The following is a 57671-nucleotide window of genomic DNA, read 5'->3' on the forward strand; positions in this document are numbered from 1 at the left end:
CCTTCGGGTGCCTTTTTTATTTCCGAAATCCCATCCGTCTGGTGAATGATTTTTAAACTCATCAATATCAATGCATTACATGCATTTAAAATTAAAAATGGAAATAGTTTTTGATTTTACGATAAATCCAGATAGTCTTAATTTTGCTGAACGAAAACTACACAACGATCTTCGTTCGCGTGGGGGAAGTGAATTCGGATCAACGACGAGGAGCAGTAAAATGAATCAACAGGCAACCATTATCGATGAACTGGCCTTTAACCAACCGCATGGGGAGCAGGAGCAGCAGGTTCTGACGCCCGATGCCGTTGAATTTCTTACCGAGCTGGTGACCCGCTTCACGCCAAAACGCAATAAGTTACTGGCGGCACGTATCCAGCAGCAGCAAGACATTGATAATGGAAAGCTGCCTGACTTTATTTCGGAAACCGATTCCATTCGTGAAGGTGACTGGGCGATCCGCGGCATTCCGCAGGATCTGCAGGACCGACGCGTCGAGATCACCGGCCCGGTAGAGCGCAAAATGGTGATCAATGCGCTGAATGCCAATGTGAAAGTCTTTATGGCCGATTTTGAAGATTCGCTGGCACCTGACTGGAGCAAAGTGATCGAAGGGCAGATCAACCTGCGCGACGCGGTGAACGGTACCATCAGCCACACCAATGAAGCCGGCAAAATTTATCAACTCAAGCCCAACCCGGCGGTACTGGTCTGTCGCGTGCGCGGCCTGCATTTACCGGAAAAACATGTTACCTGGAACGGGGAAGCGATCCCCGGCAGCCTGTTCGACTTTGCCCTCTACTTCTTCCACAACCATAAGACCTTGCTGGCCAAAGGCAGCGGTCCCTACTTCTACCTGCCGAAAACGCAGGCCTGGCAGGAAGCGGCCTGGTGGAGTGAGGTCTTCAGCTATGCCGAGGATCGTTTCGATCTGCCGCGCGGCACCATCAAAGCCACCCTGTTGATTGAAACCCTGCCAGCTGTGTTCCAGATGGATGAAATTCTGCATGCCCTGCGCGACCACATTGTGGGCCTGAACTGCGGCCGCTGGGATTACATCTTCAGCTATATCAAGACCCTGAAAAACCACCCGGATCGCGTCCTGCCGGACCGTCAGGTGGTCACTATGGATAAATCATTCCTGAATGCCTACTCACGTCTGCTGATCAAGACCTGCCACAAACGCGGCGCCTTCGCGATGGGCGGCATGGCAGCCTTTATCCCGAGTAAAGACAGCGAACGTAACAATCAGGTGCTGAACAAGGTGAAGGCCGACAAAGAGCTGGAAGCCAGCAACGGCCATGACGGAACCTGGGTGGCGCACCCTGGGCTGGCCGATACCGCCATGGAGGTGTTCAACCGTATCCTGGGCGATAACATAAATCAGCTGCACGTGACCCGCGAAGACGATGCGCCCATCACCGCCGCTCAGTTGCTCGAGCCGTGCGAGGGCGAGCGCACCGAAGAGGGGATGCGCGCCAATATCCGCGTGGCGGTGCAGTACATCGAGGCATGGATCTCCGGCAACGGCTGTGTGCCGATTTACGGTCTGATGGAGGATGCCGCCACCGCCGAGATCTCACGTACCTCTATCTGGCAGTGGATCCACCATCAGAAGACCCTCAGCAACGGCAAACCGGTGACTAAAGCCCTGTTCCGCCAGATGCTGTCGGAAGAGATGCTGAACATTCAGGAAGAGCTGGGCGAGCACCGCTTCAGCAGCGGTCGCTTCGATGCCGCCGCACGCCTGATGGAACAGATCACCACCTCAGATGACTTAATCGACTTCCTGACGCTGCCTGGCTACCGCCTGCTGGCCTGATTTCACCACATAACAATAATGGAGCATCTGCACATGAAAACCCGTACCCAACAAATCGAAGCATTACAGAACGAGTGGACTCAACCGCGCTGGGAAGGCATTGAACGCCCGTACAGCGCAGAGGAAGTGATGAAGTTACGCGGCTCGGTTAACCCGGAGTGCACCCTGGCGCAGCTTGGGGCGGCCAAAATGTGGCGTCTGCTGCACGGCGAATCGAAAAAGGGCTACATCAACAGCCTCGGCGCGCTGACCGGCGGCCAGGCCTTGCAGCAGGCGAAAGCGGGGATTGAAGCGGTCTATCTCTCAGGCTGGCAGGTCGCGGCGGACGCCAACCTGGCGTCCAGCATGTACCCGGACCAGTCCCTCTACCCGGCAAACTCCGTTCCGGCCGTGGTGGAGCGCATCAACAACACCTTCCGTCGTGCGGATCAGATCCAGTGGGCCTCCGGTATTGAGCCAAACGATCCGCGCTTTGTGGATTACTTCCTGCCGATTGTTGCCGATGCGGAAGCGGGCTTTGGCGGGGTACTGAACGCCTTCGAGCTGATGAAATCGATGATTGAGGCCGGTGCAGCGGCTGTTCACTTCGAAGATCAGCTGGCCTCGGTGAAGAAGTGCGGACATATGGGCGGCAAAGTGCTGGTCCCGACTCAGGAAGCGATCCAGAAACTGGTGGCGGCTCGTCTGGCCGCTGACGTGCTGGGCGTCCCGACGCTGGTGATTGCCCGTACCGATGCCGATGCGGCGGACCTGATCACCTCCGATTGTGACCCTTACGACAGCCAGTTCATTACCGGGGAGCGCACCAGCGAAGGTTTCTACCGTACCCATGCCGGCATTGAGCAGGCGATCAGCCGCGGTCTGGCCTACGCCCCTTATGCCGACCTGGTGTGGTGCGAAACCTCCACTCCGGATCTGGCCCTGGCTAAACGCTTCGCTGACGCCATCCATGCGAAATACCCGGGCAAACTGCTGGCCTATAACTGCTCCCCGTCCTTCAACTGGCAGAAAAACCTGGACGATAAAACCATCGCCAGCTTCCAGCAGGAGCTGTCGGACATGGGCTACAAATATCAGTTCATCACCCTCGCGGGTATTCACAGCATGTGGTTCAACATGTTCGACCTGGCGCATGCTTATGCCCAGGGCGAAGGCATGAAGCACTACGTTGAGAAGGTCCAACAGCCGGAATTTGAGGCCAGCAAACAGGGCTACACCTTCGCCTCGCACCAGCAGGAAGTGGGCACGGGCTACTTCGATAAAGTCACCACTATTATTCAGGGCGGCGCCTCCTCCGTCACTGCCCTGACCGGGTCAACCGAAGAAGCACAGTTCTGATATTTTTCCCCTCTTCCCTCTGGGGAGAGGGTTAGGGTGAGGGGGAATCAATGTCGCGTGGCCTGGAATTATTGATTGCACAAACCATCCTGCAGGGCTTTGATGCCCAGTATGGTCGTTTCCTTGAAGTGACGTCTGGGGCGCAGCAGCGCTTTGAGCAGGCCGACTGGCATGCGGTGCAGCAGGCCATGAAGCAGCGTATCCACCTTTACGATCATCACGTTGGCCTGGTGGTGGAGCAATTGCGCTGCATCACCGGCCACACCAGTACCGATGCCGCATTCTTGCTGCAGGTGAAAGAGCATTACACCCATCTGCTGCCGGATTACCCTCGCTTTGAAATTGCGGAAAGCTTTTTCAATTCCGTCTATTGTCGGCTGTTTGACCACCGTTCCCTGTCACCGGAGCGGCTCTTTATTTTTAGCTCTCAGCCTGAGCAACGCCTTCGTGCCTTGCCGCGTCCGCTGGCGAAAGCATTTTTTCCCGAGCACGGCTGGGAGGCGCTGTTAACCAAGGTGTTAGCCGATCTGCCCCTGCGTCTGCCGTGGCAAAATCGCCCGCGTGATGTCGGGTATATCATTGCTCATCTCTCGGAAACGCTCGGGACCGATAACCTGCAGAACTGCCATCTTCAAATCGCTAACGAACTGTTCTATCGCAACAAAGCCGCCTGGCTGGTAGGTAAGCTGATTACGCCGGACGTCACGCTGCCGTTTTTGCTGCCCATTCACCGCAGCGATGAAGGGGAGCTGGCGGTCGATACCTGTCTGACCACCAGCTCCGAGGCGAGCATCGTTTTCGGCTTCGCCCGCTCCTATTTTATGGTGTATGCCCCGCTGCCGGGGGCGCTGGTAGAGTGGCTGCGGGAGATCCTGCCGGGTAAAACCACCGCCGAACTGTACATGGCGATAGGCTGCCAGAAACACGCCAAAACCGAGAGTTACCGGGAGTATCTGCACTATATCAACCGTGCTGATGAGCAGTTTATCGAGGCGCCGGGCATTCGCGGCATGGTGATGCTGGTCTTTACCCTGCCGGGGTTTGATCGGGTGTTTAAGGTGATTAAGGATAAATTCGCCCCGCAAAAAGAGATGACGGCCGCCCACGTGCGCGCCTGCTATCAGCTGGTGAAGGAGCACGATCGCGTCGGGCGAATGGCGGATACCCAGGAGTTTGAGAACTTCGTGTTGGATAAGCGGCAGATTGCGCCGGAACTGATGGCGCTGCTGTTGCAGGAAGCGCCTGGCAAGATTACCGATCTGGGCGACCGGATCGCCATCAGCCATCTCTATATCGAACGGCGGATGGTGCCGCTCAATATCTGGCTGGAGCAGGTGGAGGGGCAGGCGCTTCACGATGCGATAGAAGAATATGGCAACGCTATCCGCCAGCTGGCGGCGGCCAACATCTTTCCGGGCGATATGCTGTTTAAAAACTTCGGCGTCACCCGGCACGGGCGGGTGGTGTTCTACGATTACGACGAAATCTGCTACATGACGGAAGTGAATTTCCGCCAGATCCCGCCCCCGCGTTATCCGGAGGATGAGCTCGCCAGCGAGCCGTGGTATAGCGTCTCGCCGGGGGACGTTTTCCCGGAGGAGTTTCGGCACTGGCTCTGCGCTGACCCGCGCATCGGAGCGCTGTTTGAAGAGATGCATGCCGATCTGTTTCGCGCTGACTACTGGCGGAGCCTGCAGACGCGCATCCAGAACGGGCATGTGGAAGATGTGTATGCTTACCGGCGCAAGCAGCGGTTTAGCGTCAGATACACGACTTAACGAATCCCACCATACGCCAGCGTCACTTCCTTCGCCGCTTTGATCACCAGCGCCCCCAACTCGGTCACGCGATCGTCGGTCATTCGCGAGATTGGCCCGGAAATGGAGATGGCGGCAAAGGGTTCACGATGCTCGTCATAAATGCAGGCGGCAAGACAGCGCAGACCGAGGGCATGCTCTTCATCATCAAAGGAGTAGCCGCGCTTGCGCGTCAGGGCTAAATCCTCTTTCAGATGCAGTGGGGAAACCAGCGTCGCGTGGGTATAAGCATGTAAGCCTTTGCGGTGCAGCAGCCCGGTGACCTGCTCCTCGCTGAGCTGGGAGAGGAACGCTTTTCCTGCCCCGGAGGCGTGCATCGGCAGCTTGCCGCCAATCGGCGCAGACATGCGCATCAGCTGGGTGCACTGCACCTGGTCGATAATAATCGCCTGGTGATCGCTCTGGTCGAGCACCGCCAGGTTGACCGTCTCCCCGGAATCTTCCATCAGCTTGCGCAGGATCGGATGGACGATGGCGAGCAGGTTACGGCTCTGCAAAAAGCTGCTGCCGACGATAAACGCGTGGGCGCCCACGGACCAGTGCCCCAGCTCGCCCACCTGACGGACAAAGCCCAACTGCTGCATAGTGGTGAGCAGGCGATGGGTAGTGGAGTTCGGCAGGCCTGCCTGCTGGGCCAGCTCGGTGAGCGCCACGCTGCTGTGCGACTCGGCTATCCACTCCAGCAGTTTAAGGCCCCGCGTCAGGGACTGGACTTGTCCGCCCGGCTGGGCGGTTGCGGCGGCAGGTTTTCTGCCGCGTTTAGCGGGAACGGTGGCAACCATGACAGGCTCCTTTTTCTGTATCGTGGAAATCATTTTCGTTTTATTTGGCTGTTTTGCAACCGCTATCCTTACTGATCGGAGGAGTTATAGTGAACATGTCTCATGTTACCGCGGTGTGACTTTTCCCCTTTGCAAGATTATGCCAGTATGGTCTGCTGGCCTTTTGGCCTGGTTGAGCGTTGTCGGGAGCAAGTGTGAGCAGCAAAGTAGATCAACTTCGTGCGCAGTTAAATGAACGCATTCTGGTGCTGGATGGCGGTATGGGCACCATGATCCAGAGCTATCGTCTGAGTGAAGACGACTTTCGCGGCGACCGCTTCGCCGACTGGCCCTGCGATCTGAAAGGTAACAACGACCTGCTGGTGCTCAGCAAGCCAGAGATTATCGCCGCCATTCATTACGCCTATTTCGAGGCGGGTGCGGATATCGTTGAGACCAACACCTTCAACTCGACAACCATCGCCATGGCGGATTATCAGATGGAATCCCTGTCGGCGGAGATTAACTACGAGGCGGCCAAACTGGCGCGTGCCTGTGCCGACGAGTGGACGGCCCGCACGCCAGAGAAACCGCGCTACGTTGCCGGGGTACTTGGCCCGACCAACCGCACCGCCTCTATCTCACCGGATGTGAACGATCCGGCGTTCCGTAATGTCACCTTTGACCAGCTGGTGGCCGCGTACCGCGAGTCGACCCGCGCGCTGGTGGAAGGCGGTTCCGATCTGATCATGATCGAGACGGTGTTCGATACCCTCAACGCCAAAGCCGCAATCTATGCGGTTAAAGAGGAGTTCGACGCCCTGGGCGTGGACCTGCCGATCATGATCTCCGGCACCATCACCGATGCTTCTGGCCGTACCCTCTCCGGGCAGACCACCGAGGCGTTTTACAACTCCCTGCGCCATGCCGATGCCCTGAGCTTCGGCCTGAACTGTGCCCTGGGGCCGGACGAACTGCGCCAGTATGTGCAGGAGCTGTCCCGTATCGCTGATTGCTACGTGACCGCCCACCCGAACGCTGGCCTGCCAAACGCCTTTGGTGAATACGATCTCGACGCCGCGACGATGGCGGAGCAGATCCGCGAGTGGGCAGCATCCGGATTCCTGAATATTGTCGGCGGCTGCTGCGGTACCACGCCAGAGCATATCGCCGCCATGAGCAATGCCGTGGCGGGGCTGCCACCGCGTAAATTGCCCGAGCTGCCGGTTGCCTGCCGCCTTGCTGGCCTTGAACCGTTGAACATCGGCGATGACAGCCTGTTTGTGAACGTCGGGGAACGTACCAACGTCACCGGCTCCGCGAAATTCAAGCGCCTGATCAAAGAAGAGAAATACAGCGAAGCGCTGGATGTTGCCCGCCAGCAGGTAGAGAGCGGCGCGCAAATTATCGATATCAACATGGATGAGGGGATGCTCGACGCCGAAGCGGCGATGGTGCGTTTCCTCAACCTGATTGCCGGTGAGCCGGACATTGCCCGCGTGCCGATTATGATCGACTCCTCAAAATGGGAAGTGATCGAGAAAGGCCTGAAGTGCATCCAGGGCAAGGGCATCGTCAACTCCATCTCGATGAAAGAGGGGGTTGAGCCCTTTATCCATCACGCCAAACTGGTGCGCCGCTACGGTGCCGCCGTGGTGGTAATGGCCTTTGATGAAGTCGGCCAGGCCGATACCCGTGAGCGCAAAATTGAGATCTGCCGCCGCGCGTACCAGATTTTGACCGAAGAGGTCGGCTTCCCACCGGAAGACATAATCTTTGACCCGAACATTTTTGCCGTTGCGACCGGGATCGAAGAGCACAACAACTATGCCCAGGACTTTATCGGCGCCTGCGAAGACATCAAACGCGAGCTGCCGCATGCCCTGATCTCCGGCGGTGTCTCCAACGTCTCGTTCTCGTTCCGCGGTAACGACCCGGTGCGTGAGGCGATCCACGCGGTGTTCCTCTACTACGCCATCCGTAACGGGATGGACATGGGGATCGTTAACGCCGGCCAGCTGGCGATTTATGACGACCTGCCAGCGGAGTTGCGCGACGGCGTTGAAGACGTGATCCTCAACCGTCGCGACGACGCCACCGAGCGCATGCTGGAGCTGGCCGAAAAATATCGCGGCAGCAAAGCCGATGACAGCGCCAACGTGCAGCAGGCGGAGTGGCGTTCCTGGGACGTGAAAAAGCGTCTCGAATATTCGCTGGTAAAAGGCATCACCGAGTTTATCGAGCTGGATACCGAAGAGGCCCGCCAGCAGGCCGCGCGTCCGATTGAGGTGATTGAAGGCCCGCTGATGGACGGCATGAACGTGGTGGGCGATCTGTTCGGTGAAGGCAAAATGTTCCTGCCGCAGGTGGTCAAATCCGCCCGCGTAATGAAACAGGCGGTGGCTTACCTGGAACCTTACATCGAAGCCAGTAAAGAAAAAGGCTCCAGTAACGGCAAGATGGTGATCGCCACCGTGAAAGGGGACGTGCATGACATCGGCAAAAACATCGTCGGCGTGGTGCTGCAGTGTAATAACTACGAGATTATCGATCTGGGCGTGATGGTTCCGGCGGATAAAATCCTCAAAACCGCGCGGGAAGTGAATGCCGACCTGATAGGCCTCTCCGGGCTGATCACCCCGTCGCTGGACGAGATGGTCAACGTGGCGAAAGAGATGGAGCGCCAGGGCTTTACCCTGCCGCTGCTGATTGGCGGCGCGACTACCTCGAAAGCGCACACCGCGGTGAAGATCGAGCAGAACTACAGCGGGCCGACGGTGTATGTGCAGAACGCCTCGCGCACGGTGGGCGTGGTTTCGGCGCTGCTGTCGGCAACCCAGCGGGACGACTTTGTCGCCCGAACCCGCAAAGAGTACGAAACGGTGCGTATCCAGCACGCGCGCAAAAAGCCGCGTACCCCGCCGGTAACCCTGGCCGCGGCACGGGATAACGACCTGGCCTTTGACTGGTCAAGCTATACGCCGCCGGTTGCCCATCGTCTGGGCGTGCAGGAGGTCACGGCCAGCATCGAGACCCTGCGCAACTACATCGACTGGACACCGTTCTTTATGACCTGGTCGCTGGCCGGAAAATACCCGCGCATTCTCGAAGATGAGGTGGTGGGTGAAGAGGCCCAGCGCCTGTTTAAAGACGCTAATGACCTGCTCGATCAGCTCAGCGCTGAGAAAACCCTCAACCCGCGCGGCGTGGTAGGGCTGTTCCCGGCCAACCGCGTGGGGGATGACATCGAAATCTATCGCGATGAAACCCGCACCTATGTACTGACGGTCAGCCATCATCTGCGTCAACAGACCGAGAAGGTCGGTTTCGCCAACTATTGTCTGGCCGATTTCGTCGCGCCGAAGCTGAGCGGCAAAGCGGACTACATCGGTGCCTTTGCCGTCACCGGTGGGCTGGAGGAGGACGCGCTGGCGGAGGCCTTTGAAGCGCAGCACGATGATTACAACAAAATCATGGTCAAAGCGATTGCCGACCGTCTGGCCGAGGCCTTTGCCGAATACCTGCATGAGCGGGTGCGTAAAGTGCACTGGGGCTATGCGCCGAACGAGAACCTCAGCAACGAGGAGCTGATCCGCGAGAACTACCAGGGCATTCGCCCGGCGCCAGGCTACCCGGCCTGCCCGGAACATACCGAGAAAGGCACCATCTGGCAGCTGCTGGATGTTGAAACCCATACCGGGATGAAACTCACCGAGTCCTTCGCCATGTGGCCGGGGGCGTCGGTGTCCGGCTGGTATTTCAGCCATCCTGACAGCAAGTATTACGCCGTGGCGCAGATCCAGCGCGATCAGGTGGAGGATTATGCTCTGCGTAAAGGGATGAGCGTTTCTGAAGTTGAGCGCTGGCTGGCACCGAATCTGGGGTACGACGCGGATTAAGGTCACGTTTCCTTACAACAAACAGGGCACCTACAGGGTGCCCTGTCTCTTTCTTACGTTTGACCCCTTATACTTGAGAAGAGCTCAGGTCAGGCGTAGGCCGGATAAGCGAAGCGCCATCCGGCGTTTCTGGCATGGGCTTAAGGAACTGATAACGAAAAGGAGAACCTACATCCGTGCTGACTCTGCTACATCTGCTTTCTGCCGTGGCGTTGCTGGTCTGGGGCACGCACATTGTCCGTACCGGCGTGATGCGTGTTTTTGGTGCCCGTTTACGTACCGTCCTCAGCCGCAGCGTTGAGAAAAAGCCGCTCGCCTTCTGCGCCGGCATTGGCGTGACCGCGCTGGTGCAAAGCAGCAACGCCACCACCATGCTGGTCACCTCATTTGTGGCTCAGGATCTGGTGGCGCTGACCCCTGCGCTGGTGATTGTCCTTGGCGCTGATGTCGGCACCGCCCTGATGGCGCGCGTGTTAACCTTCGATCTCTCCTGGCTGTCGCCGCTGCTGATTTTCATCGGCGTGATTTTCTTCCTTGGCCGCAAGCAGACCCGCGCCGGTCAGCTGGGACGCGTGGGAATTGGCCTTGGTCTGATTCTGCTGGCGCTGGAGTTGATCGTCCAGGCCGTCACCCCTATCACCCAGGCCAGCGGCGTTCAGGTCATTTTCGCCTCGCTGACCGGCGATATCCTGCTGGATGCGCTGATTGGCGCGGTGTTTGCCCTGATCAGTTACTCCAGCCTGGCGGCTGTGCTGTTAACCGCCACACTCACCGCGGCGGGGATCATCTCCTTCCCGGTGGCGCTTTGTCTGGTGATTGGCGCCAACCTTGGCTCCGGCCTGCTGGCAGTACTCAACAACAGCGCCGCTAACGCTGCAGCCCGTCGCGTGGCGCTCGGCAGCCTGCTGTTCAAGCTGGTGGGTAGCCTGGCCATTCTGCCGTTCATTTATCCGCTGGCGAATCTGATGGACAACCTGCCGCTGCCGAAATCGGAGCTGGTGATCTACTTCCACGTCTTCTACAACCTGGTGCGCTGCGTGGTGATGGTGCCCTTTGCCGGCGTGATGGCACGATTCTGTGAACGAATTATCCGTGATGAACCCGAGCTGGATGCGCGCCTGAAACCCAAGCATCTGGACACTTCAGCCCTGGATACCCCGGCGCTGGCACTGGCTAATGCCGCCCGGGAAACGCTGCGCATGGGCGATGCCATGGAGCAGATGCTGGAGGGGCTGAAAAAGGTGATGCACGGCGAACCGCGAGAAGAGAAAGAGCTGCGCAAGCTCGCGGATGACATCAACGTGCTCTATACCGCCATCAAGCTCTATCTGGCGCGGATGCCAAAAGATGAGCTGGCGGAGGAGGAGTCCCGTCGCTGGGCGGAGATCATCGAGATGTCGCTCAACCTCGAGCAGGCCTCCGATATTGTCGAGCGCATGGGGAGTGAAATTGCGGATAAATCGCTGGCGGCTCGCCGGGCGTTTTCCCTCGAAGGCGTTAAAGAGCTGGATGCGCTGCACGATCAGCTGCTCGCCAACCTGAAGCTGGCGATGTCAGTCTTCTTCTCCAGCGATCTGGCCAGCGCCCGTCGTCTGCGCCGTAACAAGCACCGTTTCCGCATTCTCAACCGCCGCTATTCCCACGCGCACGTTGACCGGCTGCACCAGCAGAACGTGCAAAGTATCGAGACCAGCTCCCTGCATATGGGGCTGCTGGGGGATATGAAACGTCTCAACTCCCTGTTCTGCGCGGTGGCGTACAGCGTGATGGAGCAGCCGGATGAAGATGATGGCCGGGATGAGTATTAATCTGGATAACGCCTCGCAGAAGTGAACTGCGGGGCGTGACGACAGTCCTCTGGCACGCTACCGTGAAGCCCTTATTTTCCCGGAGGGTATAGAAAATGCTCATTTACTACGCTACGCTGCAACACATCATGCGCATTGCTACGGGAGTTATCATGCGCACCAGACCAGGCATTAAAAAATCTGTGAATGTCTCTCTGTCGCCAGAGGTACTGGAGCATGCACGTCAACTTAACATCAACCTGTCCGCAGTTTTGACCGAAGCGTTGATGGAGAAATTTCGTGAAAATAAACGGGCGGAGTGGTTGCAGGACAACGCCTCTTCCATTGAAGCGGTTAATCAGTGGGTAGATGAAAACGGCTCATTCAGTGATTTTCAGCGATCGTTCTGATGGAACAGTTCTTCGCGTACCAGAATAAAGGACCCGGAAAAGGAGTTTATCCTTATCTGGTTAATCTTCAGCACCCGATAGCCAGTGTGTTAAAGCATGTGCTGGTGGCGCCAGCGATCGAATTAGCTCAATTGTCAGGTAATAAACCACCTGCCAAAATTTGTCCTGTTGTCGACATAGCCGAAAAGCCACATGTGGTGATGACGCATATGATGGCGGGGATCCCGGCAAAGGAGGTCGGCGAGCGTATTGCTGCTTTAACCCATGAACGAACCGCATTACGGGATGCTCTCGATTTTCTCATCAATGGATACTAACCCATTTTTGTTGCCCGCAACCTAAGGTATATTTCGCCTCTACAGGAGAAATTATGCTGCCAACTCAATCCACCCGATTAAACAAATACATTAGCGAGAGCGGGATCTGCTCGCGTCGCGAGGCTGACCGTTACATCGAACAGGGCAACGTGTTTATCAATGGTAAACGCGGCACCATCGGCGATCAGGTCGCCCCTGGCGACGTGGTCAAAGTGAATGGTCAACTGATCGAGCCCCGGGACGAAGAAGACCTGGTGTTTATCGCGCTGAATAAACCGGTTGGCATTGTCAGTACCACAGAGGATGGCGAGCGCGACAACATCGTCGATTTCGTCAACCACAGCAGCCGTATCTTCCCGATTGGCCGTCTGGATAAAGACTCCCAGGGGCTGATTTTCCTCACCAACCACGGCGATCTGGTGAATAAAATCCTGCGGGCCGGTAACGACCACGAGAAAGAGTACATCGTCACGGTCAACAAGCCGGTCACGGACGACTTTATTCGCGGGATGGGGGCGGGCGTGCCGATCCTCGGTACGGTGACGAAAAAGTGCAAGGTGAAGAAAGAAGCGCCGTTCGCGTTTCGTATCACCCTGGTTCAGGGCTTAAACCGCCAGATCCGCCGCATGTGCGAACATTTTGGTTTCGAAGTGACCAGGCTGGAACGTACCCGCATCATGAACGTTAGTCTCTCCGGCATCCCGCTGGGTGAATGGCGCGATCTGACCGGGGATGAGTTGATTGAGCTGTTTAAGCTGATCGAGAATTCGTCCTCAGAAGCGAAGCCGAAAGCGAAGGCAAAACCGAAAACGCAGGGCATTAAACGCCCGGTGGTTAAAGCCCCGCAGGGGGAAGAGAAAAGCAAAGCCAAACCGGCCGGGAACGGAAAACGCTTTACCCAGCCAGGGCGCAAAAAGAAAGGGCGCTAATCAGCGCCTTCCACGGGTTGGGGTACTGGCCGACCAGGAAAACGTTGCCTCTTTATCCACTTTATAAGCCTGCTCTTTTTTAAGTTTGCGGGCTTTTTTGGCTTCCACTTCACGCTGAGCCATCAGTTTATCGATGTACTCTTTTTTAACGTGATTGGTTTCGGCGTTGGTCAGCAGTCGGCCATGGGCGATACGGGCGCGATCGAGCAGGGTTTTCAGTTCGCGCTGCTCGCTTTCCGTCATCTCTTTCTGGGTCAATCTCGGTGTGGACATACCTGAAGCCTCCTGTGGACGAGGCTTCAGTGTAAAGCATGCCTTCGCTGTCGCGAAGCTGAATTAACTTTCCTTCACCACATCGCGTTTCTTTTGGTCATCGATCGGCTTACCCGACCAGTAACCTGCCAGCAGCGAGCCGGACAGGTTATGCCATACCGAGAACAGCGCGCCCGGCAGTGCCGCCAGCGGCGAGAAGTAGATTTTGCCGAGCGCCGCGGCCAGGCCAGAGTTTTGCATCCCCACCTCAATCGCCAGCGTGCGGCAGGTGGATTCGTCAAAGCCGAACAGCTTCCCGCCCCAGTAACCGCCCAGCAGGCCGATAGTGTTGTGCAGCACCACGGCGATAATCACCACAAAACCAACCGAGGCGATATGCGCCGCAGAACCGGCCACCACGGCGCTGATGATCGCCAGAATACACAGCATTGAAAATGCTGGCAGGTACGGCTCCACGGCTTTCACCAGCCGCGGGAACAGGTGGTGGATAACCAGCCCCAGCGCAATCGGGATCACCACGATCTGCAGAATGCTCAGCAGCATCCCCATCACATCCACCTGAATGTGGGCATCCACGTACAGACGCGTCAGCAGCGGGGTCGCTACTACGCCCACCAGCGTGGAGACAGAAGAGATGGTCACCGACAGGGCCACATCGCCTTTCGCCAGATAGATCATCACGTTGGAGGCCGTCCCGCTGGCGACGCTGCCCACCAGTACCATCCCGGCGGAAAGATCCGGCGGCATCTTAAAAGCAATAGCCAGCAACCATGCCGCCAGCGGCATCACCAGGTAGTGCAGGAAAATCCCTGCCGCGACCGGCGCCGGGCGTGACAGGACGCGTTTAAAATCGTCGATTTTCAGGTGTACGCCCATGCCGAACATGATCAGCATCAGCAGCGTGGTGACCCACGGGCCGATAGGAGTAAAAGTGGTTGGGGTGTAATACGCTAATACAGAGAGCAGCAGCGCCCATAACGGGAACAGCCGGGTGATGGCGGATAACATACGGATTCCTTGCGATTGTGTTGTGTCATGTAGTTATAAAAAAGCCGGGTTCGAGCCCGGCTTAGAGATAGTGTTTATCCTGCTAACTAATTTTATTCAACCAAATTTTCTTCATGATCCCGGGTGCAGGCTTTCCCAGCTCAGCCCAAAGCGGGCGAGATATTTGCGCAGCCTGTCGGCATCGTTAGGATTGACCTTTTTCATCCGGGAGACCGCAAAGAGTTCGCGGCCGGCCTCGGATAATGAGGCGCTACGGCGGCACACCTCCAGCACGGTTTCCAGCTGCCGCTGGTCGAAGAGATCGAGTTCCATCGCCACTGATAGCGTGGCGGTCTGCCAGTTCGCCTGCAGCCTGGCAATCTCTTCCTCAACCAGCGCTAAGGTGATGCGCCCCTGATCCGCAAGCGTGGCCATCCGCGCCACCGAGGAGCCCAGTTCACGAAAGTTACCCCGCCATAACGCCTGAGGCGAGTCAGCAAAACGCAGATAGCGCTCGCGCGCCTCTTTGTCGAAGCGAACCTGAGACTGGGCTTCGGCTGCGAAGCGTTGCAGTTCGTACTCCACGTTCGGGGCGATATCTTCCCGGCGCTGCGCCAGGCCGGGCAGGGCAAAACTCCACATATTGATACGGGCGAAGAGATCCTCCCGGAAACGGCCTTCCGCTACCCACTGACGCATATCCCGGTGCGTGCCGGCAATCAGCTGAAAATCGCTCCTGACCTCTTTGTCGGAGCCAAAGGGGAAGAAGGTTTTTTCTTCGATAGCCTTCAACAGCATGGCCTGTTCGTCGAGGCCCAGTTCGGCGATCTCATCTAAAAACAGCACGCCGCCGTCGGCCTCACGTAGCAGCCCGGCGCGGGCCGTTGCTGCTCCGGTAAAGGCGCCTTTGACATGACCGAAAAGGGTCGACATGGCGTTATCACCCCGCAGCGTGGCGCAGTTTACCGCCACCAGCCTGCCTGTCAGCTGATGGCGGGATTGCTTAAGCTGGTAGATACGGTTGGCGAGGAAGGATTTTCCGGCCCCCGTTGGGCCAGTCAGCAGAACAGGAGCGGTCGAGCGCAGCGCCACACGTTCAATCTGATCGATTAAGGCGTTAAAGGTGGCATTGCGGGTATCAATCCCGGCTTTCAGGAACGAAACGGATTCCTGCTGTTCACGCTGAAAGCGGCTGGTCAGCGTGGCATAGCGGCTTAAATCCAGATCGATGATCGAGTAACGTCCGACGGGCACGGCCTCTTCCGGCGCATCCCTGCTGGCGGGGCCGGTCTGGATCAGGCTGGCGGGGAGGTACCGCGCTTCGGTCAGCAAAAACCAGCAGATCTGCGCGACGTGGGTGCCGGTGGTGATATGCACCAGGTACTCTTCATTTTCGGTGTCAAACTTATAGCGTGTGGCGAAATCGAGAAACGCGGCGTAGACCTCTTCAAAATCCCAGGGATCGGCGATGGTTACGGGACACGGGCGCACGGTGGTATGGGGTGAGAGCAGCCTGATATCTTCCGTTAGCTGTTCCGCCATCCCCCGATCCTGGGGCTGGTGGAGCAGTTCAAGCCTGTCGACGGGGAGATCGGGCTGTTGGCAAAGCGCGACCGTTGGGCGCCATTTGCGTAAGCGGTTGGCCCGCTTGCCGCGTTTGTCCATCACCGTACCCAGGACCCCAATAACCACTCGCCGCTTTTTCATGTTTATCCTGAAAGATAAAAATCGATACTAAAAGATAAAAAGGTTCTGCGGGTTACGCAATGCCCGGAATAGTGTTGAAGACAAAAAATAGCACAATCAATGGCATATCTTTTTTATGAACAGGGTGAGTAATCTGGCACGCTTCTGGCAATACTTCTCAGTAACAGACAGCCCTGAGGGTGAGCACCATGAAACAGAATGATTTTGATGTATTAAAGGCGCAACACAGCGCCCCGGTAAAAATGTGGACGCACGGGGTGCCCGTTGAGCCAGAGGCGCGCGAGCAACTGCTGAATACCGCGAAGATGCCGTTTATTTTTAAACATCTGGCGGTAATGCCGGATGTGCATCTCGGAAAAGGCTCCACCATTGGCAGCGTAATTCCCACCAAAGGGGCCATTATTCCCGCGGCGGTAGGGGTGGATATCGGCTGCGGGATGATCGCCGTGCGGACCTCACTGCTGGCAGGCGATCTGCCGGATAACCTCCACGGACTGCGCAGCGCCATTGAACAGGCCGTGCCACACGGGCGTACCAACACCCGCTCCCGTCGCGACAAAGGGGCGTGGGAAAAGACGCCGGATGAAGTGGATAACCACTGGCGACAGCTGGCGCCGCGCTTCAAACGGCTGACGGATAAGTATCCGCAACTGCTGAAAACCAATAACCATCAGCACCTGGGGACACTGGGCACCGGGAATCACTTTATCGAGATCTGTCTGGACGAGCAGCAACGGGTGTGGGTCATGCTGCACAGCGGCTCGCGTGGCGTGGGCAACGCGATCGGCAACGTGTTTATCGCCCTGGCGCAGAAGGATATGCAGCAGCACATCGCCAACCTGCCGGACAGGAACCTGGCCTATTTCCAGGAGGGGAGCCGGCACTATAACGACTACATCGAAGCCGTGGAGTGGGCGCAGGATTTTGCCCGCCATAATCGCGAGGCGATGATGTCGCGGGTGCTGGCCGCGCTGTCGCGCATCGTACCAAAGCCTTTCCTGACCCAGCAGGAGGCGGTGAATTGCCATCACAACTATGTGCAGAAAGAGCGTCATTTTGGTGAAGAGGTGCTGGTGACGCGCAAAGGGGCGGTGTCGGCGCAGAAGGGCGAGATGGGGATCATCCCCGGCTCGATGGGGGCGAAGAGCTTCATTGTGCGCGGTCTGGGCAATGAAGAGAGCTTCTGCTCCTGCAGTCATGGGGCAGGGCGGGTGATGAGCCGCACGGCAGCTAAAAAACGCTTCACCGTGGCCGATCAGATCCGCGCCACGGCCCACGTCGAGTGCAGAAAAGACAACGAGGTCATCGATGAGATCCCGATGGCCTATAAAGACATCGATGCGGTCATGGCGGCGCAGTCGTCGCTGGTCGAAATCGTCCATACGTTGCGCCAGGTGGTATGTGTAAAAGGATAAAGCAGATGGCTGATAATGGTGTAGATACTGTCATGCGCGAGCGCGTGCGGCAGCAACTCAACGAAATAGAACAACGATTTAATGTGACCGTGCTGTACGCCTGTGAATCGGGCAGCCGGGGCTGGGGCTTTGCGTCGCCGGATAGCGATTATGACGTGCGCTTCCTGTATGTGCATAAACCTGACTGGTATTTGCGCGTAGAGCCGCAGCGGGACGTGATCGAGTTGCCTATCGACGACGAGCTGGACGTGAGCGGCTGGGAGTGGCGCAAGGCGCTTGGCCTGCTGAAAGCGGCTAACCCTACGCTTATCGAGTGGCTGGATTCGCCGGTGGTCTATCAGCAGAGCGAAACCGTGATAACAGAACTACGCGCACAGGTACCCGCCTGGTTTTCCCCGGTTCGTGCGCGCTGGCACTACTACTCCATGGCGCGCAAAAACTTCCGCGGTTATTTACAGGGCGAAGAGGTGCGGCTGAAGAAGTACTTTTACGTCCTGCGTCCACTGTTAGCGGTGCGCTGGATAGAGGCCGGAAAAGGTATGCCGCCGATGCGCTTTGCCGAACTGCTGGCGGGAAGCGATCTCGATACGCCGTTACGTCAGGAGATCGATGCGCTGCTGGCGATAAAACAGCGTGGGGGAGAGGCGCAGTACGGCCCGAGACGCCCCTTGCTGCACGCATTCATCACCCGGGAGCTGGCGCGAGGCGAAAACCCGCCCACGCTGCCGGACAGCCGGGATGGCAAGATAGCCTCGCTGGATTCGCTGCTGCTGAGAACGGTGCTGGCGGGATAAAAAAAGGGCCCGGTTTCCCGGGCCCTTTCCTGTTACTCAAATAAATTGTGATGCAGTTTCTGCACGACCTGCTCGGCTTCATGGCCTGGTACCAGGAAGCACAGGTTGTAGCTGGATGCGCCGTAGCAAATCATGCGGATGTTAAACGGATCCAGCACGCCAAACACCTCTTTGCCCACGCCGCTAGCGCGGGACAGCTCGTTACCGATGATGGCCACCAGGGCGAGATCTTCTTCCACCTCGACGCGGCACAGTTCCGACAGCTCCATCAGCAGGGACTGGGTCAGCAGGGTATCCCCGGTAGAGGTTGAGCCGGTGGTATCCAGGGTCAGGGCGATGTTCACTTCTGAGGTGGTCACCAGATCCACCGAAATGCTGTGGCGCGCCAGAATGCTAAACACTTCGGCCAGGAAGCCGCGGGAGTGCAGCATACTCAGGCTGTGCAGGGTCAGCAGGGTCTGCTTGCGACGCAGGGCGATGGCGCGGAACAGCGGTGGGTTTTCAGTGGTGTTGCACACGATAGTGCCGCCCGCTTTTGGATCTTTGCTGGAACCGACGAAGACCGGGATATTGCTGCGTACCGCAGGCATCAGCGTCGCCGGGTGCAGCACTTTCGCGCCAAAGGTCGCCATCTCAGCGGCCTCTTCAAAGGCGATCACGTCAATACGTTTTGCCGCTGGCACCACGCGCGGGTCGGTGGTGTAGATACCCGGTACGTCCGTCCAGATATCGACGCGGGAGGCCTGCAGGGCTTCACCCAGCAGGGCTGCGGTGTAGTCGCTGCCGCCACGGCCCAGCGTGGTGGTACGGCCTTTGGCTTCGCTGCCGATAAAGCCCTGAGTGATGACAATCCCTTCAGCCAGACGCGGCGCCAGCTGTTGGGTGGTCAGTTCGGCAATGGCGGTAACGTCCGGCTCGGCACGGCCAAAGCGGTCGCTGGTGCGCAGCACTTTACGCACGTCAAACCACTGCGACTGAACGTTACGCTCGCGCAGCACTTCAACAAACAGCAGGGTCGACATCAGCTCACCGTGGCTGACCAGCTCGTCGGTCAGAGCGGTGGAGGTTGCCAGCGAGGCCGCTTCCGCCAGGGTGATGATATTTTCCAGCAGGCGCTCAATCTCTTCGCTGATCACGCTCGGATTGCGCAGACGGCCAAGAATATCGAACTGAATTTTGTGCAGCGCTGCGAGCTTCGCCTGGCGCTCGCTCGCTTCCAGCCCTTCAGCAAGGGCGACCAACAGATTAGTGACGCCAGCCGAAGCGGACAACACCACCAGGCGGGTATCAGGATCGGCCAGCACCACATCGGCGCTGCGGTTCATGGCATCAAAATCGGCCACGCTGGTACCGCCAAATTTGGCGACAACAAAACTCGTCATAACAACCTCGTGTCAGGGAAGGAAAAAAGCGACCATGGCACAAGGACAAAATAGTTTTATCGGTGCAGGCGCAAATACCGTGTGTATAAATAAAATGTGCAGGGGATCCTGTCAACGCCGGGATTATGCGGATTTTTCATGCTGCCTTCCATATGAGAAACAGGACTTATAACAGCTATACTTTTGGAGCTTTTGCGCCGCACTTGATACAGGCCAGGCCAATGGCATAAAAACCATCACAATTTTTAGCGACAGAGGCTACAATCGACCGAGGTCACAATTCTCAATTCAGAAGAGTATTGCTATGAAAAATATCAATCCAACGCAGACTTCAGCCTGGCAGGCATTACAGAAACACTTTGATGAAATGAAAGACGTCACCATCGCGGAGCTGTTCGCGAAAGACGCCGATCGTTTCAGCAAGTTCTCCGCGACCTTCGACGATCAGATGCTGGTAGATTTTTCCAAAAACCGCATCACTGAAGAGACGCTGGCAAAACTGCAGGATCTGGCGAAAGAGACCGATCTGAGCGGTGCCATCAAGTCCATGTTCTCCGGTGAGAAGATCAACCGCACCGAAGACCGCGCTGTGCTGCACGTGGCCCTGCGTAACCGTAGCAATACGCCGATTATCGTTGACGGCAAAGATGTGATGCCGGAAGTGAACGCGGTGCTGGAAAAGATGAAGACCTTCTCTGAAGCGATCATCTCAGGTAGCTGGAAAGGCTATACCGGCCAGGCGATCACTGACGTGGTGAACATCGGTATCGGCGGCTCCGACCTCGGCCCGTTCATGGTGACCGAAGCGCTGCGTCCGTACAAAAACCACCTCAACATGCACTTTGTCTCTAACGTCGATGGTACCCACATCGCCGAAGTGCTGAAAAACGTCAATCCGGAAACCACCCTGTTCCTGGTGGCGTCCAAAACCTTCACCACTCAGGAAACCATGACCAACGCCCACAGCGCGCGCGACTGGTTCCTGGAAACAGCTGGTGATCAGCAGCACGTAGCGAAACACTTCGCGGCGCTCTCCACCAATGCCAAAGCAGTAGGCGAGTTCGGCATCGACACCGCCAACATGTTTGAATTCTGGGACTGGGTGGGCGGTCGTTACTCCCTGTGGTCAGCTATCGGTCTGTCGATCATCCTCTCCGTGGGCTACGACAACTTTGTTGAGCTGCTCTCCGGCGCGCATGCGATGGATAACCACTTCGCCACCACCCCGGCAGAGAAAAACCTGCCGGTGCTGCTGGCGCTGATCGGCATCTGGTACAACAACTTCTTCGGTGCCGAAACCGAAGCGATCCTGCCGTACGACCAGTACATGCACCGTTTCGCGGCCTACTTCCAGCAGGGCAACATGGAATCCAACGGCAAATACGTTGACCGTAACGGCAACGCCGTGGATTATCAGACCGGCCCCATCATCTGGGGTGAGCCAGGTACCAACGGCCAGCATGCGTTCTATCAGCTGATCCACCAGGGCACCAAAATGGTTCCGTGCGACTTTATCGCCCCGGCCATTACCCACAACCCACTGTCCGATCACCATCCGAAGCTGCTGTCGAACTTCTTCGCGCAAACTGAAGCGCTGGCGTTCGGTAAAGCGCGTGATGTGGTTGAGCAAGAGTATCGCGATCAGGGTAAAGATCCGGCGACCCTGGACCACGTGGTGCCGTTCAAAGTGTTCGAAGGCAACCGTCCGACCAACTCCATCCTGCTGCGTGAGATCACCCCGTTCAGCCTGGGCGCGCTGATAGCCCTGTATGAGCACAAAATCTTCACCCAGGGCGCGATCCTGAACATCTTCACCTTCGACCAGTGGGGCGTTGAGCTGGGCAAACAGCTGGCAAACCGCATTCTGCCAGAGCTGGGTGATAACCAGGATATCAACAGCCACGACAGCTCCACCAACGGTCTGATTAACCGTTATAAAGCCTGGCGTGCATAAGTAAGTCTGCTGTGGTCTGTGTGCCCGGTGGCGCTACGCTTACCGGGCCTACAAAACCCCGTAGGCCGGGCAAACGAAGTGCCGCCCGGCAGATCTGCACAAAACATAAACAAAAAATATAGATCCCCGTCACATTTTTGCGTTATACAGGAACCTCGCCCCGGAGAATGAGGTGCTGTATGACATCCCTGACTCGCCCACGCGTTGAGTTTATCTCAACCATTCTGCAGACCGTGCTGAACCTGGGTCTGCTGAGCCTTGGCCTGATCCTGGTGGTCTTCCTCGGTAAAGAGACGGTACATCTGGCTGATGTGCTTTTTGCCCCTGAGCAAACCAGCAAATACGAGCTGGTTGAAGGGCTGGTGGTTTACTTTCTCTACTTCGAATTTATCGCCCTGATCGTCAAGTACTTTCAGTCTGGCTTTCACTTCCCGCTGCGCTACTTTGTCTACATTGGCATCACCGCGATTGTGCGACTGATTATCGTCGATCATAAATCGCCCCTCGACGTGCTGCTCTACTCGGCGGCTATCCTGCTGCTGGTGGTCACACTCTGGCTGTGCAACTCGAAGCGACTGAAACGGGAATAAAAAAGGGCGGCCCGAGGGCCGCCGAAAACAGTCACAAGTTGGATTAGTACATCAAGGCAAAGTTGAGGGTTGCAGTGGCATAACGATGGAACTTACCCTTTCACGCCCCCCGCGGTCAGGCCGTTCACCAGCCAGCGCTGGGCCAGCAGGAACACGACGGTGATCGGGATAGCGGAAAGGACGGCGGCTGCGGCAAAGTCGCCCCACAGGTAGTTTTGTGGGTTGAGGTATTGCTGCATCCCTACCGCCAGGGTGTAGCTGTTCACATCACGCAGCAGCAGTGACGCGACCGGCACTTCAGTGATGGCGGCGATAAACGACAGAATAAAGACCACCGCCAGAATCGGCACGGAGAGCGGCAGCAGCACCAGGCGGAACGCCTGCCATGGGGTGGCGCCATCCAGCGAGGCTGCTTCTTCCAGCGAGTTGTCGATGGTTTCGAAATAGCCCTTGATGGTCCAGACGTGCAGCGCAATCCCGCCGAGGTAGGCGAAGATCACCCCGCCGTGGGTGTTCAGACCGATAAACGGCACGTACTGGCCGAGGCGGTCAAACAAGGCGTACAGGGCCACCAGCGACAGTACCGCCGGGAACATCTGGAAAATCAGCATCCCTTTCAGCAGCGTCGCTTTCCCCTTGAAGCGCATACGGGCAAATGCGTAGGCGCAGGTGGTGGAGAGGGTCACGATACCGATCGCGGTGATGGTGGCGACTTTCACCGAGTTCCACAGCCACAGCAGGACCGGGAACGGCGGCGGCGTGACGCGGCCATCAGCGTGTTCCACGCTGAAGCCCAGCGCCAGTTTCCAGTGCTCCCAGGAGATTTGCTCCGGGATCAGGCTCCCGGTGGCGAAGTTACCCGAACGCAGGGAGATGGCGATAACCATCAGCAGCGGGAACATGATCGCCGCGATAAAAATCAGCAGGCCTAAGTGCGTGGCGAAGAGGCGCAGCTTCTGAGATTTGGGTTGGACCATAGACATATTCTGTGCCCTCCTTAGTCGAATTTCATGCGTGTGGCTTTCAGGTTTACCACCGCCAGCGCGCCTACCAGCAGGAAGATCAGGGTGGCAATCGCCGCCGCCAGACCGAAGTCCTGACCACCGCCGCCTTCGAAGGCGATACGGTAGGTGTAGCTCACGAGCAGGTCGGTATAACCGGCTGGCGTGGTGGTGCCGAGACGGTCCGGGCCACCGTTGGTTAACAGCTGAATCAGCACGAAGTTGTTAAAGTTAAAGGCGAAGCTGGCGATCATCAGCGGCGTCAGCGGCTTGATCAGCAGCGGGAGCGTAATCTTAAAGAAGTTCTGGAACGGGGTCGCACCGTCCATCGCCGAGGCTTCGTACAGGTCATCCGGGATAGCCTTCAGCAGCCCCATGCACAGGATCATCATGTACGGATAGCCGAGCCAGGTGTTGACGATAACGATCATGGTGCGAGCGGTGGTTGGGTCGCTGAACCAGGCCGGTTTGATGCCAAACAGCCCGCTCAGCATCATGTTGATTTCACCAAAGCTCTGGTTGAACAGACCCTTGAAAATCAGAATCGAGATGAACGACGGCACGGCATACGGCAGGATCAGCAGGACGCGGTAGATCGCTTTCCCTTTTAACGCTTCCCACTGCACCAGGCAGGCCAGCACCATCCCGACGGCCACGGTCAGGATCACGGTCAGTACCGAGAAGACCACGGTCCAGACAAAGATAGCGAAGAACGGTTTCTGAATGCCTTCGTCGGTGAAGACGCGGGTAAAGTTGTCCCAGCCGATGGTGACGGTATAGCCCGGGCTCAGTTTATCGTCGCCCCAGTTGCCGTCGGCATTCACAGACTGGTAGAAGCCAATCTCGTTGTTCGGGCGGTACTTCACGCCGGTCTGGTTATTGGTGAGCGTGCTGTCATCGCCCAGCGTGTAGAGCGGGCGGGTGCCGGAGAACTGGCGCAGCGAGCTCATAATGACTTTACTTTCGTCTGGCAACTCGGCGGTAATCTGGGTCAGCGCCTGACGGTTCTGGGTGATAACACGCAGGTTAGCGCGTTCCCCTTCCGGCAGGGCGTCGGCCTCTTTCAGGGCCAGTTTCTGCTCGCCGCCAAATTTAAAGGCGTCGGAAACGTAGTATTTGCCTGCGGCATCGTCGGTCAGGGCCAGCTTCCACTCGTCGCCGGACGGGTAGAGGCCAAAGTTGAAGGTCTTACCAGCCTGATAGGAACGATCCATTAGCACCTGCTGGGCGCGCTCTTGCGCGAGCTGGTTGGTGCTGCTGTAGTTGGTGAAGGCAATGGCGATGGTGCAGATCAGGGGGAACAGGACAAACAGTCCCATCCCGGCCACGCCTGGATAGACATAACGCCAGGCGTAGGCTTTACGATTGGCGAAAATATAGAGGCCGACCGCGCTTAAGATCAGCGTCATGGCGGCAAACAGGTACTCCCCCTGGGCGTACATTACAACGATAAGGTAACCCACCAGCAAGCCCAGCAGACCAATCACTGACCATTTCAGCGTGTCGCTTTGCCACCAGTGTTTCTTTTTAACGACATCCATGGGGATCTTCCTCTACAACAATTAAACAACCCTCACCCCAACCCTCTCCCTGAGGGAGAGGGGGCGGTTTTCTCCTTCTCCCTTGAGGGAGAAGGCCGGGATGAGGGGGTTACAGCCAGTCTTACTTGGTAATACGACCCTGAGCATCTTTCAGCGCGGCATCCACAGTCTGACGACCGCTGGCGGCGTTGATCACCGCAGTACGGGTGGCATACCAGAAGGCAGCCATCTGTGGGATGTTCGGCATGATTTCGCCTTTCTCGGCGTTGCTCATGGTGGCGGCGATGCGCGGATCTTTCGCCAGCGTTTCCTGGAAGGATTTCAGCGCCACGGCACCCAATGGTTTGTCCTTGTTCACTTCTTCCAGACCCTGATCGGTCAGCAGGTAGTTTTCGAGGAACTCTTTCGCCAGCTCTTTGTTCGGGCTGGCGGCGTTGATACCGGCGCTCAGCACGCCAACAAAGGGTTTAGACGGCTTGCCATTGAAGGTTGGCAGCACCGCCACGCCGTAGTTAATCTTGCTCTTGTCGATGTTGGACCACGCCCACGGACCGTTGATGGTCATCGCGGTTTCGCCCTTGTTGAAGGCCGCTTCAGCGATGGAGTAATCGGTATCCGCGTTCATCTGCTTGTTCTTGATCAGGTCAACCAGGAAGGTCAGACCGGCTTTCGCCCCTGCGTTGTCCACGCCGACGTCTTTCACGTCGTATTTGCCGTCAGCAAATTTGAACGCGTAACCGCCATCGGCAGCAATCAACGGCCAGGTGAAGTACGGCTCTTGCAGGTTGAACATCAGCGCGCTCTTACCTTTCGCCTTCAGCTCTTTATCCAGAGCCGGGATCTCTTCCCAGGTTTTCGGCGGGTTCGGTACGAGGTCTTTGTTGTAGATCAGGGAGAGGGATTCAACCGCGACCGGGTAAGCGATCAGCTTGCCGTTGTAACGTACGGCATCCCAGGTGAACGGGAACAGTTTGTCCTGGAAGGCTTTATCCGGGGAGACTTCCGCCAGCAGGCCAGACTGTGCATAGCCGCCGAAACGGTCATGCGCCCAGAAGATAATGTCCGGGCCGTCGCCGGTCGCCGCAACCTGCGGGAATTTCTCTTCCAGCTTGTCCGGGTGTTCAACGGTAACTTTGATGCCGGTGTCTTTCTCGAATTTTTTACCCACTTCGGCCAGGCCGTTGTAGCCTTTATCGCCGTTAATCCAGATTACCAGCTTACCTTCTTCAATTTTGGCGAGCGCCGGAGCGGAGATCATCATTGCTGCAAGGGCGGACAATGCGAAAACGCGTGCGCCAGTCTTGATATTCATATCTGCCATCCTTTTTGGTGATGTGCTGTGGATACATGAGGTGGTTCAACGTCGCTCAGTCTCCTTATTTGACATCCTCTTTCCATCCTCCTGTCCCCTACGCCCCACCCCCGCTTTATGTGATCTGCGTTGCATAAATTTAAGTTATGTGTCCCAGCGCACATAAAAGTACGGTGAATTTTGCCAGTGACATCACGAATTTAGCCTCAGCCCCCCGGTCGCGCTGGCGGAGTCCTCTCTCTCATCCTCCCGCCTCCTCCCCCATAAAAAAGGCTGGGGGTGGAGGATTTGCGACGCCGCGTGATACCCCATAGTGAACTTATCTTGAATGTTTCTGTCGGCGACAGGTTGTAACGAAGGGAGTAGGGCATGGCGAGCGTAGAACTGCGTAACGTAACGAAAGCCTGGGGTGACGTGGTGGTGTCAAAAGATATCAACCTCGATATCCAGGAAGGCGAATTCGTGGTTTTTGTTGGCCCGTCAGGCTGCGGTAAATCGACGCTGCTGCGCATGATTGCCGGTCTGGAAACCATCACCAGCGGTGATTTGATGATTGGCGATACCCGGATGAACGATATCCCGCCTGCGGAACGTGGCGTCGGGATGGTCTTCCAGTCCTATGCGCTCTATCCCCATCTCTCCGTTGCCGAGAACATGTCGTTCGGCCTGAAGCTGGCCGGCGCCAAAAAAGAGGTCATCAACCAGCGCGTGACTCAGGTCGCCGAAGTGCTTCAGCTGGCGCACCTGCTGGAGCGTAAGCCGAAGGCACTCTCCGGTGGTCAACGTCAGCGTGTGGCGATTGGCCGTACGCTGGTGGCGGAACCGCGCGTGTTCCTGCTCGATGAGCCGCTGTCGAACCTCGACGCCGCACTGCGGGTGCAGATGCGTATTGAAATCTCCCGCCTGCACAAGCGTCTGGGCCGCACCATGATTTACGTCACCCACGATCAGGTCGAAGCGATGACTCTGGCCGACAAGATTGTGGTGCTGGATGCCGGCCGCGTGGCGCAGGTGGGCAAACCGCTGGAACTCTATCACTACCCGGCAGACCGCTTTGTTGCGGGCTTTATTGGCTCGCCAAAGATGAACTTCCTGCCGGTCAAAGTCACCGCCACCGCCATTGAACAGGTTCAGGTTGAACTGCCGAACCGCCAGCAGGTGTGGTTACCGGTCGACAGCGCAAACGTCAACGTCGGGGCCAACATGTCCCTCGGGATCCGTCCTGAGCACCTGCTGCCGAGCCACATCGCCGATGTGACGCTTGAAGGCGAGGTTCAGGTGGTTGAGCAACTTGGTCACGAAACACAGATTCATATCCAGATCCCCGCCATTCGTCAGAACCTGGTGTACCGCCAGAATGACGTGGTGTTGGTAAAAGAGGGTGCCACATTCGCTATCGGCTTGCCGCCAGAGCGCTGCCATCTCTTCCGGGAAGATGGCACTGCATGTCGTCGGCTGCATCAGGAGCCCGGCGTTTAAGTAACCCCAATAATAAGCACGAAACCATCAGGTGAAGTGTTCAAAGAAAAGCAATGATCTCAGGAGATAGAACAATGATTACTCTGCGCAAAGTCCCTCTGGCGGTCGCCATTGCGGCAGGCATCCTGTCTGCCCAGGCCGGCGCTGTAGACTTTAAAGGTTATGCTCGTTCTGGCATTGGCTGGACCGGGAGTGGTGGCGAACAGCAGTGTTTCCAGGCAACAGGTGCACAAAGTAAATACCGTCTTGGTAACGAATGTGAAACCTATGCCGAGATTAAACTGGGCCAGGAAGTGTGGAAAGAGGGCGACAAGAGCTTCTATTTCGACACCAACGTAGCGTATTCCGTTTCTCAGCGTAATGACTGGGAAGCCACTGACCCGGCATTCCGTGAAGCAAACGTGCAGGGTAAAAACCTGATTGAATGGCTGCCAGGCTCCACCATCTGGGCCGGTAAGCGCTTCTATCAGCGTCATGACGTTCACATGATCGACTTCTACTACTGGGATATCTCTGGTCCTGGTGCGGGTATCGAAAACATCGATCTGGGCTTCGGTAAACTCTCTCTGGCAGCGACCCGTTCTTCTGAATCCGGCGGCTCTTCTGCGTTCGCTGACTTCGATACTGATGGCAACCGTATTTACGACAATATCGTGCCGAACGATGTCTTCGACGTTCGTTTAGCCGGTATGGAAATCAACCCAGGCGGTACCCTGGAGCTGGGCGTTGACTACGGTCACACCAACATTCCAGACGACTACTACCTGCAGCCTGGCGCCTCTAAAGATGGCTGGATGTTCACCGCTGAACATACCCAGAGCATGTTGAAAGGCTTCAACAAGTTTGTGCTGCAGTACGCAACGGATTCCATGACCTCCAACGGGAAAGGTATTCCGCAGGGTGCTGGCCTGAACAACAACGGTTCTCTGATCCGCGTTCTCGACCACGGTGCCATCACCCTGGCAGACCAGTGGGATCTGATGTACGTCGGTATGTACCAGAATATCGATCTGGACAACAACAACGGTACCGAGTGGTGGACCGTCGGTATTCGTCCTATGTACAAATGGACACCAATCATGTCCACCCTGCTGGAAGTTGGCTATGACAACGTGAAATCCCAGCGTACTGAAGACAACAACAACCAGTACAAAATCACCCTGGCACAACAGTGGCAGGCTGGCGACAGCATCTGGTCTCGTCCGGCTATCCGTGTCTTCGCAACCTACGCCAAGTGGGATGAGAAATGGGGTTACGCTAACAATGGCGATACCGGTTACTCCTCTGGCGTAGCGTATAACGACACCTCCGCGAAGACCTTCAGCCGCGGCGACAACGATGAGTGGACCTTCGGTGCCCAGATGGAAATCTGGTGGTAAGACGTAGTCTCTGATGTATTGACCTAAAAGAGGGGCGCAAGCCCCTCTCTTCATAGAGTCCTGCGCGCTATTGCCTGGCCACCGCAGTGCTTATGCTATCTGAGGTAATAACAATGAAAATGAAGAAAAGTCTCGTCGCGCTGTGCCTCTCTGCAGGGTTGCTGGCAAGTGCTCCCGCCATCACCCTGGCGAACGTCAATTTTGTTCCGCAAAACACCAGCGCCGCGCCTGCTGTTCCGGCCGCCGCGCTGCAACAGCTGGTCTGGACGCCTGTCGACCAGTCTAAAACCCAGACCACCCAGCTCTCTACCGGCGGTCAGTCGCTGAATGTGCCGGGGATCGCCGGCCCGGTGGCCGCCTACAGCGTGCCTGCAAATATCGGTGAAATCACCCTCACGCTGACCAGTATTGTCAATAAACAAACCAGCGTATTTGCCCCGAACGTGCTGATTCTGGATCAGAACCTGACGCCATCGGCTTACTTCCCGAGCGAATACTTCACCTACCAGGAGCCGGGCGTGATGAGCGCGGACCGCCTGGAAGGGGTCATGCGCCTGACGCCAGCGCTGGGTCAGCAAAAACTCTATGTGCTGGTGTTTACTACCGATAAAGATCTGCAGCAAACCACCAAACTTCTCAACCCGGCAAAAGCCTATGCCAAAGGCACCGGCAACGCCGTACCGGATATTCCGGACCCGCTTGCCCGCCACGTTACCGAGGGTGAGCTGAAGCTGAAAGTCTCGACCAACAACGCCTCCAGCGTGCTGGTCGGCCCGCTGTTTGGCTCTTCCGGCCCGGGTCCGGTCACGGTGGGTAACACCGCAGCGCCAGCTCCGGTCTATGCCGCGCCAGTCGCTGCACCGGCTACCGCTGCTGCCCCAGTCGCTGCCCCGGTTGCCGCGAAGAAGAGCGAGCCGGTGCTTAACGACACCGAAACCTACTTCAATCAGGCGATTAAACAGGCAGTTGCTAAAGGCGACGTCGACAAGGCGCTGAAACTCCTTGATGAAGCCGAGCGTTTAGGCTCGACCACTGCCCGTTCCACCTTTATCAGCAGTGTAAAAGGCAAGGGGTGACCGTCTCCCCACAGTGCTGATTTTGTCAGTAGTTTGGTGCGCCCTTACGGGCGCACTTTTTTTGCACGGTCTGCCGCTGTTGCATCTCTGTTGCGATAATGTTCGCTAGTTCACGTTTGCCCGCCCCCATTCCGCGTTTCTGCGATACAATAGCTTCACGTTATGTATCGGAGAGTCTGGCATGTCACACCCCGCGCTAACGCAACTGCGCGCGCTGCGTTATTTTGACGAAATCCCTGCGCTGGAACCGGAGCAGCTCGACTGGCTGCTGCTGGAAGATTCCATGACCAAACGTTTTGAGCAGCAGGGCAAAAAGGTCACCGTGACCCTTATTCAGGAAGGATTCGTCACGCCTGACGCGGTAGCGGATGAACTGCCGTTGCTGCCGAAAGAGGCCCGCTACTGGCTGCGGGAGATCCTGCTCTGCGCCGACGGCGAGCCGTGGCTGGCCGGGCGCACCGTGGTGCCGGAATCTACTCTTACCGGGCCGGAGCTGGCGCTGCAGCAGATGGGCAAAACCCCGCTGGGACGTTATCTGTTCACCTCCTCCGAGCTTACCCGTGATTTTATTGAGATTGGTCGCGATGCCGGGCTATTAGGACGTCGTTCCCGCCTGCGCCTGAGTGGTAAACCCTTGATGCTGACCGAGCTGTTTTTACCGGCGTCGCCGTTGTACTAAGAGGAAGATAAAATGGAGTGGAGTCTGACGCAGAACAAGCTGCTGGCGTACCACCGTCTGATGCGAACCGACAAGCCGATCGGGGCGCTGCTGCTGCTGTGGCCGACGCTGTGGGCGCTATGGGTGGCGACCCCCGGGCTGCCGCCGCTGTGGATCCTGGCGGTGTTTGTGGCGGGCGTCTGGTTGATGCGTGCGGCAGGCTGTGTCGTCAACGACTATGCCGACCGTAAGTTTGATGGCCATGTAAAACGCACCGCTAATCGCCCGCTGCCGAGCGGCGATGTCACCGAGAAAGAGGCGCGCACGCTGTTTGTGGTGCTGGTCCTGCTGTCGTTCCTGCTGGTGTTAACCCTGAATACCATGACCATCCTGCTCTCCGTGGCAGCACTGGCTCTGGCCTGGGTCTACCCGTTTATGAAGCGCTATACCCATCTGCCGCAGGTGGTGCTGGGCGCCGCTTTTGGCTGGTCGATCCCGATGGCCTTTGCCGCCGTCAGCGAGAGCGTACCCTTGAGCTGCTGGCTGATGTTCCTGGCCAACATCCTCTGGGCGGTGGCCTACGATACGCAATACGCGATGGTCGATCGGGATGATGATCTGAAAATCGGCATCAAATCCACTGCCATTCTGTTTGGTCGGCAGGACAAGCTGATCATCGGGCTTTTGCAGGTGGCCGTGCTGGGGCTAATGGTGGCAATTGGTTACCTGAACCAGCTGAACGGGGCGTTTTACGCGGCAGTCGCGGCGGCAGGCGTGCTGTTTATCTACCAGCAGAAACTTATCGCCAACCGCGAGCGCGAAGCCTGTTTTAAAGCGTTTCTGAACAATAACTACGTCGGTCTGGTGCTGTTCCTGGGGCTGGCGGTGAGTTACCTGGCGTAAAAAAAGCCGGGTGGCGGCTTCGCCTTACCCGGCCTACATATTGTGCCGAATCGTAGGCCGGGTAAGCGTGAGCGCCACCCGGCTTTTTTACGCACTACTCGCCCTGCGTCGCGCTCTCAATCGTTAAGCGCACGTCTGAGGTAATCAGGTCCGCCAACATCTGGTACACCTTCATCGTCTCGGCCGGCTCGGCATCACCGCTGTCGCTGATATAGCCCTCGTCGCGTAGCGTCAACACCAGCGAACTGAACACCGCTTTATCGAAGAACTCCGGCGCGTTGATGCCGTGCAGCATCGACAGGCGCTGTGCCAGGGTGCGGCTCTCTTTCTCCAGCGTCCCGCGGTTGATCGACGGGTTGGCGCTCAGCAGCCAGAAGGTAATGGCGTAGCGCTGCACGGTTTCGCGTGCCCCCGCCGCCAGCAGCTGCAGCGTGCGTGCCCGGGACGGATTGATCAGCAGAATGTCATCTCTCTGCGAAATCAGCTCCTGGCGGGTCAGCTCTTCAATCTGCTTATCCAGCACCTCTGCCAGCTCGTCGTTGTCCCAGCGCAGGAACAGCTCGGCTTTCAGCATCGGGTAGAGGGCAGTCACATGCTCCAGCAGCGCCTGACGGGTGATCTGGCGATGCTGGGTGATGATGGCCGCCATCAGCGAAGGCAGCATCAGCATATGCGCAATGTTGTTGCGGTAGTAGGTCATCAGTACCGCCTGCTCGCGCGGCAGAATGATGATATCGCCGATGGTGTCCTTCTCGACCTCGAACTTGTTCATCTGCAGCGCGTGCTCGAGCAACTCGTTGGCGCTGGCGGTCGGCACCGTGGCATCTTCCGCGTACGGCACGTTGCGCAACAGGTTCAGGTAGCAGTCGAGCTGCTCGAGCAGCTGTTCGCGGGTGAGCGAGCGCTGGCGAGAGCCCAGCAGGGCGGTAGAACACAGGTTCATGGCGTTAGCCGCCCCGGCGTTGTTAATACGCACCATCAGATCGGCAGCAATGGCATTCACCGTTGGCGTCAGCCAGGCCGGACGTACCGCTTCGATCGGATCGATAGACTCGCGCCACTCCGGTACCCGGTTGTTCAGGTAGGTCATCAGCGGCATCGGTTCACCGAAGTTGACATACCCCTGACCGAGGTTACGCAGCTTGCTCAGACCACGCAGCATCTGCAGCAGGCTCTCTTTCTCTTTGGTGGCGCCGCGCAGCTCTTTGGCGTAGGTACCCACTTCCATCACGTGCTCGTAACCAATGTAAATCGGCACCAGGGTGATTGGACGCGTACCGCCACGCAGCATCGCCTGAATGGTCATCGACAGGGTGCCGGTCTTCGGATCGAGCAAACGCCCGGTACGGGAACGGCCACCCTCCACGAAATATTCCACCGAGTAGCCACGGCTGAACAGCTCGCCCAGATACTCACGGAACACCGTCGAGTAGAGCTTATTGCCTTTAAAGGTACGGCGAATAAAGAACGCACCCAGACGGCGGAAGATCGGGCCTGCCGGCCAGAAGTTGAGGTTGATCCCCGCAGCAATGTGCGGCGGCACCAGCCCCTGGTGATAGAGCACGTACGAGAGCAGCAGGTAGTCCATGTGGCTGCGGTGGCAGGGCACATAGACAATCTCATGGCCGTCGTGGGCAAGCTGGCGCACACGCTCGGCGTTGTGCACGTTAATCCCCTGATAGAGCCGGTTCCAGGTAAAGCTCAGGATACGGTCGCTAAGGCGGATCATCTCGTAGGAGAAGTTAGCCGCAATCTCTTCCATCAGGGCGATGGCGTTTTGCTGCGCCTTCTCATGGGAGATTTTTTTGCTGCGCGCTTCGTCTTCAACGGCGCGGGCAATGGCTTTTGAGGCCAGCAGCTTATTAAACAGATCCTGACGCGCGGGCAGGCGTGGGCCTACCGCAGCCAGACGCTGACGGGCAAAGTGCATACGCGCCACGCGGGCCAGCTTCTGGGCGATGGTCTTATCCGTGCCGTGCTCATCGGCCATCCGGCGCAGTGAGACTGACGGCGAAAAACGGACAAAGCTGTCGCGGCCCAGCCAGTTGACGGCGAAAAACTTCTGCACCCCATTGAGCATGCGCAACGGCGGATTCTCTTCGCCCTTATCGCGCCCCGGACGACGGCCAAACATCACCGACACGGGGACCATCTGCACGTCCAGCAGCGGGTTGCTGCGGTGCAGATCGAGGTAGTCGTGGAACAGCTTGATCGACTCTTCTTTCGGCGTGTACCAGGTGAACACACGAGGGCCACCGTGGATAAAGATGTAGCGCGGCAGCAGGGTGCCGTCGATCTCCAGCGGCTCCAGCGGATCGGGAAGATCGTGCGCCAGGCATTGGGCGCGCAGCGTCAGCAAGTCTGCCTTCGAGTTATAAGGCAACACATACATAATAGGACGCGAGGTATCGAGTCCTAATTCCAGCGTGGGAACCGCCGGGATAGACTTGCTTTTTACCAGGACGCTTAATGGTAAATTAAGTAATTTGTAGTAAATTCGTGGCCAGCCAGACATAAACGATGTAAAGCCTCTGGTTAAAAATGCAATTGCGGCGCAAGGATAACAGAAAGCGCGCAAGATTTCTGTTGTTACCCGTCATACTTCCGGGGGCGGCGCATAGCGCTTAAGCCACCGTTTCTGACGCTATTTTCGAAGAAAGGTTTCTTTTAATGGCCAATAATACCACTGGGTTAACCCGAATCATTAAAGCTGCCGGTTATTCATGGAAAGGCATCCGTGCTGCCTGGATCAATGAAGCCGCATTTCGCCAGGAGGGGGTTGCGGTCGCCGTGGCGATTATTATTGCCTGCTGGCTGGATGTTGATCCTATCACCCGCGTATTGCTGATTGGCTCGGTGATGTTGGTGATGATAGTCGAAATTCTGAACAGTGCGATCGAGGCGGTAGTCGACCGCATTGGCACTGATTTTCACGAGCTCTCGGGCCGGGCGAAAGATATGGGCTCTGCCGCGGTGCTGATGGCGATTATCGTTGCGTTGTTTACCTGGGTCACGCTGCTTTGGGGACATTTACGATAAGCCTTCAGAAACCGAACAAGTCTCTGGTTTTTTATGCGGTTTGTGGTTCCAAAATCACCTTTAGCTGTATATACTCACAGCATAACTGTATATACACCCAGGGGGCGGAATGAAAGCGTTAACGACCAGGCAGCAAGAGGTGTTTGATCTCATTCGGGATCATATCAGCCAGACGGGTATGCCGCCGACGCGTGCAGAAATCGCGCAGCGTCTGGGCTTCCGTTCTCCAAACGCCGCTGAAGAGCACCTTAAGGCACTGGCGCGCAAGGGTGTGCTTGAGATTGTCTCCGGTGCGTCTCGCGGTATTCGTCTGCTGATTGAAGCCGAAGAGGGCCTTCCGCTCGTCGGTCGCGTCGCCGCTGGTGAACCGCTGCTGGCGCAACAGCATATCGAAGGCCACTATCAGGTCGATCCTGGCATGTTTAAACCGAGCGCAGATTTTCTGCTGCGCGTAAGCGGCATGTCGATGAAAGACATCGGTATTCTCGACGGCGATCTGCTGGCGGTGCATAAAACGCAGGACGTGCGTAACGGCCAGGTGGTTGTGGCGCGTATCGACGACGAAGTGACCGTTAAGCGCCTGAAAAAGCAGGGCAATACCGTACAACTGCTGCCGGAAAACAGTGAGTTTTCCCCGATTGTTGTCGACCTGCGTGAAAATAACTTCTCCATCGAAGGCCTGGCGGTTGGCGTCATCCGCAACGGTGAGTGGTTATAACTGCTTTCTGACAGACTGCGGCCCTGTCGCAGTCTGCTTCTTCTGCTTCTTCTGCTTCCGGCGAACATTCTCATGTCTCTCCTGACTGCTTCCGATAAGGCGTTGTGGCGTCTTGCACTTCCTATGATCGTCTCCAATATCAGCGTCCCTCTGCTTGGGCTGGTGGATACGGCAGTAATTGGTCATCTCGATTCGCCCATCTATCTGGGCGGTGTCGCCATCGGCGCGACGGCAACCAGCTTCCTGTTTATGCTGCTGCTCTTCTTGCGCATGAGCACCACCGGGCTTACCGCCCAGGCCTATGGCGCGAAAGATCCGCTGCGTCTGGCCCGGGCGTTGGTACAGCCGCTGATCCTGGCTCTGGGTGCCGGATTATTGATTGTGCTGTTGCGCACGCCACTTATCGATCTGGCCCTGCATATCGTCGGTGGCAGCGAGGCCGTTCTCCATCAGGCGCGACGCTTCCTTGAAATACGCTGGCTCAGCGCCCCGGCATCGCTGGCTAACCTGGTCCTGCTGGGCTGGCTGTTGGGCGTTCAGTATGCCCGGGCGCCGGTGATCCTGCTGGTGGTGGGTAACCTGCTCAATATCGTGCTGGATCTCTGGCTGGTGATGGGTTTGCAGATGAACGTGCAGGGCGCGGCCCTGGCGACCGCTATCGCAGAATATGCCACCCTGGCGATCGGCCTGTGGATGGTGTGGCGGGTGCTGGCCCTGCGCGGTATTTCGCTGGCGTTGCTGAAGGCAAGCTGGCGGGGCAATATCCGCAAGCTGCTGGCCCTCAATCGCGACATCATGCTGCGCTCGCTGCTGCTGCAACTCTGTTTCGGGGCGCTGACGGTAATGGGTGCGCGGCTGGGGCCGGAGATTATCGCCGTCAACGCCGTGCTGATGACCCTGCTGACCTTTACCGCCTACGCCCTGGATGGCTTCGCCTATGCGGTCGAAGCGCACTCCGGGCAGGCCTATGGTGCCCGGGAAAGCGGTCAACTGCGGGAAGTGTGGCGGGCGGCCTGCCGTCAGTCCGGCCTGGTGGCGCTGGCCTTTGCGCTCATCTATGCCCTGGCAGGCGACAACATCATTGCCCTGCTGACCTCGCTACCCGAGCTGCGCGCGCTGGCGAGCCACTATCTTATCTGGCAGGTGGTGTTACCGGTGGTGGGCGTCTGGTGCTATTTGCTGGATGGCATGTTTATCGGCGCAACCCGCGGAGCAGAGATGCGCAACAGCATGGCCGTGGCGGCCGCCGGGTTTGGCCTGACGCTGTTCACCCTACCGTGGCTGGGTAATCACGGTCTGTGGCTGGCTTTGAGCGTGTTCCTGGCCCTGCGTGGGCTCTCTCTGGCGTGGATTTGGCACCGGCACTGGCGCAACGGAACCTGGTTTCTGTAGCGGCTTCGCTTGGCCAAATGGTAAAAGATTCCGAATAACAAACCTAACGCCGCAGGCTTATCTATAATTATTATCACGTCCAGCACGAAACGTATTTTAGGACGAACTTAACCTTAACGACCGAACGAAGAGGAATCGATGATGAATAAAGACCAAGTCGGCGGTAACTGGAAGCAATTTAAAGGTAAAGTAAAAGAACAGTGGGGCGATCTGACTGATGACGATATGACCGTCATTGAAGGTAAACGTGACCAGCTGGTGGGTAAAATCCAGGAACGCTATGGTTATGAGAAAGACCAGGCGGAGAAAGAAGTTGGTGACTGGGAAACCCGTAACAACTATCGCTGGTAATTAACCTATACCCGCAGGTACACGGATGTACGCCCAGGGCGACCTTTCAGGTCGCCCGTTTTTTTGCCCTCAGCGCGGCTTTTTCTTCAGCTGGATAGAGTGATCGTGCTGACAATCTTCCTGATGGCGACAGGCTTCCACTTCCACGCAGTTGCGGCACAGACCGTGCGCTTCAATCACGTTGTGGCGCAGAGCAAACCCCATCTTCGCTGCCAGGGTATGCATGATATCTTCCACCCCTTCAGCGCCTTCTTCCTTCACGCTGCCACAGCGGTCACAGATAAACATCGCTGAGGTGTGAGTCGGCTGATCGAACAGATGGCACAGCACGTAGCTGTTGGTCGATTCCACCTTATGTACAAAACCCTGCTCGAGTAAAAAATCGAGCGCCCGATAGACGGTAGGCGGTTTAGCCTGCGGCTCGCTTTCGCGCAGCAGGTCGAGCAGGTCGTAGGCGCTGATGGCCCCGTTTTGCAGGCTCAGCAGACGCAACACTTCAAGGCGCTGCGGAGTCAGGCGCACATTGCGTTGCGCGCACAGCTTTTCGGCTTGCGCTAACAGTGCCTGCATTGTGGTCGTTTCCATTTTGCACCTCGAATAACGTGGAATAACAAACCGCCAGTTTACCATGTTCTGGCCTAAACGCCGAGATCCCCCGGGTGTGCTACCCTGACGAAAAACCACAGGGGATGAAAAGATGAAAAGACCTGACTGTATTCGGCACTGGCGCGAAGTAGAAGGCGCTGACAATTCAACCTATCCCGACAGCACAGAGCGTTTCTCCATTGGCGCACCGCTGGCCCGAGCACTGGGGCTGGGCCGCCTCGGTATCCATCATGAGCGCCTTCCGCCCGGGCGCCGTACTTCGTACCCGCATGCCGAAAGCGACGAAGAAGAGTTCATCTTTGTGCTCGAAGGTTATCCCGAAGCCTGGATCAACGGTTATTTATGGAAACTGGAGCCGGGGGACAGCGTCGGTTTTCCTGCCGGGACAGGGGTCTGCCACACCTTTATTAATAACACCAGTGAAGAGGTACGGTTATTAGTTGTGGGAGAAGCGAATAAAAAATATAACCGTATTTATTATCCGCTGAATGCGGTATATGCCGCCACGCGCGAAGATCGCTGGATAGATCATCCGCCGCAATTTTTTGGTCCTCATGATGGAAAACCAGGGCAAAAGTAATTTCTTGTTCTATACATATTAAAGAAATAAGGAAATCAATAACTTAATCTAATACTAAAGTTTAGATAAATTCGGCTTCTCATACTTTTTTCACAAAGGACGTATGCCCCTGCGCGGTATTTAGCCGCCGGGGTTTATTCACCCACAATAAGTCAGGTGTCCTGTGAAAATTAAATTCAAACTTTCTGTGGCGGGAATTGCCACCGCTTTTCTTTTGCCTAATCACGCTGGAGCAGCAAATAACTGGACGGAAGCACGCGGCGATGCCATGGGTGGGACGGGCGTTGCGGCGGCGCATTATAGCAGCGGGGTGCTGATTAACCCGGCCCTGTTGGCAAAATCGCAAGCAGAGGATGATGTCGCCATAATATTTCCCTCGGTCGGGGCGCAAATCAGCGATAAAGACAATCTGCAGGACAAGATCGATGAAATCAGCGATGAGATCCGCGCCGATCGGGAGATGATCGACGATCTCACCGTGGCGCAGATCCTGGCCGATCCTCAGGGGACGCTCAGCGATCTTCAGGGCGCAGCAGGCAGTCTGGCCGATCAGCTGGAGTTCCTCGAGGGCAAAACCGCCCACGGCAACGCCGGGGCAGGAATAGCCGTCAGTATTCCGGGCTCGGGGCTGTCGCTGGCGTTTGTCGCTAAGGCCAATGCCCATGCGCGCGTCAGTTCGGAGATCGATCCGCAAGATATTGCGTTCCTGCGCAGGTTGCAGGGCAATGCAGGGATGACCAACCAGATGGCGCTGGGGGCGGCGCGAAACGGCAGCGATGTGATTACCCGCAACCTTAACTCTGTCGCCCTGGGCAGGGCGGCGATCGTCTCTGACTACGGCGTGGCGGTGGCCCGCCAGTTTGAGTTCAACGGTCTGCCTGTTTCGGTCGGCGTGACGCCAAAGCTGCAGCAAACCTGGCTCTACAACTACACCACCTCCATCTATACCTACGACAGCAGCGACTTTAACAGCAGCCGCTACCGGAATGACGACACCAGTTTTAACGTTGATGTCGGCGTGGCGGTCGACTTTGGTGAAAACTGGACAGTGGGCCTCAGCGGGCAGAACCTGTTCTCACGTGACATTGATACCAACGATATCCGCATTCTCAACGGGCGCACTGGGGAAGAGGTGAGTTATCAGGACACCTACCAAATCCGGCCCCTTGTCACGGCAGGCGTGGCCTGGCATACCGGTCTTATCACCCTCAGCGCCGATGGCGATCTGACCGAAACCCGGGGCTTCAGGAGCGAAGAAAACTCGCAGTATATCGGGGTGGGGGCGGAGGTGTCCCTGCTCGGCTGGCTGGCGGTGCGCGGCGGTTTTCGTGGGGACGTGAAGGGCAACGACAGCAACGTCTTCACCGGCGGTTTCGGTTTCGCCCCGTTTAACACCGTGCATTTCGATCTTACCGGCATTGTCGGGGAAGATGAAACCTGGGGTGCCGGGGCGCAATTCAGCGTGCGGTTCTGACCGGATCCGGAGGCGATCTGATTTTTTATCAGAGGGTTAACGCTTTCTCATATCAATGTTCTTTCTGTAAATATGTACCGGGTACATTAAATAACTTGAATAATGTACGGGGTACACTTAAGGTGCTATAAGAATTAAGTAACCTCAGGGAGCGAGATGTTTACTTTTATTGAACTGCAGGGTTTTAGTAAACAGCGCCGGGCGCTTCTGCCAGATGACGAGTTTCGGGCCTTTCAGGAGGCATTGATTGAAGACCCTGAAGCCGGAGACACTATCGCAGGGACGGGGGATTTCGGAAGATCCGCTGGAGTCGCCCGGGAATGGGAAAACGCGGTGGCGTGCGGGTGATTTACTATAATGTGACGCGTAAAGGGCGAATTTATCTGGCTCTGGTTTATCCAAAAAATGAGCAGGATGATTTAACTGAAGAGCAAAAGAAAGTACTCAAGCAGTTATCCGATATGCTGGCATAGCCCCGAGGTTCTGTAACTCCCATATGGGCGAAGAATAAGGCCCGGTACGGTGTCAACGAGGGCAATGAGGTACAGATGAAAGATGAATTATTTGCCGATCTGCTGGCCAGTGCAGAAGAAATGGTAAGAATTGAAAAGGGTGAACAGACGCCACAGCCGGAGCACGTTCATACGTTTAGCCCGATTGATGTTAAGGCAATTCGAGAGGCGACTGGGTTAAAACAGCAGGATTTCGCGGCGGCCGTCGGCGTCAGCTATGACCTTGTAAGAAGCTGGGAGACAAAACGGCGGCAGCCTACTGGCGCACCGCGAAAACTCTTGCTGTTGTTACAGACCAACCCTTTTATTATCAATCAGCTTAAAACCATCTAGTCCCTTCCCTGTGAGGGCGGTTGACTATGTTATAGTAAGCCCTATTTTCGTCGACCTCTGTATCTGAGTACACTCCTTATGCGGTGTACTGTTTGGTGTACTGAGGAATTAGAAATACGCCAAAAAAAGTTTAAAAATGCATCATATCAAAGAGTCTATAAACGCGTTGAAAACCAGCGTGATACCTGAGAAATCTGCTGAATTCCCGCCGCACCGTTTCTCCATCGCGCCGATGCTCGACTGGACAGACAGACACTGCCGCTACTTCCTGCGCCTGCTGTCGCGCCATACTCTGCTCTATACCGAGATGGTGACCACCGGGGCGATTATTCATGGCAAGGGCGACTACCTCGCCTTCAGCGAAGAGGAGCATCCGGTGGCGTTGCAGCTCGGCGGCAGCGATCCGGCCGCGCTGGCGCACTGCGCGAAGCTGGCAGAGGCGCGCGGCTACGACGAGATCAACCTCAACGTCGGCTGCCCTTCCGATCGCGTGCAGAACGGTATGTTCGGTGCCTGCCTGATGGGCAATGCGCAACTGGTGGCCGACTGCGTGAAAGCGATGCGCGATGTGGTCTCCATTCCGGTGACGGTCAAAACCCGTATCGGCATCGACGATCAGGACAGCTACGAATTTCTCTGCGACTTCATCGGCACGGTGGCCGGCAAGGGCGAGTGCGAGATGTTTATCATCCACGCCCGTAAAGCCTGGCTCTCTGGCCTGAGCCCGAAAGAGAACCGGGAGATCCCGCCTCTGGACTACCCCCGCGTTTATCAGCTGAAGCGTGATTTCCCGCAGCTGACGATGTCGATCAACGGCGGCATTAAGTCCCTTGAGGAGGCCAAAGCGCATTTACAGCATATGGATGGCGTGATGGTGGGGCGCGAGGCGTACCAGAACCCGGGCGTGCTGGCGGCGGTAGATCGTGAGATCTTCGGTGTGGACAGCGCCGATCGCGATCCGGTGGCAGTGGTGCGGGCGATGTATCCCTACATTGAACGCGAGCTGAGCGACGGTACCTATCTGGGCCACGTGACCCGCCACATGCTGGGTCTGTTCCAGGGGATCCCGGGCGCGCGCCAGTGGCGCCGTTACCTGAGTGAAAATGCTCATAAAGCCGGTGCCGATATTGAAGTGCTGGAGCAGGCGCTGCGTCTGGTGGCAGACAAGCGATAATTTTCACTAAAACTTCGTCAAATTCACCACGCCCGGCGCAATATCGCCGGGCGTTTTGCTTTTAATTCAATTGGTTATGTTTTGGCACGGATCTTGTAATGGTATTAATTAGCGTATCGTTGTGATGCATTTCGGGAGAGAGCCATGCTGGAACTACTTTTTGTGATTGGATTTTTTGTCATGTTGATGGCAACCGGCGTCTCGCTGCTGGGGATCATTGCCGCGCTGGTGGTCGCCACCGTGGTGATGTTTATCGGCGGACTGTTTGCCCTGATGCTGAAACTGCTGCCGTGGTTGCTGCTGGCCGTGGCGGTGGTGTGGGCGATACGGGCGATTAAATCGCCAAAAATCCCACGCTATCAGCGCAATAACCGCTTTCGTTACTAAGGTATTGAGTGGTTCGTCACATCCTTGCAACTTTTACGGCAGCATTGCTTAGAACGGAATAGGATTTACTTATCGAATCTGTCACTATTGCCGCCGTTAAAGAATTCATCGCGCTGTACCCTACATACAGCCGAACTAAAAAAAGAAAAGAAAAGGGCTTCCTTCGGGAAGCCCAATTTCTTTTTAGGGGATCAGTAAACTCGAACCCTGCGTCGCCCGACTCTCCAGCACCTCATGCGCGCGTTGCGCATCAGCCAGCGGATACCTCTGCGCTTCTGCCACATCCACCTTAATCACCCCGCTGGCAATCAACGAGAACAGCTCGTTGCTGGCCTCGACCAGTTCGTCATGATTAGTGACGTAACCCTGCAACGAAGGACGGGTGGCAAACAGCGAACCTTTCTGGTTAAGAATGCCCAGATTGACGCCGGTCACCGGGCCGGAGGCGTTGCCGAAGCTGACCATCAGGCCACGGCGCTGCAGACAGTCCAGCGAGGCTTCCCAGGTATCTTTGCCCACCGAGTCATACACCACGCGCACCTTTTTACCGCCGGTGATCTCTTTCACCCGCTCAACGATGCTCTCTTCGCGGTAGTTAATTACCTGCCAGGCACCTGCCTGCAGCGCGCGCTGCGCCTTTTGCGCATTGCCAACGGTGCCGATCAGCTTGGCCCCCAGCGCTTTTGCCCACTGGCAGGCAATCAGCCCGACGCCGCCTGCGGCCGCGTGGAACAGGAACTGTTCGTCAGGCTTGATCTCATAGGTTTTGCGCAACAGATAAAAGACCGTCAGCCCTTTCAGGAAGGAGGCGGCGGCCTGCTCGAAGGAGATGGCGTCCGGCAGAATGGCGGCTTTATCCGCCGGGACGTTGTGAACCGAGCTGTAGGCGCCAAGGGCAGATTGCGCATACACCACGCGGTCGCCCTCTTTTATATGCTTAACGGCGCTGCCTACTTTCACCACTACACCGGCCGCCTCGGTACCCAGCCCGCTTGGCAGGGCCGGAGGCGGATAGAGGCCCCCGCGGATATAGGTGTCAATGTAGTTAATGCCAATGGCTTTGTTTTCGACCTGGATTTCCTGCTCGCCTGGCGCGGCGGGCGTAAACTCTACCGCCCGCAAAACCTCCGGGCCGCCGTGCTTATGAAATTCAATACGCGTTGCCATGCTCCCTCCATTAGAATTAGAAAATATGGTAATCTTTCGACCCACTCTCTATCTCGGTAACTCCATTCACTATGGCAGGAAACAAACCCTTCAACAAACAGACTGAACCCCGTGAACGCGATCCGCAGTTAGCCGGGTTAAAAGTCCCGCCGCACTCGATTGAAGCGGAACAGTCGGTGTTGGGCGGTTTAATGCTGGATAACGAGCGCTGGGACGACGTTGCCGAGCGCGTCGTCACCGACGACTTCTATACCCGCCCGCACCGCCATATCTTTACCGAGATGGCGCGTCTGCAGGAGTCGGGCAGCCCTATCGATCTGATCACCCTCGCGGAATCGCTGGAGCGTCAGGGGCAACTGGAGACCGTTGGCGGCTTCGCCTATCTGGCCGAATTATCGAAAAACACGCCAAGTGCGGCGAACATCAGCGCCTACGCTGATATCGTACGCGAACGTGCGGTGGTGCGTGACATGATCTCCGTCGCCAATGAGATTGCCGAAGCTGGTTTTGATCCGCAGGGGCGTAACAGCGACGAACTGCTCGATCTGGCCGAGTCCCGGGTGTTTAAAATCGCCGAAAGCCGCGCCAATAAAGACGAAGGGCCGAAGAACATTGCCGACGTTCTCGATTCGACCATTGCGCGTATCGAACAGCTGTTCCAGCAGCCGCATGACGGGGTCACCGGGGTCAACACCGGCTATGACGATCTGAATAAAAAGACCGCCGGTCTTCAGCCGTCGGATCTGATCATCGTCGCCGCACGTCCGTCGATGGGTAAAACCACCTTTGCGATGAACCTCGTCGAAAACGCGGCGATGTTGCAGGATAAACCAGTATTAATCTTCAGTCTGGAGATGCCATCGGACCAGATCATGATGCGTTCTCTGGCGTCGCTGTCCCGCGTGGACCAGACCCGCATTCGTACCGGCCAGCTGGACGACGAGGACTGGGCGCGGATCTCCGGCACCATGGGTATTCTGCTGGAAAAACGGAACATCTATATCGATGACTCCTCCGGCCTGACGCCGACGGAAGTGCGCTCCCGCGCGCGCCGAATCGCCCGCGAGCACGGCGGCATTGGCCTGATCATGATCGACTACCTCCAGCTGATGCGCGTTCCATCGCTGTCGGACAACCGTACCCTGGAAATTGCCGAAATCTCCCGCTCGCTGAAAGCACTGGCGAAAGAGTTGCAGGTGCCGGTGGTGGCGCTGTCGCAGCTTAACCGCTCCCTGGAGCAGCGTGCCGACAAGCGTCCGGTCAACTCCGATCTGCGTGAATCGGGCTCCATCGAGCAGGATGCCGACTTAATCATGTTCATCTACCGTGATGAGGTCTATCACGAGAACAGCGACCTGAAAGGCATCGCAGAAATTATTATTGGTAAGCAGCGTAACGGCCCAATCGGTACGGTGCGTCTGACCTTTAACGGCCAATGGTCACGCTTCGACAACTATGCGGGACCGCAATATGATGATGAGTGATTTCTAAGGAATTCAAATGCAAGCGGCAACTGTAGTCATTAACCGCCGCGCTCTGCGACACAACCTGCAACGCCTGCGTGAACTGGCTCCCGCCAGCAAACTGGTTGCAGTCGTGAAAGCGAACGCTTACGGACACGGTCTGATCGAGACCGCGCGAACGCTCCCCGATGCCGACGCCTTTGGCGTCGCCCGTCTCGAAGAAGCCCTGCGCCTGCGCGAGGGGGGCATCACCCAGCCGATCCTGCTGCTCGAAGGCTTCTTTAATAGTGCCGACCTGCCGACCATCGCCGCAAAACAGCTGCATACCGCCGTGCACAACATGGAGCAGCTCGAGGCGCTGGAGAACGCGGTGCTCTGCGAGCCCGTTACCGTGTGGATGAAGCTCGACACCGGCATGCACCGCCTGGGCGTGCGTCCGGAACAGGCGGAGGCCTTTTATCAGCGCTTAAGCCAGTGCCAGAACGTTCGCCAGCCGGTCAATATCGTCAGCCATTTCGCCCGGGCCGACGAGCCCGAGTGCGGCGCGACCGAACAGCAGCTCGATATCTTCAACACCTTCTGCGAAGGCAAGCCGGGGATGCGCTCGATCGCGGCCTCCGGCGGTATTCTTCTGTGGCCGCAGTCCCACTTCGACTGGGCGCGTCCGGGCATTATTCTGTACGGCGTTTCGCCGCTGGAGGGCCAACCCTGGGGGCCGGACTTCGGTTTTCAGCCGGTGATGTCGCTCACCTCCAGCCTGATTGCGGTGCGCGAGCACAAAGCCGGGGAGCCGGTAGGCTACGGCGGTACCTGGGTCAGCGAGCGTGACACCCGTCTGGGCGTGGTGGCGATGGGCTATGGCGACGGCTACCCGCGCGCTGCCCCCTCCGGTACGCCAGTGCTGGTGAACGGTCGGGAAGTGACCATCGTCGGACGCGTGGCGATGGACATGATCTGCGTTGACCTCGGGCCAGAGGCGCAGGAGAAAGCGGGCGATCCGGTGACCCTGTGGGGTGAAGGTTTACCCGTGGAGCGGATTGCAGAAATTACAAAAGTGAGTGCTTACGAACTTATTACCCGACTGACGTCGCGGGTGGCGATGCACTACCTCGATTGATCCGGACTTTCCCTCTCCCTCCTGGGAGAGGGAGTAAAGCAGGTTCTGTCGCCCACACCCCATCTTCCTTAACATCCTCTCGATCTTCTTCTGCTTCCGGTTTATTGTTGAATTCCCTGCCTCATTATTATCCGGAGAACCATCGCGTGTTCCAGAAAGTCGACGCCTATGCTGGCGACCCCATCCTCTCCTTAATGGAGCGTTTCAAAGAAGATCCCCGGGGCGATAAAGTTAACCTCAGTATCGGTCTGTACTACAACGAAGCAGGCATTATTCCGCAGCTGCAGGCGGTGGCCAAAGCCGAAGCACGTCTCAATGCCACGCCGCACGGTGCGTCGCTCTATCTGCCGATGGAAGGGCTGAACAGCTATCGTCACACCATTGCTCCGCTGCTGTTTGGCGCAGACCATCCGGTGCTGGTGGAAAAGCGTGTTGCCACTATCCAGACCCTGGGCGGCTCAGGCGCGCTGAAGGTGGGTGCCGACTTCCTGCACAAGTATTTCCCGGAATCCGCTGTCTGGGTGAGCGACCCGACCTGGGAAAACCACGTCGCTATCTTTGAAGGCGCGGGTTTCACGGTTAACACCTACCCATGGTTTGACGATCAGACCAACGGCGTGCGCGTTGGCGCGTTGCTGGAAAAACTGAGCACCCTGCCGGAGCGCAGTATCGTGCTGCTGCACCCGTGCTGCCATAACCCGACCGGTGCCGATCTGACCAACGATCAGTGGGATGCGGTGATTGAAGTGCTGAAGGCCCGCAACCTGATCCCATTCCTCGACATTGCCTATCAGGGCTTTGGCGCCGGGATGGAAGAGGACGCCTACGCCATTCGCGCCATCGCCAGCGCAGGCCTGCCGGCGCTGGTCAGCAACTCCTTCTCCAAAATCTTCTCGCTGTATGGCGAGCGTGTCGGTGGTCTGTCGGTGGTCTGCGAAGATCACGATGCCGCCGGACGCGTGCTGGGCCAGCTGAAAGCCACCGTGCGTCGTATCTACTCCAGCCCGCCAAACTTTGGTGCGCAGGTGGTGGCGACCGTGCTGGGCGATGACGAGCTCAAAGCCGAATGGCTGGCGGAAGTGGAAGCGATGCGTATCCGTATCCTTTCCATGCGTCAGACGCTGGTCGATGTGCTGAAAGAGGCGGTGCCGGGGCACAGCTTCGACTATCTGCTGCAGCAGCGCGGCATGTTCAGCTACACCGGCTTCAGCGCGCAGCAGGTGGATCGCCTGCGCGATGAGTTTGGTGTCTACCTGATTGCCAGCGGACGCATGTGCGTGGCGGGCCTGAACAGCAGCAATGTTCAGCGCGTAGCGCAGGCCTTTGCCGCTGTAATGTAAGTACTTACTCACGGCCTCCTTCTTTTGCGAGGGGGCCGGAATGGGTAAAACCCCGCGTTGTGATATCCCTCTTTTTATTACGGCTTATATAAAAAATTCCCTTTCAATCCCCTGCGGCTACGGTTATTTTCGATGTGGTTTTTGACCATCCGCTCAAAATAAAAATAACGGTTTGAATATTCAGGGGAAAATATGCGCAAGATCACACAGGCGCTCAGCGCTGTCTGCTTATTGCTCTCACTCAGCCACCCGGCGGTGGCGCGCCCCTCATCACCTCCACCGCTCTACACCGGCACCAATGCCGCCAGGCTGGCCGAGCAGGCCCCAATCCACTGGGTGTCCGTGGCCCAGATTGAAAACAGCCTGATGGGGCGTGCGCCCATGTCGGTAGGATTTGATATTGATGACACCGTGCTGTTCTCCAGCCCGGGCTTCTGGCGGGGTAAAAAGAGCTGGTCGCCGGACAGCGACGATTACCTGAAAAACCCGGATTTCTGGCAGCAGATGAACAACGGCTGGGATGAGTTCAGCATTCCGAAAGAGGTGGCCCGCGCGCTGATTGCCATGCACGTTAAGCGTGGCGACAGGATCTGGTTTATTACCGGGCGGCATGCCACTAAAACCGAATCCGTCACCAAAGCCTTGCAGGACGCCTTTCTGATCCCCGCCGCGGCCATGAACCCGGTTATTTTTGCCGGTGAGAGCTCAGGCAGAAACAACAAAGCCTCATGGATGGAGCAGAAGCAGATCAAGATTTACTACGGCGATGCCGACAGCGACATCATTGCCGCTCGCGAGGCGGGGGCCAGAGGCATTCGGGTGCTGCGTGCCTCTAACTCGACCTGGAAACCGCTGCCGCAGGCCGGGGCGTTTGGCGAAGAGGTGATCGTCAATTCAGAATACTGAGTACCTGATCGGGGCAGAAAAGACGCTTTTTTAAGCAGATTTACCCGCTACGGGTTTTACCTTTCGTCGTATTGCTGCACACTTAGAGTGATTATCCTGTAGAACGGAGCAGCACATGTGGTATCAGCAAACCCTGACCCTGCGCGCCAGGTCCCGAGGTTTTCACCTGGTGACGGACGAGATCCTCGGACAGATCCGCGATCTATCCCGCATCAAGGTCGGTTTACTGCATCTGTTACTGCAACACACGTCAGCCTCTCTCACCCTCAACGAGAATTGCGATCCCACCGTCCGTTCCGATATGGAGCAGCATTTTCTTAAATCCGTTCCCGATGATGCCCGTTGGGAACATGATGACGAGGGGCCAGACGACATGCCTTCCCATATTAAATCCTCTTTGCTGGGCGTCTCTTTGCTGCTGCCGGTCAATCACGGCCGCGTGCAGCTCGGCACCTGGCAGGGGATCTGGCTGGGAGAACACCGTATCCATGGCGGTTCGCGCACCATTATCGCGACGCTACAAGGGGAATAATGATGACAATTTCGGAGATACTTCAGTACTGCATGAATAAGCCGGGTGCGGAGCAAAGCGTGCACAGCGACTGGAAGGCAACCCAGATTAAGGTCGCAGACGTGCTGTTTGCGATGGTGAAAGATGTGGAAGGACGTCCGGCGGCCGCGCTAAAAACCAGCCCGGAACTGGCGGATCTGCTGCGCCAGCAGCACACCGACGTGCGTCCCAGCAAGCACCTGAATAAGGCGCACTGGAGCACGGTCTACCTGGATGGATCGATACCGGATTCGCAGATTTACTATCTGGTGGATGCCTCTTACAAGCAGGCGGTGGAACTGCTGCCGGAGATGACCCGGCAGCAGTTGTCAGTCTGACTAGTTCAGAAGGGGTTTAAGGAAGCGGGCCGTGTGCGAGGCTTCGCACTCCGCAACGGTTTCCGGGGTACCGGAAACCAGGATTTCGCCGCCGCCGCTGCCGCCTTCCGGACCGAGATCCACAATCCAGTCCGCGGTTTTAATCACGTCCAGGTTGTGCTCAATCACCACGATGGTGTTGCCCTGATCGCGCAGCTGATGCAGCACGTCAAGTAACTGCTGGATATCAGCAAAGTGCAGACCGGTGGTCGGCTCATCCAGAATGTACAGCGTCTGACCGGTGCCGCGTTTGGAGAGCTCACGCGCCAGCTTAACGCGCTGCGCCTCGCCGCCCGATAGGGTGGTCGCCGACTGGCCCAGACGAATGTAGGTCAGACCAACATCCATCAGGGTCTGGAGCTTACGCGCCAGCGCCGGAACGGCATCAAAGAACTCACGCGCTTCTTCGATGGTCATATCCAGCACTTCGTGGATGGTCTTGCCCTTGTACTTAATCTCCAGCGTTTCGCGGTTATAGCGTTTGCCTTTGCACTGGTCGCACGGCACGTAAATGTCCGGCAGGAAGTGCATCTCGACCTTGATCACCCCATCGCCCTGACAGGCTTCACAGCGCCCGCCGCGAACGTTAAAGCTGAAACGGCCCGGCGTATAGCCGCGCGAACGCGATTCCGGCACGCCGGCAAAGAGTTCACGTACTGGCGTAAACACGCCGGTATAGGTCGCCGGGTTGGAACGCGGCGTACGACCGATCGGGCTCTGGTCGATATCGATCACCTTGTCGAAGTGCTCCAGGCCGTGGATCTCGCGATACGGCGCCGGTTCAGCCAGGGTTGCCCCATTCAGCTGGGTCTGAGCAATCGGGAACAGGGTATCGTTAATCAGCGTTGATTTACCGGAACCCGACACCCCGGTGATGCAGGTGAACAGGCCGACCGGCAGGGTCAGGGTCACGTCTTTCAGGTTGTTGCCGCGAGCACCGGTAAGCTTCAGCACTTTTTCCGGATTGGCGGGCACACGCTGTTGCGGGACTTCAATCTTACGCTTACCGCTCATGTACTGGCCGGTCAGGGATTCCGGGACCGCCATAATGGCGTCCAGAGGCCCTTCTGCTACCACCTGGCCACCGTGGACACCAGCCCCCGGGCCGATGTCGATCACGTGGTCGGCCGCGCGGATGGCGTCTTCGTCGTGCTCAACCACAATCACCGTGTTGCCGAGGTTACGCAGGTGGATCAGCGTCCCGAGCAGGCGTTCGTTGTCGCGCTGGTGCAGGCCGATGGACGGCTCATCCAGTACATACATCACCCCCACGAGACCCGCGCCGATCTGGCTCGCCAGACGGATACGCTGCGCTTCGCCGCCGGACAGGGTCTCAGCCGAGCGGGAAAGAGTCAGGTAGTTCAGGCCGACGTTAACCAGGAACTTGAGGCGATCCCCGATCTCTTTCAGCACTTTCTCGGCAATTTGCGCCCGCTGTCCGGAGAGCTTCAGGTTATTGAAGAAGTCCATCGCATGGCCGATGCTCATGTCCGAGATGGTCGGCAGCGGCGTGTTTTCAACATACACGTGGCGCGCTTCGCGACGCAGGCGGGTGCCGTCACAGGTGGCGCAGGAGCGGTTGCTGATGAACTTCGCCAGCTCTTCACGTACCGCGCTGGATTCCGTCTCTTTGTAACGGCGCTCCATGTTGTGCAGCACGCCTTCGAACGGATGACGGCGCACCGAGGTATCGCCGCGATCGTTCATGTATTTGAACTCAATGTTCTCTTTCGCAGAGCCGAACAGGATCACTTTGTGCACGGTTGGGCTCAGGCTGCCCCACGGCGCTTCGACGTCGAACTTATAGTGTTCAGCCAGCGACTTCAGCATCTGGAAATAGTAGAAGTTACGCTTATCCCAGCCGCGGATCGCGCCGCCTGCCAGGGACAGCTCCGGGTTCTGGATCACCCGGTCAGGATCGAAATATTGCTGCACGCCGAGGCCGTCACAGGTCGGGCAGGCGCCGGCCGGGTTGTTGAACGAGAACAGACGCGGTTCGAGCTCGCGCATGCTGTAACCGCAAATCGGGCAGGCGAAGTTGGCAGAGAAGAGCAGCTCGTCCGCTTTCGGGTCGTCCATGTCGGCAACCACCGCCGTACCGCCGGAGAGATCCAGCGCGGTTTCGAACGACTCAGCCAGGCGCTGGGTCAGATCGTCACGCACCTTAAAGCGGTCGATCACCACCTCGATGGTGTGTTTCTTCTGCAGCTCCAGCTTCGGCGGATCGGAGAGATCGCACACTTCCCCGTCGATACGGGCGCGGATATAACCCTGGCTGGCCAGGTTTTCCAGCGTTTTGGTGTGCTCGCCTTTACGCTCTTTGATGATTGGCGCCAGCAGCATCAGGCGTTTGCCTTCCGGCTGCGCCAGCACGTTATCCACCATCTGGCTGACAGTCTGAGCCGCCAGCGGGACATCATGGTCCGGGCAGCGCGGCTCACCCACGCGGGCATACAGCAGACGCAGGTAGTCATGGATTTCGGTGATGGTCCCGACGGTAGAGCGCGGGTTATGGGAGGTCGACTTCTGCTCAATAGAGATAGCTGGCGACAACCCTTCGATATGGTCGACATCCGGCTTTTCCATCAGCGACAGGAACTGACGCGCATAAGCAGAAAGCGATTCAACGTAACGACGCTGACCTTCGGCATACAGGGTGTCGAAAGCCAGGGAGGATTTGCCTGAGCCTGAAAGCCCGGTCACGACGATCAGTTTGTCGCGAGGGATGACGAGGTTGATATTCTTGAGATTGTGGGTGCGGGCGCCCCGAACTTCTATCTTATCCATTCACCTTTCCCGGTAGGTAGATACACGGAATGCCTGGTTTGTTTGAAGGACAACCGGCAGAAACGATTAATTATGACACAAATTGAACTGGCTGGATATACAGTATTGGAATGCATCTTCTGATTACTTGTGCAACAATGTAACCTTCGTGAGAACTCTGGAAGATGCTTCGAAACTATCGAAAGACCACGTGGAAATGGTACACTCGCGCGCTTACACTATTCAGACAAGTTTTCAGGAGACACGATCATGGCCAGCAGAGGCGTAAACAAGGTGATTCTCGTCGGTAATCTGGGCCAGGACCCGGAAGTACGCTATATGCCGAGTGGTGGTGCAGTGGCCAACATTACGCTGGCTACTTCCGAATCCTGGCGTGATAAAGCGACCGGTGAGATGAAAGAGCAGACCGAATGGCACCGCGTTGTGCTGTTTGGCAAACTGGCCGAAGTGGCCGGTGAATATCTGCGTAAAGGCTCCCAGGTCTATATCGAAGGCCAGCTGCGTACCCGCAAATGGACCGATCAGGCCGGCGCAGAAAAATACACTACCGAAGTGGTGGTAAACGTCGGCGGCACCATGCAGATGCTGGGTGGCCGTCAGGGCGGTGGTGCACCAGCAGGTGGCGGTCAGCAGCAGCAGCAGGGCGGTTGGGGTCAGCCTCAGCAGCCACAGGGCGGCAACCAGTTCAGCGGCGGCGCGCAGTCTCGTCCGCAGCAGCAGCCGTCTGCACCCGCGCAGTCCAACGAACCGCCAATGGATTTCGACGACGACATCCCATTCTGATAATCAGAACCTGCGTTTCGCAACCACAAAAAACCCAGACATGGTCTGGGTTTTTTTATATTCACTAGGTGTACATCATTGGCCAGTCTGGTGGCGTATGGCTCATCGCCTCAACCATTACCGCTTTAACGTTGTTCCAGATAACGGCCACATCCAGCAGGGTGATGCCCAGCAGGCCGGTGGCGAACCAGCATGCCGCCGCCAGACCGAGACAGGTACTGATCACCGCCAGCGCCGTGTAATCTGATTTACGAAACTGAATGTTCAGCGTGCTGGCCAGAAACATCAGCACTGCGCTCAACAACTCCCAGCGTGCAAACACAACGCCAGTGGTAATAGCTGCCATAAAAACGATCCTCAAAGATAACCGCCGCCGGGGATAGCGCGACGTTGCCCACACACTGTGGCAAACTGGCTATCGGCAGGCTCAGACTCACAACAATGAAACAATGTTTCTTGTTACATAAGATATGTGAACTATATCACGTTTGTTCTTTTATTCGCCACTGGGCAAATGCATAAAAATGGCCTTTTTTAACCCTATTATTACCAGGGTTTTAGTGAGCAGAAATATATATTTAGGCTGCTAAGCGGTCTATTTATGACAACTTTGCTGAGAATTCATCGGGATAAGAAAACATGTACAAGCCGGATGGCGATGTACAATATTTACAGCCTCAGAGCTATAGCTTATGCTTCTTGCGGTTGCTTACTCTGTTCGTAATAAATAAATCAGGCTTGAACGTCTTTTGCTGTTTATTATTTTTTGTCATTTTAATTTTACACACGCGTCCCGGTAAGACAGTCACATTAATGTATGCTGGCTGAATATCATTTTATTCCTGATTAATTCGTTGCGGTATTTCTGTCTCGTTAATGAGCTACGAATAAACAATGAAGCAAGTAAATCGAGAAAATATTAATGACAGTACCCGGGCCCTGCACGCATTAGCTAAATTAATGCCAAAATTATCATCCCATGCGACCTTAACGTCGCTGCTGGAGACGATTAATCATACCTTTGGCGCCCAGCTCAGCTGGATGATGATGCAGGATGATACGGGCCAGCCGCAGTTTGTCAGTGCCGGGGAATTAACCTGCCATCCGCTGGAAATTAATGGGTTTATTGCCAGCCAGTTATTGCAACGTCATCCCCGTTCATGGCAGATAATCGGCTGGAAAGAGAATACCGGCACGCTGATATTTCCTCCCGGGCATCCGGGACATCACCAGTTACAGTGCGGCGTGCTGTGTAAAATGGCCCCGCATCAGCACGGCTACTTCTTCCTCGGGTTTACGCAACCGCAAAGCACCCTCACCGTGCTGAAAGAGGTGGTGATTATCCTTGTTGAAAAGCTGAAGGATTTTGTCACCGGGCTGGTGGCCCGTGAGCGTACGGCAAAAGAGATGCAGCGGATGATCGCCCAGTACAAAACGCTGTTTGAACGGGCGCCGGTGCTGATGAACTCTTTCGACCGGAGTAGCCGCTGCGTATTGTGGAATGCTGAATGCGAAAAGGTGTTTGGCTGGACGATGGCGGAGATCAACGCTCATGCCGATCCGCTGGCGCTGTTTTATTCTGACCCGGAGGTGCGTCGCCGGGTCCACGAGTCGGTTAACACCTCCCCGCTGAACGACATGTACGAATGGCACCCGGTGCGCCGGGACGGGATGCAGTTGACCATCCTGTGGTCGAACATCTCCCTGCCGGACGGCTCGATCCTCAATATCGGGCTCGATATTACCGCCCGCAAAAAAGTGGAGCGGCAGCTGGAGATGAAGGCCACGACCGACGATCTGACGCGCTGCTTAAATCGTTTTGCCATCCTGCAGCAGATTGCCGCTGCCCTGGAGATCAGCCAGCGGCAGGAGGCCGACAGCCACTTCTCGGTCCTGATGTTTGACCTGGATTTCTTTAAACAGATTAATGACCAGTGGGGTCACCTGGTGGGGGATGCCGCCCTGGTGCATTTCTGCGACTGCCTGCGGGGGCTGATCCCGCCCGGCTCGGCGCTGGGTCGGGTAGGTGGAGAGGAGTTTTTACTGCTGCTGCCGAAGACCCGCAGCGACGCGGCGGTGCGGCTCTCCACCCGGCTGCGCCGGGCGCTGTCCATCACGCCCCTTAACGTCGGTAGCCGGAGGCTGACTCTCTCCTTCAGCGCGGGAGTGGTGGAGGTGAGCGACAAACAGCATGATACCTCCTCGCTACTCATTAGCGCAGATAAGGCACTTTATGATGCCAAGCGTGCGGGAAGAGGAAAAACAATCGTCGCGGTTGATTATTTATAAATCACTTTAATCATTATCATGGGATAAATAGCACAAAATCTCATGATGAAGTTGCGCTTTTTTCACGCTGTCGGTAGTTTGACTTAATCGACGACATTCTGTTGAGTTATCCGGGAGCCTGGCTTTCAGAACCGGTAATTATTTTCCTTAATAAACAGGAAACGAATACTTTCAGTTTGGCTTACGGACAAATATTATCGGCATAACCAACTATTAGGTTATTGGTGTTAAAAGTCAGTTGCTAACTTCGCATGATTCATGCAACGTAATCACCTGTTTAGCAAAGCATCCGGCCTTCAAGATTACAGGCACATAAAAAGCAGGGATATAGGGCGGAAATGAATCGTAGCGCACGGGACAAGGTGCTGAGGATAGTCGGGGTTATCATGGTAGTTTTGCTACCTGTGATGCTTGCGCTATGGTTTGCCCAGCAACGCGCGGTTAACGAAACAAGCAGCCAACTTCGATCCTTTGCGGAACTCGCTTTAGATAAAACTGAACTGGTCATTCAGCAGGTTGAGCTGGCTCGTCATTCTGCAGAACAGTATTCGGGCGATATTTGCACGCCGGCACACCGGCAATATATGTTAAATATCGTCCGCGGTCGGCTCTACATTGCCGATCTATTGTATGCGGATGGCCGTCAATTTCTTTGCTCAACGACGAGCACCCCCGCGGATCCCTATACGATTTCCGCCGCCAATTACCAACGCCAGCCAGACGTCTCTATCTATTATTACCGCGACACGCCCTTTTATGAGGGATATAAAATGATCTATATGCAGTTAGGTCATTATGTGGTGGTCGTTAACCCTCTGACCTATAGCGAAGTAATGTCTTCGGATCGCTCTCTGGCGTGGGGCGTATTTGATACGGTGACCAATGCCTTCTTTTCCGTTAGTGAACAGGCTAATCAAAAAGAATTAAAAGCGCTGATTGGCGAGAACAATCTCGCATTTCAGAATGAAGGCCGTTTTTATACTATTGTTCGTTCAGACAAGCGCCCGATTGCCGCCATTGTCTCCACCACTAACCAGCGTTTTTATGAAGTGCTTTATCATCAGGCGACATTAACCCTGCCGCTGGGAATGATCAGCAGTATTATTATTTTACTGATGTGGTCGAGAACGCGACGCGAATTTAACTCTCCGGGTCGCTTATTGCATCGGGCATTAAATAAAAGACAGCTTTGCCTGCACTACCAGCCGATTATCGATATTAAAAGCAATGTTTGTGTCGGGGCGGAGGCGCTATTGCGATGGCCAGGTTTTAACGGCCCGGTGATGAGCCCGGTAGAATTTATCCCGCTGGCAGAAGAAGAGGGCATGAGCGAGCGCATCACTGACTACGTGGTGGAAGAAGTCTTCAGCGATCTGGGCCCTTTCCTGGCCTGCAACCCGCATATCTATATCTCCATTAACCTGTCGGCCACGGACTTCCACTCTTCACGCCTGATTGCGATGATCAGCGACAAAGCCCGCCACTACAACGTTCGGGCCCAGCAAATCAAAATCGAAGTGACCGAGCGCGGGTTTATCGACGTGCCGAAAACGACGCCGGTGATCCAGGCGTTTCGTCAGGCGGGATATGAAGTGGCGATCGATGATTTCGGTACCGGCTATTCCAACCTGCACAACCTCTACTCGCTGAACGTCGATATCCTGAAAATCGATAAATCCTTTATCGACACGCTAACCACCAACAGCACCAGCCACCTGATCGTCGAGCACATTATTGAAATGGCCCAAAGCCTGCGCTTAAAAACCATCGCCGAAGGGGTGGAAACACCGGAACAGGTCACCTGGTTAAACAAGCGCGGCGTGCAGTATTGTCAGGGCTGGCACTTCGCGAAGGCCATGTCGCCGCAGGATTTCATGACCTGGCAGCAACAGCCTGTCACGCCATCACTCGCCCACAGCCACTAATTCAGCTGATGACGATAGTCGCTGGGGGTGCGATCAAACTCGCGGCGGAATACGCGGGAAAACGTCTGCTGGGAGACATAGCCCAGGTCCATGGCGATATCAAAAATAGGGCGCTGGGTGGTGCGTAACGCCTGAGCCGCCAATAATAATCTGCGTTGACGAATGTACTCGCCCAGCGTCTGATGCATAACGGCGCGGAACATTCTCTGCAAGTACCACTTCGAGTAACCCGACTTTTTTGCCACCACATCGATACTCAAGGGTTGATCGATATGGTCATCCATCCATTCAATAAGTGTCTGAATAATTTGTTGATGCGACATAGAGCAGCCTCTTTCTGGTTACACCTGTATCGGTTAATTCGTCGTTTTGTCTGCGGGCGAGTATAATTCCTCAAGTTAACTTGAGGTAAAGAGGTTTTATGGAAAAGAAATTACCGCGGATTAAACCGCTGCTGACGCCGGGCGAGGTGGCAAGGCGCAGCGGCGTGGCGGTGTCAGCACTGCATTTCTATGAAAGCAAAGGGTTAATTAAGAGCATCCGCAACACCGGCAACCAGCGGCGATATACCCGCGACGTGCTGCGCTATGTGGCGATCATTAAGATTGCTCAACGCATCGGCATCCCGCTGGCCACCATTGGCGAAGCGCTAGGTATCCTGCCGGAGGGGCATACCCTGAGCGCGAAGGAGTGGAAGGCACTCTCTTCCCAATGGCGCGACGAGCTGGATCGGCGCATTCATACCCTGGAGGCGCTGCGGGACGAGCTTGACGGCTGCATTGGCTGCGGATGTCTGTCACGTAGCGACTGCCCGCTGCGTAACCCTGGCGATAGGCTGGGCGAGCAGGGCACCGGCGCGCGGCTGCTGGA

At 56.7% G+C, this 57671-nt stretch carries 50 protein-coding genes and 1 pseudogene (1 of these 51 running past the window's edge); 37 read left to right on the forward strand and 14 right to left on the reverse strand.

Translation table 11 applies throughout. From position 1 onward, the window contains the following. The first annotated feature begins 220 nt into the window (after positions 1-220). Genes aceB through aceK form a run of 3 tightly spaced genes read left to right on the forward strand, consistent with a single transcriptional unit; the run spans position 221 to position 4938 of the window. A complete protein-coding gene (gene aceB / locus SOM40_RS01110) occupies positions 221-1822 on the forward strand; it encodes a malate synthase A (protein WP_320529793.1) in 1602 nt (533 codons plus the stop codon). A gap of 33 nt (positions 1823-1855) precedes the next feature. After that, positions 1856-3160, forward strand: coding sequence for an isocitrate lyase (gene aceA, locus SOM40_RS01115; RefSeq protein WP_320529794.1), 1305 nt, complete (start codon positions 1856-1858; stop codon positions 3158-3160). A 50-nt stretch (positions 3161-3210) separates the two neighbouring features. Further along, positions 3211-4938, forward strand: a complete 1728-nt coding sequence (aceK, locus tag SOM40_RS01120; RefSeq protein ID WP_320529795.1) for a bifunctional isocitrate dehydrogenase kinase/phosphatase — start codon at positions 3211-3213, stop codon at positions 4936-4938. Here aceK and iclR read toward each other — a convergent pair. After that, on the reverse strand, positions 4935-5759 hold the full coding sequence (iclR, locus tag SOM40_RS01125; protein ID WP_146145521.1) for a glyoxylate bypass operon transcriptional repressor IclR: 825 nt from the start codon (positions 5757-5759) through the stop codon (positions 4935-4937). The two genes, aceK and iclR, sit on opposite strands and share 4 nt — an antisense overlap. Positions 5760-5953: 194 nt before the next feature. Here iclR and metH point away from each other — a divergent pair, with 194 nt between their 5' ends. From metH to rluF, 5 genes are all read left to right on the forward strand, one after another. Then, positions 5954-9637: a methionine synthase gene (gene metH, locus SOM40_RS01130; RefSeq protein WP_320529796.1), complete on the forward strand. Its 3684-nt coding sequence runs from the start codon at positions 5954-5956 to the stop codon at positions 9635-9637. A gap of 176 nt (positions 9638-9813) precedes the next feature. Then, positions 9814-11445, forward strand: a complete 1632-nt coding sequence (locus tag SOM40_RS01135; protein WP_261644496.1) for a Na/Pi cotransporter family protein — start codon at positions 9814-9816, stop codon at positions 11443-11445. 95 nt (positions 11446-11540) lie between these two features. Next, the gene (locus tag SOM40_RS01140; protein ID WP_320529797.1) at positions 11541-11834 is read left to right on the forward strand and encodes a type II toxin-antitoxin system CcdA family antitoxin; all 294 of its coding nucleotides are present in this window, start codon (positions 11541-11543) and stop codon (positions 11832-11834) included. Beyond that, on the forward strand, positions 11834-12151 hold the full coding sequence (locus SOM40_RS01145) for a CcdB family protein (RefSeq protein WP_320529798.1): 318 nt from the start codon (positions 11834-11836) through the stop codon (positions 12149-12151). Before SOM40_RS01140 ends, SOM40_RS01145 begins: the two co-directional genes overlap by 1 nt. Positions 12152-12204: 53 nt before the next feature. Continuing rightward, positions 12205-13080: a 23S rRNA pseudouridine(2604) synthase RluF gene (rluF, locus tag SOM40_RS01150; protein ID WP_320529799.1), complete on the forward strand. Its 876-nt coding sequence runs from the start codon at positions 12205-12207 to the stop codon at positions 13078-13080. On the opposite strand, the gene SOM40_RS01155 is transcribed toward rluF, so the two are convergent. The 3 genes from SOM40_RS01155 to rtcR form a co-directional block, all read right to left on the reverse strand. Continuing rightward, on the reverse strand, positions 13081-13353 hold the full coding sequence (locus tag SOM40_RS01155; protein WP_106993910.1) for a YjbD family protein: 273 nt from the start codon (positions 13351-13353) through the stop codon (positions 13081-13083). A 63-nt stretch (positions 13354-13416) separates the two neighbouring features. Beyond that, the gene (gene panS, locus SOM40_RS01160) at positions 13417-14361 is read right to left on the reverse strand and encodes a ketopantoate/pantoate/pantothenate transporter PanS (RefSeq protein WP_225759806.1); all 945 of its coding nucleotides are present in this window, start codon (positions 14359-14361) and stop codon (positions 13417-13419) included. 111 nt (positions 14362-14472) lie between these two features. Next, positions 14473-16047 (reverse strand): RNA repair transcriptional activator RtcR, encoded by a 1575-nt coding sequence (gene rtcR / locus SOM40_RS01165; RefSeq protein WP_261644501.1) that lies wholly within the window; start codon positions 16045-16047, stop codon positions 14473-14475. Positions 16048-16235: 188 nt separating this feature from the next. Here rtcR and SOM40_RS01170 point away from each other — a divergent pair, with 188 nt between their 5' ends. Both SOM40_RS01170 and SOM40_RS01175 read left to right on the forward strand, forming a co-directional pair. Further along, on the forward strand, positions 16236-17462 hold the full coding sequence (locus SOM40_RS01170) for an RtcB family protein (RefSeq protein WP_261644503.1): 1227 nt from the start codon (positions 16236-16238) through the stop codon (positions 17460-17462). A 5-nt stretch (positions 17463-17467) separates the two neighbouring features. Beyond that, complete coding sequence (locus SOM40_RS01175) at positions 17468-18256, forward strand: nucleotidyltransferase domain-containing protein (protein ID WP_320529800.1); 789 nt, start codon at positions 17468-17470, stop codon at positions 18254-18256. 32 nt (positions 18257-18288) lie between these two features. On the opposite strand, the gene lysC is transcribed toward SOM40_RS01175, so the two are convergent. Further along, on the reverse strand, positions 18289-19638 hold the full coding sequence (lysC, locus tag SOM40_RS01180; protein WP_106993914.1) for a lysine-sensitive aspartokinase 3: 1350 nt from the start codon (positions 19636-19638) through the stop codon (positions 18289-18291). A 304-nt stretch (positions 19639-19942) separates the two neighbouring features. On the opposite strand from lysC, the gene pgi reads away from it, so the two are divergent. Both pgi and psiE read left to right on the forward strand, forming a co-directional pair. Further along, positions 19943-21592: a glucose-6-phosphate isomerase gene (pgi, locus tag SOM40_RS01185; protein WP_166181269.1), complete on the forward strand. Its 1650-nt coding sequence runs from the start codon at positions 19943-19945 to the stop codon at positions 21590-21592. 179 nt (positions 21593-21771) lie between these two features. Beyond that, positions 21772-22182 carry a phosphate-starvation-inducible protein PsiE gene (psiE, locus tag SOM40_RS01190; protein ID WP_103825384.1) on the forward strand — a complete coding sequence of 137 codons (411 nt, stop codon included), beginning with the start codon at positions 21772-21774 and terminating at the stop codon, positions 22180-22182. A gap of 92 nt (positions 22183-22274) precedes the next feature. On the opposite strand, the gene malG is transcribed toward psiE, so the two are convergent. The 3 genes from malG to malE all read right to left on the reverse strand — a co-directional run bounded on the left by malG (position 22275) and on the right by malE (position 26036). After that, positions 22275-23165: a maltose ABC transporter permease MalG gene (malG, locus tag SOM40_RS01195; RefSeq protein ID WP_106993917.1), complete on the reverse strand. Its 891-nt coding sequence runs from the start codon at positions 23163-23165 to the stop codon at positions 22275-22277. Positions 23166-23179: 14 nt separating this feature from the next. Beyond that, positions 23180-24724: a maltose ABC transporter permease MalF gene (gene malF, locus SOM40_RS01200; RefSeq protein WP_166181271.1), complete on the reverse strand. Its 1545-nt coding sequence runs from the start codon at positions 24722-24724 to the stop codon at positions 23180-23182. A gap of 121 nt (positions 24725-24845) precedes the next feature. Further along, the gene (gene malE, locus SOM40_RS01205) at positions 24846-26036 is read right to left on the reverse strand and encodes a maltose/maltodextrin ABC transporter substrate-binding protein MalE (RefSeq protein WP_106993919.1); all 1191 of its coding nucleotides are present in this window, start codon (positions 26034-26036) and stop codon (positions 24846-24848) included. A gap of 369 nt (positions 26037-26405) precedes the next feature. Between malE and malK the strand changes: the two genes are divergently transcribed. From malK to ubiA, 5 genes are all read left to right on the forward strand, one after another. After that, positions 26406-27515 carry a maltose/maltodextrin ABC transporter ATP-binding protein MalK gene (gene malK, locus SOM40_RS01210; RefSeq protein WP_106993920.1) on the forward strand — a complete coding sequence of 370 codons (1110 nt, stop codon included), beginning with the start codon at positions 26406-26408 and terminating at the stop codon, positions 27513-27515. Between the two features lie 74 nt (positions 27516-27589). Further along, positions 27590-28894: a maltoporin gene (locus SOM40_RS01215; protein WP_225759802.1), complete on the forward strand. Its 1305-nt coding sequence runs from the start codon at positions 27590-27592 to the stop codon at positions 28892-28894. A 113-nt stretch (positions 28895-29007) separates the two neighbouring features. Then, positions 29008-29970 carry a maltose operon protein MalM gene (gene malM, locus SOM40_RS01220; protein ID WP_312079813.1) on the forward strand — a complete coding sequence of 321 codons (963 nt, stop codon included), beginning with the start codon at positions 29008-29010 and terminating at the stop codon, positions 29968-29970. A gap of 181 nt (positions 29971-30151) precedes the next feature. Beyond that, positions 30152-30649 (forward strand): chorismate lyase, encoded by a 498-nt coding sequence (ubiC, locus tag SOM40_RS01225; protein WP_106993923.1) that lies wholly within the window; start codon positions 30152-30154, stop codon positions 30647-30649. A 12-nt stretch (positions 30650-30661) separates the two neighbouring features. Continuing rightward, positions 30662-31531, forward strand: coding sequence for a 4-hydroxybenzoate octaprenyltransferase (gene ubiA, locus SOM40_RS01230; protein WP_320529801.1), 870 nt, complete (start codon positions 30662-30664; stop codon positions 31529-31531). 94 nt (positions 31532-31625) lie between these two features. Here the strand turns inward: ubiA and plsB are convergent, their stop codons facing one another. Next, positions 31626-34046 (reverse strand): glycerol-3-phosphate 1-O-acyltransferase PlsB, encoded by a 2421-nt coding sequence (gene plsB / locus SOM40_RS01235; protein ID WP_261644514.1) that lies wholly within the window; start codon positions 34044-34046, stop codon positions 31626-31628. A 155-nt stretch (positions 34047-34201) separates the two neighbouring features. Here plsB and SOM40_RS01240 point away from each other — a divergent pair, with 155 nt between their 5' ends. The 4 genes from SOM40_RS01240 (at position 34202) to SOM40_RS01255 (ending at position 37031) form a co-directional block, all read left to right on the forward strand. After that, positions 34202-34570 (forward strand): diacylglycerol kinase, encoded by a 369-nt coding sequence (locus tag SOM40_RS01240; RefSeq protein ID WP_106993926.1) that lies wholly within the window; start codon positions 34202-34204, stop codon positions 34568-34570. A 109-nt stretch (positions 34571-34679) separates the two neighbouring features. Next, positions 34680-35288, forward strand: coding sequence for a transcriptional repressor LexA (gene lexA / locus SOM40_RS01245; RefSeq protein WP_106993927.1), 609 nt, complete (start codon positions 34680-34682; stop codon positions 35286-35288). Between the two features lie 72 nt (positions 35289-35360). Then, complete coding sequence (gene dinF / locus SOM40_RS01250; RefSeq protein WP_320529802.1) at positions 35361-36680, forward strand: MATE family efflux transporter DinF; 1320 nt, start codon at positions 35361-35363, stop codon at positions 36678-36680. A gap of 141 nt (positions 36681-36821) precedes the next feature. Then, a complete protein-coding gene (locus SOM40_RS01255) occupies positions 36822-37031 on the forward strand; it encodes a CsbD family protein (RefSeq protein ID WP_032615972.1) in 210 nt (69 codons plus the stop codon). A gap of 69 nt (positions 37032-37100) precedes the next feature. Here the strand turns inward: SOM40_RS01255 and zur are convergent, their stop codons facing one another. Beyond that, complete coding sequence (gene zur, locus SOM40_RS01260; protein WP_032615974.1) at positions 37101-37616, reverse strand: zinc uptake transcriptional repressor Zur; 516 nt, start codon at positions 37614-37616, stop codon at positions 37101-37103. Between the two features lie 112 nt (positions 37617-37728). On the opposite strand from zur, the gene SOM40_RS01265 reads away from it, so the two are divergent. The 6 genes and pseudogenes from SOM40_RS01265 to pspG all read left to right on the forward strand — a co-directional run bounded on the left by SOM40_RS01265 (position 37729) and on the right by pspG (position 42097). Beyond that, entirely contained in the window at positions 37729-38217 is a 489-nt protein-coding gene (locus tag SOM40_RS01265) for a cupin domain-containing protein (protein WP_106993929.1), read from the forward strand. A 163-nt stretch (positions 38218-38380) separates the two neighbouring features. Further along, positions 38381-39691, forward strand: coding sequence for a conjugal transfer protein TraF (locus SOM40_RS01270; protein ID WP_320529803.1), 1311 nt, complete (start codon positions 38381-38383; stop codon positions 39689-39691). 156 nt (positions 39692-39847) lie between these two features. Then, positions 39848-40164 (forward strand): annotated as a pseudogene (locus SOM40_RS01275) (type II toxin-antitoxin system RelE/ParE family toxin). A 75-nt stretch (positions 40165-40239) separates the two neighbouring features. Then, positions 40240-40536, forward strand: coding sequence for a NadS family protein (nadS, locus tag SOM40_RS01280; protein WP_262672020.1), 297 nt, complete (start codon positions 40240-40242; stop codon positions 40534-40536). A gap of 136 nt (positions 40537-40672) precedes the next feature. Next, positions 40673-41710 (forward strand): tRNA dihydrouridine(20/20a) synthase DusA, encoded by a 1038-nt coding sequence (gene dusA, locus SOM40_RS01285; protein ID WP_320529804.1) that lies wholly within the window; start codon positions 40673-40675, stop codon positions 41708-41710. Between the two features lie 144 nt (positions 41711-41854). Beyond that, complete coding sequence (pspG, locus tag SOM40_RS01290; protein ID WP_106993932.1) at positions 41855-42097, forward strand: envelope stress response protein PspG; 243 nt, start codon at positions 41855-41857, stop codon at positions 42095-42097. A 183-nt stretch (positions 42098-42280) separates the two neighbouring features. Here the strand turns inward: pspG and SOM40_RS01295 are convergent, their stop codons facing one another. Beyond that, positions 42281-43264, reverse strand: coding sequence for a quinone oxidoreductase (locus tag SOM40_RS01295; RefSeq protein WP_225759800.1), 984 nt, complete (start codon positions 43262-43264; stop codon positions 42281-42283). 71 nt (positions 43265-43335) lie between these two features. Between SOM40_RS01295 and dnaB the strand changes: the two genes are divergently transcribed. The 6 genes from dnaB (at position 43336) to SOM40_RS01325 (ending at position 48978) form a co-directional block, all read left to right on the forward strand. Then, on the forward strand, positions 43336-44748 hold the full coding sequence (gene dnaB, locus SOM40_RS01300) for a replicative DNA helicase (RefSeq protein ID WP_106993934.1): 1413 nt from the start codon (positions 43336-43338) through the stop codon (positions 44746-44748). A 16-nt stretch (positions 44749-44764) separates the two neighbouring features. Further along, the gene (gene alr / locus SOM40_RS01305; RefSeq protein WP_320529805.1) at positions 44765-45844 is read left to right on the forward strand and encodes an alanine racemase; all 1080 of its coding nucleotides are present in this window, start codon (positions 44765-44767) and stop codon (positions 45842-45844) included. Positions 45845-45990: 146 nt separating this feature from the next. Beyond that, complete coding sequence (gene tyrB / locus SOM40_RS01310) at positions 45991-47184, forward strand: aromatic amino acid transaminase (protein ID WP_106993936.1); 1194 nt, start codon at positions 45991-45993, stop codon at positions 47182-47184. A gap of 192 nt (positions 47185-47376) precedes the next feature. Beyond that, entirely contained in the window at positions 47377-48090 is a 714-nt protein-coding gene (gene aphA / locus SOM40_RS01315) for an acid phosphatase AphA (RefSeq protein ID WP_225759798.1), read from the forward strand. Between the two features lie 115 nt (positions 48091-48205). Next, positions 48206-48622: a secondary thiamine-phosphate synthase enzyme YjbQ gene (locus SOM40_RS01320; protein ID WP_320529806.1), complete on the forward strand. Its 417-nt coding sequence runs from the start codon at positions 48206-48208 to the stop codon at positions 48620-48622. A 2-nt stretch (positions 48623-48624) separates the two neighbouring features. Next, a complete protein-coding gene (locus tag SOM40_RS01325; RefSeq protein WP_106993939.1) occupies positions 48625-48978 on the forward strand; it encodes an MmcQ/YjbR family DNA-binding protein in 354 nt (117 codons plus the stop codon). Here the strand turns inward: SOM40_RS01325 and uvrA are convergent, their stop codons facing one another. Further along, positions 48979-51804 (reverse strand): excinuclease ABC subunit UvrA, encoded by a 2826-nt coding sequence (gene uvrA / locus SOM40_RS01330; protein WP_106993940.1) that lies wholly within the window; start codon positions 51802-51804, stop codon positions 48979-48981. It lies immediately after the preceding gene. 249 nt (positions 51805-52053) lie between these two features. Here uvrA and ssb1 point away from each other — a divergent pair, with 249 nt between their 5' ends. Continuing rightward, on the forward strand, positions 52054-52587 hold the full coding sequence (ssb1, locus tag SOM40_RS01335; RefSeq protein WP_106993941.1) for a single-stranded DNA-binding protein SSB1: 534 nt from the start codon (positions 52054-52056) through the stop codon (positions 52585-52587). A gap of 64 nt (positions 52588-52651) precedes the next feature. On the opposite strand, the gene SOM40_RS01340 is transcribed toward ssb1, so the two are convergent. Continuing rightward, positions 52652-52933, reverse strand: a complete 282-nt coding sequence (locus tag SOM40_RS01340; protein ID WP_106993942.1) for a YjcB family protein — start codon at positions 52931-52933, stop codon at positions 52652-52654. Between the two features lie 548 nt (positions 52934-53481). On the opposite strand from SOM40_RS01340, the gene SOM40_RS01345 reads away from it, so the two are divergent. Both SOM40_RS01345 and pdeC read left to right on the forward strand, forming a co-directional pair. Next, the gene (locus tag SOM40_RS01345) at positions 53482-54876 is read left to right on the forward strand and encodes a GGDEF domain-containing protein (RefSeq protein ID WP_166181306.1); all 1395 of its coding nucleotides are present in this window, start codon (positions 53482-53484) and stop codon (positions 54874-54876) included. A 338-nt stretch (positions 54877-55214) separates the two neighbouring features. Then, on the forward strand, positions 55215-56801 hold the full coding sequence (pdeC, locus tag SOM40_RS01350; RefSeq protein ID WP_106993944.1) for a cyclic di-3',5'-guanosine monophosphate phosphodiesterase PdeC: 1587 nt from the start codon (positions 55215-55217) through the stop codon (positions 56799-56801). On the opposite strand, the gene soxS is transcribed toward pdeC, so the two are convergent. After that, positions 56798-57124, reverse strand: a complete 327-nt coding sequence (gene soxS / locus SOM40_RS01355) for a superoxide response transcriptional regulator SoxS (protein ID WP_039031951.1) — start codon at positions 57122-57124, stop codon at positions 56798-56800. The two genes, pdeC and soxS, sit on opposite strands and share 4 nt — an antisense overlap. 98 nt (positions 57125-57222) lie before the next feature. Here soxS and soxR point away from each other — a divergent pair, with 98 nt between their 5' ends. Continuing rightward, positions 57223-57671, forward strand: partial view of a redox-sensitive transcriptional activator SoxR gene (soxR, locus tag SOM40_RS01360; RefSeq protein ID WP_312190629.1) — the 5' portion only. Its footprint extends 10 nt past the window's final position; only the first 449 of its 459 coding nucleotides appear in the window; its start codon is at positions 57223-57225; its stop codon lies off the right edge, out of view.

Origin of the sequence: Leclercia sp. CFBP8987, assembly GCF_034044995.2 — a bacterium.
In the GTDB taxonomy this organism is placed as follows: domain Bacteria; phylum Pseudomonadota; class Gammaproteobacteria; order Enterobacterales; family Enterobacteriaceae; genus Enterobacter; species Enterobacter tamurae.

Bases quoted from the DNA above. Each gene is read 5' to 3' on its own strand.
- aceB (WP_320529793.1), top strand. From the start codon at position 221: ATGAATCAACAGGCAACCATTATCGATGAACTGGCCTTTAACCAACCG.
- aceA (WP_320529794.1), top strand. From the start codon at position 1,856: ATGAAAACCCGTACCCAACAAATCGAAGCATTACAGAACGAGTGGACT.
- aceK (WP_320529795.1), top strand. From the start codon at position 3,211: ATGTCGCGTGGCCTGGAATTATTGATTGCACAAACCATCCTGCAGGGC.
- iclR (WP_146145521.1), bottom strand. From the start codon at position 5,759: ATGGTTGCCACCGTTCCCGCTAAACGCGGCAGAAAACCTGCCGCCGCA.
- SOM40_RS01140 (WP_320529797.1), top strand. From the start codon at position 11,541: ATGCTCATTTACTACGCTACGCTGCAACACATCATGCGCATTGCTACG.
- SOM40_RS01145 (WP_320529798.1), top strand. From the start codon at position 11,834: ATGGAACAGTTCTTCGCGTACCAGAATAAAGGACCCGGAAAAGGAGTT.
- rluF (WP_320529799.1), top strand. From the start codon at position 12,205: ATGCTGCCAACTCAATCCACCCGATTAAACAAATACATTAGCGAGAGC.
- SOM40_RS01155 (WP_106993910.1), bottom strand. From the start codon at position 13,353: ATGTCCACACCGAGATTGACCCAGAAAGAGATGACGGAAAGCGAGCAG.
- panS (WP_225759806.1), bottom strand. From the start codon at position 14,361: ATGTTATCCGCCATCACCCGGCTGTTCCCGTTATGGGCGCTGCTGCTC.
- rtcR (WP_261644501.1), bottom strand. From the start codon at position 16,047: ATGAAAAAGCGGCGAGTGGTTATTGGGGTCCTGGGTACGGTGATGGAC.
- SOM40_RS01170 (WP_261644503.1), top strand. From the start codon at position 16,236: ATGAAACAGAATGATTTTGATGTATTAAAGGCGCAACACAGCGCCCCG.
- SOM40_RS01175 (WP_320529800.1), top strand. From the start codon at position 17,468: ATGGCTGATAATGGTGTAGATACTGTCATGCGCGAGCGCGTGCGGCAG.
- lysC (WP_106993914.1), bottom strand. From the start codon at position 19,638: ATGACGAGTTTTGTTGTCGCCAAATTTGGCGGTACCAGCGTGGCCGAT.
- pgi (WP_166181269.1), top strand. From the start codon at position 19,943: ATGAAAAATATCAATCCAACGCAGACTTCAGCCTGGCAGGCATTACAG.
- psiE (WP_103825384.1), top strand. From the start codon at position 21,772: ATGACATCCCTGACTCGCCCACGCGTTGAGTTTATCTCAACCATTCTG.
- malG (WP_106993917.1), bottom strand. From the start codon at position 23,165: ATGTCTATGGTCCAACCCAAATCTCAGAAGCTGCGCCTCTTCGCCACG.
- malF (WP_166181271.1), bottom strand. From the start codon at position 24,724: ATGGATGTCGTTAAAAAGAAACACTGGTGGCAAAGCGACACGCTGAAA.
- malE (WP_106993919.1), bottom strand. From the start codon at position 26,036: ATGAATATCAAGACTGGCGCACGCGTTTTCGCATTGTCCGCCCTTGCA.
- malK (WP_106993920.1), top strand. From the start codon at position 26,406: ATGGCGAGCGTAGAACTGCGTAACGTAACGAAAGCCTGGGGTGACGTG.
- SOM40_RS01215 (WP_225759802.1), top strand. From the start codon at position 27,590: ATGATTACTCTGCGCAAAGTCCCTCTGGCGGTCGCCATTGCGGCAGGC.
- malM (WP_312079813.1), top strand. From the start codon at position 29,008: ATGAAAATGAAGAAAAGTCTCGTCGCGCTGTGCCTCTCTGCAGGGTTG.
- ubiC (WP_106993923.1), top strand. From the start codon at position 30,152: ATGTCACACCCCGCGCTAACGCAACTGCGCGCGCTGCGTTATTTTGAC.
- ubiA (WP_320529801.1), top strand. From the start codon at position 30,662: ATGGAGTGGAGTCTGACGCAGAACAAGCTGCTGGCGTACCACCGTCTG.
- plsB (WP_261644514.1), bottom strand. From the start codon at position 34,046: ATGTCTGGCTGGCCACGAATTTACTACAAATTACTTAATTTACCATTA.
- SOM40_RS01240 (WP_106993926.1), top strand. From the start codon at position 34,202: ATGGCCAATAATACCACTGGGTTAACCCGAATCATTAAAGCTGCCGGT.
- lexA (WP_106993927.1), top strand. From the start codon at position 34,680: ATGAAAGCGTTAACGACCAGGCAGCAAGAGGTGTTTGATCTCATTCGG.
- dinF (WP_320529802.1), top strand. From the start codon at position 35,361: ATGTCTCTCCTGACTGCTTCCGATAAGGCGTTGTGGCGTCTTGCACTT.
- SOM40_RS01255 (WP_032615972.1), top strand. From the start codon at position 36,822: ATGAATAAAGACCAAGTCGGCGGTAACTGGAAGCAATTTAAAGGTAAA.
- zur (WP_032615974.1), bottom strand. From the start codon at position 37,616: ATGGAAACGACCACAATGCAGGCACTGTTAGCGCAAGCCGAAAAGCTG.
- SOM40_RS01265 (WP_106993929.1), top strand. From the start codon at position 37,729: ATGAAAAGACCTGACTGTATTCGGCACTGGCGCGAAGTAGAAGGCGCT.
- nadS (WP_262672020.1), top strand. From the start codon at position 40,240: ATGAAAGATGAATTATTTGCCGATCTGCTGGCCAGTGCAGAAGAAATG.
- dusA (WP_320529804.1), top strand. From the start codon at position 40,673: ATGCATCATATCAAAGAGTCTATAAACGCGTTGAAAACCAGCGTGATA.
- pspG (WP_106993932.1), top strand. From the start codon at position 41,855: ATGCTGGAACTACTTTTTGTGATTGGATTTTTTGTCATGTTGATGGCA.
- SOM40_RS01295 (WP_225759800.1), bottom strand. From the start codon at position 43,264: ATGGCAACGCGTATTGAATTTCATAAGCACGGCGGCCCGGAGGTTTTG.
- dnaB (WP_106993934.1), top strand. From the start codon at position 43,336: ATGGCAGGAAACAAACCCTTCAACAAACAGACTGAACCCCGTGAACGC.
- alr (WP_320529805.1), top strand. From the start codon at position 44,765: ATGCAAGCGGCAACTGTAGTCATTAACCGCCGCGCTCTGCGACACAAC.
- aphA (WP_225759798.1), top strand. From the start codon at position 47,377: ATGCGCAAGATCACACAGGCGCTCAGCGCTGTCTGCTTATTGCTCTCA.
- SOM40_RS01320 (WP_320529806.1), top strand. From the start codon at position 48,206: ATGTGGTATCAGCAAACCCTGACCCTGCGCGCCAGGTCCCGAGGTTTT.
- SOM40_RS01325 (WP_106993939.1), top strand. From the start codon at position 48,625: ATGACAATTTCGGAGATACTTCAGTACTGCATGAATAAGCCGGGTGCG.
- uvrA (WP_106993940.1), bottom strand. From the start codon at position 51,804: ATGGATAAGATAGAAGTTCGGGGCGCCCGCACCCACAATCTCAAGAAT.
- ssb1 (WP_106993941.1), top strand. From the start codon at position 52,054: ATGGCCAGCAGAGGCGTAAACAAGGTGATTCTCGTCGGTAATCTGGGC.
- SOM40_RS01340 (WP_106993942.1), bottom strand. From the start codon at position 52,933: ATGGCAGCTATTACCACTGGCGTTGTGTTTGCACGCTGGGAGTTGTTG.
- SOM40_RS01345 (WP_166181306.1), top strand. From the start codon at position 53,482: ATGAAGCAAGTAAATCGAGAAAATATTAATGACAGTACCCGGGCCCTG.
- pdeC (WP_106993944.1), top strand. From the start codon at position 55,215: ATGAATCGTAGCGCACGGGACAAGGTGCTGAGGATAGTCGGGGTTATC.
- soxS (WP_039031951.1), bottom strand. From the start codon at position 57,124: ATGTCGCATCAACAAATTATTCAGACACTTATTGAATGGATGGATGAC.